Source organism: Cupriavidus sp. 01L46 (assembly GCF_056399905.1).
This window is the reverse complement of sequence record NZ_JBFTSF010000023.1, coordinates 1-41,436: the sequence shown is the minus strand read 5'-3', so window position 1 is coordinate 41,436 and position 41,436 is coordinate 1. Positions and strand designations below refer to the sequence as shown.

The following is a 41,436-nucleotide window of genomic DNA, read 5'->3' as shown; positions in this document are numbered from 1 at the left end:
TTGTTCGCTAACAGCATCCGTCCAGCGCGAACCCGCTTTCTGGTCGCTTCGTCCATCTTCCCTGCCATGCAATCGACTCCCGATCAACGCCTTGATCAGATAACGCGTCAGACTCGAATCGGTTGTCATGATTTATACAAGTCTCAATAGGGTCGCGAGTCGTACTTCCTCTTCAGCATGCTGATGCCCAGTATGATTTACGAGTCGTCGTCCGCAACGTCGCTCAATAGCTTTTTGCACGGCGTGTGGATAATTCGGCTTCGAGGGTGCGCCTTGTGAGTGTGCCGTTGCCGATCAGCATGACGGACAACGCGACTGCCAACGTCTTCATGTGCTCGCCCTTCTTCCTGTTTACGGTGACTCATCCACGGAGCGGATATCGTGGAGGCCCTTAGTGTTACCTTTCGAGTTTTCTTACTGGGATACCTGACTGGCGGTCTCGTCGCGATTTTCTGGGGTCAGCCTACCGATGGCACGCGAAGCCGCAACAACAATGCCACAGCCAATCAAGGCAATCCCCAGAATCAATTGCAGACCTGCAACGGGAATACTGGCACGCAGTTGGAACGCTGCGAAGAAGCAGACTACGGCGTTCACTCCATACAGAAGAGCAAGTAGGTTTTCGTGCTCCCGCGCTGCCAACGCTGGCGGGGAGCATTCACAGATTCAAGTCGACCAGATTGAAGCTCGCCCAAAGCAACCATGGAGCGCTGGTTGCCGGCCCATCCGGGGTGACAACTCGTTCGCTGTTCTGTTGAGCGGTATGTTTCATGCCTGTTCCTATGCTGACGTCAAGATGCCTATGGAGCGGGAAGCGGCGAGCTATCCGAGTGACCCGACATTTGGCCTGCCAAGCGGTGCGGCCCTGCGATATTGCAGGGTGAGCATGATTACCCCCAGCAGACCGGCGATGATGCCCGCCAGCATCCCCAGGTACCCAAGCCGGTCCAGGAGCACGCCCGCCAGTATGGGCATCACCATCCGCGTCAAGGCGAACAGGCTGGACTGAATGCCATAGTCAAGCGCGGTCAAGCCCGGGCGGGTGTGGTACATCATCAGGCCGAACAGCAAGCCGGCGGAGGCCCCCACTTGAGGATCGCCGGAATGCCGGCGCGCTGGAACAGCCCGATGGCTGTACCGGACCAACCATGCTGTCGCATCACCAGCGGCAGGCCCAGGTACAGGTAGATGACCGGCGCGGTCAGGACGAGATTCAGCCACAACAAAGCAGTGTTGATTGGTGATGCCGCGCACCCCATGGTGCCATTCCATGGCCAAGGCATGAATTGCGCGCTCGAAAATGCGGCTTCGCTTGTCGCAAATCTTCAGCAGCATTCCGCAAATTTCGGGGCGGCGCCGAGCGCCTATGCCATCCAGGCTATGGCGCTGGAGAACTACGTTGAAATGCGCCAGCGCGTCAGCACGGCCGACATCTGCTAGAGCGGGAACTGGCGGCATGGCACGCTATCCGACCCGGTTTGTGCCCCGTTACAGCATGGTGACCTTCAGTGGCTTGCCCTATGCGCTCACCTACGAGCGCGGCAAGATTCAAGCTGGGATACTTCGGCAGAGCATTGCGGGGTGCAACTCGTTCGACCAAGTCAACCTGGCCGCAGTGGAACACAATGTGCTGGAGTGCCTCGACGCACTGCCGGTTACAAGGAACGCTGCACATGAAAGGTGAGGCACTCTCCGCACTTCATCGACATGGTCATCCATAGGCGGGACTTTCACGACAGGAACTTGAGCGCGAATACTCCCTGAGCTCTGTCGCGCCCGAGTTCAAGACGGTACTAGAGGAGTACCGACGCCTGAGCTGGATACTGTCCATGCCCTCCCCACGCCAGCGATACTGCGCTCAAGCACTCGCCCACATAGATGGACAAGAAAATGCCGGCTGCTGCCGGATTCCAGTGGAGTGCACTGGAATGAAAAAAGGGGCCGAAGCCCCTTTTTTCAAAGACCCACGGACTTCGATGGAAGTCCGCGGGCATCATATCTGGAGCGGGAGACGAGGCTCGAACTCGCGACCTCAACCTTGGCAAGGTTGCGCTCTACCAACTGAGCTACTACCGCTTTTTGGCTCCCCGACCTGGGCTCGAACCAGGGACCTACGGATTAACAGTCCGGCGCTCTACCAACTGAGCTATCGGGGAACAAGTTCCGTCTCAATCGAAACGGAGGCCGGATTGTACAACAGCCTTTTGCGTTTTTGAATAGTTTTTTTCGCTCAGCGTGGATCGGCTGCGATTGGCTTGCTTCTCGCTCGCTTCTCGCGCCTCTCGCAGTTGCCGCCTCAAGCGCTGAGGTGCCGCAAGTCGAGCACGCGCTGCGCCTTGCCCGTGGCGGTGGTCTTGATCTCGCCGGCATTCAGGACGCGCACGGCCGTGGAAACGCCGATCATCGTCTTCACCCGGTGCTGCAGCTCACGTGCCAGCTGCGCGCGCTCGCTTTCGGCCAGCGAGGCGCAGATCTCCGCGCGCACCTCCACCGACACGGACAGCGAATCCATATGCCCGTCGCGCGTGATGCACAGCTGGTAGTTGCCGCTCAGCCGGGCAATGCCGAGAATCAGCTCCTCGACCTGGCTCGGAAACACGTTGACGCCGCGAATGATCAGCATGTCGTCGGAGCGGCCCGTGATCTTCGCCAGCCTGCGCATCGAGCGCGATGTCGGCGCCAACAGCGCGGTCAGGTCGCGCGTGCGGTAACGGATCATCGGCATGGCTTCCTTCGAGAGCGAGGTGAATACCAGTTCGCCGTGGCTGCCGTCGGGCAGCACTTCGCCGGTGACCGGATCGATGATCTCGGGATAGAAATGGTCCTCCCAGACCACCGGGCCGTCCTTGCTTTCAATGCACTCGGACGCCACGCCCGGGCCCATGATCTCCGAGAGGCCGTAGATGTCGACGGCCTGGATGCCCGCCCGGGTCTCGATCTCGCCGCGCATGCCCTGAGTCCACGGCTCCGCGCCGAAGATGCCGATCTTCAGCGACGACTCCGCCGGGCTCATGCCCTGGCGTGCCATCTCGTCGATCAGGTTGAGCATGTAGGACGGCGTGACGAGAATGATCGACGGCTCGAAATCGCGGATGAGCTGTACCTGTTTCTCGGTCTGCCCGCCGGACATGGGCACGACCATGCAGCCGAGCCGCTCGGCGCCGTAATGAATGCCGAGGCCGCCGGTGAACAGGCCATAGCCAAACGCGTTGTGCAGCGTGTCGCCACGCCGGCCGCCCGCCGCACGGATCGAGCGCGCCGTCACGTTGGCCCATGTGTCGATGTCCTTCGCGGTATAGCCCACCACGGTTGGCTTGCCGGTCGTGCCGCTCGATGCGTGCACGCGCACCACCTCGTCCTTTGGCACGGCAAACAACCCGAACGGATAGTTGTCGCGCAGGTCTTGCTTGGTCGTGGTTGGGAACTTCGCCAGGTCGGATAGCTGGCGCAGGTCGTCCGGATGCACCCCGGCAGCGTCGAAAGCGCGGCGGTAGTGCGCCACATTGTCATAGGCATGCCGCAGCGACCATTTGAGGCGCGCCAGTTGCAGCGCCTGGAGTTCGTCGCGGCTCGCTAGTTCGATGGCTTCGAGTTCACCCGGTTGAGGAATTGGCTGGACCACGGTTGTCTCCTGAGAATGACGCGGCAAAATAGGAATGAACGGTGGCGGGAATGGGGGCGCCACGCGGCAGCCTGCCAACCTGGTCATGCGCGTCAACGGTCTTCGCCGTCATGCCGCCCAGGTTGGCAACGTGCCTGCTTACTTATGGGTAGTGCTGGATACGCAGTCGTTCAGGTGCGCTGCGGCACATGCCGCCGGCTTTGCACGACGCGGAAACGGTTGGCAACAAAGGCCGTGTCGGCAAGGCTCGCGTTGGCCGCGGGATTGGCGCCGGTGGCGTGGAAGTCGGAGAACGCCGCCGACTGGTTCACGAAGACGCCGCCCGTGAGGTTGACCGACAGCGCAACGCCGCCGGACACCGCAGCCTCGTCGGCGGCATCGAGCACCTGTTCGTCCGTGCTGTAGACCGACAGCGTCAGGGCGCCGCGCGTGCGAGCGATGCGCGCGGCGAGTTCCAGCGAATGCCGGGTGGAATCGGTGGCAATCACAAACGCAATCGGGCCGAACCATTCCTGCGCAAACGTATCCTCGTCGCGCTGGGCATCGAGCTTCAGCAGGACCGGCGTGCTGACGCTGGCTTCCGGGTAGGCCGGATGCACCAGGCGCTGGCTGGCAAGGAGCGGCACGCCCAGCTTGGTCACCTGCTCGATCCGCTCAAGCACGCCCTTGTTCTGGATCGCACCGATCAGCTCCACGGCCTTGGCCGGATCGCTAGTCAGCTTTTGCACGGCATCGGCGATGGACTGCGCCACCACCTCGAACGGGACCGTGCCTTGCGCCGTCTTGATGCCATCGCACGACACGTAGATATTCTGCGGCGCGGTGCACATCTGGCCCGAGTACAGCGCGAGCGAGAACGCGATATTGCGCGACACCGCCTTCAGTTCGTCCGCCGAGTCGATCACGATCTGGTTGACGCCCGCCTTCTCGGTATATACCTGCGCCTGCAGCGCGTGTGCCTCCAGCCAGTCGCCGTTGGCGGTGCTGCCGGTGAAGTCGATCAGCCGGATTTCATCACGCGTGGCCAGCGACTGCACCAGCGCGCCGTCATTGGGTGCGGTGGCCAGGAGGGTCACGACGTTCGGATCGAAGCCGGCCTCCTCCAGCACCTGCCGCGCGATACGCACGGTGATGGCCAGCGGCAGGATCGCGGCGGGATGCGGCTTGACGATGACGGCATTGCCGGTGGCCAGGTCCGCGAACAGGCCGGGATAGCTGTTCCAGGTGGGAAACGTGCAGCAGCCGATCACCAGCCCGATCCCACGCGGCACGACGGTAAAGCGCTTTTCCATGGCGAGCGGCGGATTCTTGCCTTGCGGCTTTTCCCAGTACGCCGTCTCCGGAATGCCGCGCATGGCATCCCACGCGTAAGTGATTGCCTCCAGCGCGCGGTCCTGGGCATGCGGGCCGCCGGCCTGGAATGCCATCATGAACGCCTGCCCGGTGGTATGCATGACGCTGTGCGCAATCTCGAAGCTCGCCTGGTTCAACCGCGCCAGGATCTCCAGGCTCACGCCGACCCAGGCCTTCGGGCCGGCCTTGCGGTATTGCAGCTGTGCCGCTTGCGCCGCCGCGATCAGCGCGTCCGGCTCTGCGTTGGGATAGCCGATGTTCAGCGCGAAGCCGAATGGCGAATGTTCCGCGCCGACCGTGCCGCCGCTGCCGGCTTGCTCGAGCACGAAGGGCTGTCCGAGCTGCGCCTTGAATGCCGCCTCGCCGTCGGCGGCAGCGGTTTCGCCGTAGGTGCGCGGGCTGGGCATCTCATTGAAGGGGCTCCAGTAGCCTCGGGTCCGGATGGCGTCCAGGGCGTGGGCAAGTGTCTTCTCGTGTTTGTCAAACAGGGCGTGATTCATTGCGGGGGCCGTATTTCTTTAAAGGATTGCGGTACTGCACTTGCTGTGCGTCGATTTACCGTTCATTTACCGTTCGTCGTAGCTGACGACAACCCGGTCGGAGACCGGATGGCATTGGCAGGTCAGCACGAAGCCGTCGTCGATCTCGTGCTGCTCCAGTGTGTAGTTCTTTTCCATCTTGACTTCGCCTTCCAGGACCTTGGCCCGGCACGTGCAGCACACGCCGCCCTTGCAGGCATAGGGCAATGCAAGGCCAGCCTTCAGGCCAACGTCCAGCACGCTGACGCCCACGTACGGCAGCCGCAGCTTGCGCTTCTTGCCGTCGATGATCAGCTCCAGATCCGCGGCCGGCGTGTCGTCGGTGATCTCGATCGGTGGCACGCCCGCTTGCGGCAGCGGCGTGCCGAAGCGCTCCACGTGCACCTTCCCGGGCGCCACGCCGGCGGCCTTGAGCGCGGCCTCGGCGGCGTCCATCATCGGGCCGGGGCCACAGATGAAGGCTTCGTCGATCTCTGCGGCGGGCACGAGCGTGGCCAGGAAGGCCTCGCATTTCGCCTGATCCAGCACGCCGTTGAACAGCTCGACCTCTTGCAGATCATCGGACAACACGTGATACAGCGAGAACCGGCTCATGAAGCGATTCTTGAGGTCTTCGAGCTCCTCGGCAAACATGATCGCGTCGACGCTGCGGTTGCCATACACCAGTGTGAAACGGCTGGTCGGCTCCGTCTCCAGCGTGGTCTTGATGATCGCGAGCACTGGCGTGATGCCCGAGCCGCCCGCGAACGCCACGTAGGACCGCGACAGCTCGGCGTTCAGGTGGGTGAAGAAGCGGCCGTCGGGCGTCATCACCTCGATCTCGTGGCCGGGCTGCAGCGTGTCGAAGGCGAAATTGGAGAATCTGCCGCCGCGTACCCGCTTGATGCCGATGCGCAGCTCGCCATCGCGGTCATAGTCGGTGACGCCCACGCAGATCGAATATGAACGGCGGGTTTCCTCGCCATCGAGATGCGCCTTGAGCGTGACGAATTGCCCTTGCGTGAAACGATATGCGTCGCGCAGGGCCTCCGGCACCTCGAACGAGACGGTCACCGCATCGGCGGTCTCGGGCCGTACCTCGCGGATACGCAGCGGATGAAATTGCGGTGTCGCCATGTTGTCGGTCCAGGTCGGTACGGTTGTCGGTACGGTTGTCAGTACGGTTTGAAGTAATCGAACGGCTCGCGGCAATCGATGCAGCGGTACAGTGCCTTGCAGGCCGTCGAGCCGAACTGCGCCAGGCGTTCGGTGTGCACGGAGCCGCATTGCGGGCATGCTGGCCGGTCGTGCGTTGCCGTGCGCGGCACGAAGCGGATGGTCTTTTCTTGCGGCGCGTGGCCGCTGCCGCAGTTGCCCATCGGGGGCGCGATGCCGTATTGCCGCAGCTTGCCGCGCGCTTCGCTGGTCATCCAGTCGGTGGTCCAGGCCGGGGCGAGCACGGTGACAACGCGATGGGAAAGGATCCCCGCGGCGTTCAAGGCCTGCTCGATGTCCTCGGCAATCTGCGACATGGCAGGGCAGCCCGAATAGGTAGGCGTGATGACGGCTTCGAGCACGCCATCATCGCCGCGGCGCACGTCCCGCAGGATGCCCAGTTCGCGAATCGACACCACCGGGATTTCCGGGTCGGGTACGGCTTCGAGCACGGTCCAGGCGCGCTCCAGCGTGGCGTCGGACTCCATCAACGTGTCAGCAGCGTTCATCTTGATCTACCAGGTGGCGCCGGGATGCTGGCGCGCAAGGCTCTGCATTTCGGAAAGCAGGTAGCCCATGTGCTCCGAGTGCTCGCCGTGCTTGCCGGTGGTGACGTGCTTCGCCTCCGACGGCAACGTGAGCGTGGCCAGCGCCACTGTGGCGGCGACGTCTGCCTGCCAGGCGGGCTGAAGGTCCGCCATCAAGGGACCGATGCCGGCCGCTGCCACCGCGGTCTCCACCGCATCGGCCGCGAAGAACTCACGGGTGTACGGCATCAGGTAATCCAGTGCCGCCTGCGCGCGCCGGTGCGACTCCTCGGTGCCATCGCCAAAGCGGATCAGCCAGTCGGCGGCGTGGGTCAGGTGATAGCGGGTTTCCTTCAGCGACTTGGCAGCGATGGCCGCCAGATGCGTGTCGGTGGACGATTGCAATGCCGTCCACAGGTGGCCCATCAGCGCGGAATACAGGAAGTTGCGCGTGATCGTGACCGCATAGTCGCGCTCGGCGCGTGCCGTGCCGGCAAGCGGCCCGAAGTGGGGCAACTCCACCAAGGTGTAGTTGGCAAACTCGCGCTCGGCGCGGAAGTAAGCGTAGCTGTCTTCGGTTTTCCGTGTGCCGTTCAGCGCTTCGTCAAGGGTAGCTGCGTGCGAATACAGCAGGCGTGCCTGGCCGATCAGGTCCAGGCTGATGTTCGCCAGCGCGATGTCTTCCTCGAGCGCCGGGCCCTGGCTGCACCACTCGCTGTTGCGCTGGCCGAGGATAAGCGCGTTATCGGCCAGGCGCAGCACGTACGACAAATGTTGGGGCGTTGTCATGTTCTGGGTCCCGCCTTACATGTGGTCGACTTCGGGGGGGAGCACGAAGAACGTCGGGTGGCGATAGATCTTGTCGCCAGCCGGCTCGAAGAACGACTCCTTGTCCGCCGGGTCCGACGCCGTGATCATGGCCGACGGCACCACCCAGATGCTCACGCCTTCCTGGCGGCGCGTATAGACGTCGCGGGCCATGCGCAGTGCGCCGCTGGCGTCAGGCGCGTGCAGGCTGCCGCAATGCTTGTGGTCAAGGCCCTGCTTGCTACGCACGAACACTTCCCAGATTGGCCATTCCTTGTTCATCTTTGTCTCCTGTTCAAGCAGCTTGTTTGCGGGCGCGGGCGGTCTGTTTCTCGGCATGCGCCAGCGCGGCTTCGCGCACCCAGGCGCCATCGTCGTGCGCCTTCACCCGGGTGGCGAGGCGCTCCTTGTTGCAAGGCCCGTCGCCATTGACCACGCGCCAGAATTCTTCCCAGTCGATCGCGCCGTAGTCGTGCGCACCGCGCGCCTCGTTCCACTTCAGGTCCGGATCGGGCAGCGTCACGCCGAGGATCTTGGCTTGCTCGACCGTCGCGTCGACAAACTTCTGGCGCAGGTCGTCGTTGGAGATCCGCTTGATGCCCCACTTGAACGACTGGCCGCTATGGATGGAGTCCTTGTCGCTGGGACCGAACATCATCAGCACCGGCCACCACCAGCGGTTCACCGACTCTTGCACCATGTCCTTCTGGGCCTGCGTGCCCTTCATCATCGACAGCAGCGCATCGAAGCCCTGGCGCTGATGGAAGGACTCCTCCTTGCAGATGCGGATCATGGCGCGCGCGTACGGGCCGTAAGTGCAGCGGCACAGCGGGATCTGGTTCATGATCGCCGCGCCATCCACCAGCCAGCCGATCACGCCCACGTCCGCCCAGGTGGGCGTGGGGTAATTGAAGATGCTCGAATACTTGGCCTTGCCAGCGTGCAAGGCATCGACCAGCTGGTCGCGCGACACGCCCATCGTTTCGGCCGCGCTGTAGAGGTACAGGCCATGGCCGCCCTCGTCCTGCACCTTGGCGAGCAGGATGGCCTTGCGCTTGAGGCTCGGCGCCCGGCTGATCCAGTTGCCCTCGGGCTGCATGCCGATGATCTCGGAATGCGCGTGCTGCGAGATCTGCCGGATCAAGGTCTTGCGGTATGCGTCTGGCATCCAGTCCTGCGCCTCGATCTTGCCGTCGGCGTCCATGACCGCGTCGAAATGCGCCTGCTCCGGCGAGACGTCGGCTTGCACCGTTTCGAGCGGCTGGGCGTTGCCCGGGATATCCAGTGATTGGGTGTACATGGCGTTTTCCTGTGGACCGATGCCGCAGTATATTTATAAACCGACCGTCCGGTTGATTTATTATTTAGATCGACAAACAAAACTGATAGTTACATAGCCTGAGTTGTGAAGGACTGGCCGGCTGAGGAAAAAAGTTGTGACGAGCGAAGCATATTCACTCCGGCATGCAGCATCGGGCAGGCCAGCCTCCCTGCCGGGAATCCGGCGCACGGCCAGCGCCCCTTGATGGCGCACCCAGGCAGTAGAATGGAAATTTGCCCCCGGGGAAGAAAGTGTGCGTGAAGCGCGAGCTTGCTGCGATTGGCATCGCTGCTGTACTGACTGGCACCCAGGTGGTGTGGGCCGCGACTGACGCGTCAATTTCGTCCGAATCGTCCGAAAGGCCGCTGCCGGCCCAGGCGCCGCCATCGGCGGGCACGGCAAATTGCTGGGGAACGCTCTGGTCTCGCCCGAATGCGAAAGTGCAGATGGAGGCGGACGGCACCATGCCGATGTCCATGATGACGGTCCAGGAGCTGCTGGAAAATACGCCGGCGGGATGCCAGGCGATCATCAATATTCACTCGAAGAGCGCGCTGGCAGCGCTGATGGGGCCGCCGGTCATTGCGGACCAGCGCGACCTGGTCAGCATCTCGCCGCTCGCTGGGCCATCGGCGGTTCGCGTCGAAATCCATGCAGAGATCAATGCGAGAGCGCGCTATGCCCGGCTCTATGGCACATCGACAAGCGTGGGCGAAGGTGTGGTCAACTATGCCGGCGCAGATCTGCGCGAGGGCACGACACTTGGCGGCGTGACGGTCAACTCCAGCTTGACGCTCAAGATCTATGCGCGCGGAACGGATGAGGAGGTGGGCGAACTGCGCGCTCCGCACGCCACGATCACCATCAGCTCGCGCCACGTCGGACGGCGCCGCATGATCGAAACCGCGCTGGGCCGCAAGGATTGCATACCGATCACTTACGAAAAACATTCCTCGCTTGGGCCGGCGCAGCTAGTCGATACGCTGATCATGACGACGCCTTCGGTCATGCAGATCACGGATTGGTATTGCCCAAGCGAGCGCTTCGTGCTTCGTACGGAAGTACGGGAGCAGGGCAAGGTCCAACGCATCGATACGACAGCAATCATGCCGGCCGGAGAGGCACCCTGAATTCCGCTCGGGGATCAGGCAGCACAGGAAGGACTGCGGCGCTGCATTACCCTGGGCTGCGTCATGGCCCGCGGTGCCGGGGACAAGCCAACCCGGTTCGTCAAAGAAAAAACCCGCCGGTTTGGCGGGTTTTTCCAGGCGCACGGCATCAACCGCCGCGCGGCGAGACGGCTCAGGTCCCGGCGGCGGAGGCCGGCGCTGCCTTCTTGGTGTGCTTCTTATGCGACTTCTTCGCCTTCGAATCCGTCAGGTTGGCACGCGAACTCTTGTTTGCGCCCTGGGTATACGGGTCAAACTTGTCGCCAGCCTTGGCCCCGTCGGTATAAGGGTCGGCCTTGCCTGCCTTGGCGCCATCGGTGTACGGGTCTGCCTTGCCAGCCTTGGCGCCCTGGGTGTAGGGATCAACCTTGCCGGTGCCTTGCGCCTGAGCGGCGATGGATGCTGCGCCAAGGCACAGCGCGAAAGCGGTAGCGACAATCTTCTTCATGACATTTCCTTGGAAGGCCACCTCCCGGGCAGCCGTGGACACGCGAACATTGAGCTAGCCTGACCGACCAGCTCTCCACTAAACGCATCGTATTAAGCGTCCGTTGACTTGGCATTCAAACTTCTTTTCCCAAAATTGGAGCCATTTGAATGGAGCCAATGACGAGGTGAACGCGGAACCCCTTTTTGCGGCCTTGGCGGATCGGGCGTTCCGGCATCGATGCCCACATGCCGTCTAGCGGTGCCGGAACACCGCCGCCCTTCTCTCCAAAAACGCGTTCATCCCCTCCTTCAGATCCTCCGTGGCAAACAGCGCATGCAACTGCCGCCGCTCGAACAGGATTCCCTCGGACAGCGATGACTCGTAGGCGCGGTTGATCGCCTCCTTGACCGCCATCATCGACGGCAGCGAAAAACCGGCAATCGTCTGCGCCGCCGCCATCGCTTCATCCATCAACCGCCCGGCCGCCACCACCCGCGATACCAGCCCGCTGCGCTCCGCTTCATCCGCGCCCATGTTGCGCGCCGTCATGCACATGTCCATGGCTTTCGCCTTGGAGATGGCGCGCGGCAGGCGCTGCGTGCCGCCCGCGCCGGGGATGACCGCGAGCTTCAGTTCCGGCAGGCCGAACACCGCGTTGTCCGCCGCGATGACAATGTCGCAGGCCATGGCCAGCTCGCAGCCACCGCCAAGCGCGTAGCCAGCCACCGCGGCGATCACGGGCTTGCGCACATTGCGCAGCGTCTCCCAGTTGCGCGTGATGTAGTTGGACTTGAACACGTCCATATAGTCCCAGCCGCGCATGGCTGCGATGTCCGCGCCGGCGGCGAAGGCCTTGGCGTTGCCGGTGATCACGATGGCGCCAACGCCGTCGTCCTGGTCACACGCCAGCAGCGCCAGGCCGAGCGCATCCATCAGCGCATCGTTGAGCGCGTTCATCTGCCGGGGGCGATTGAGCCGGATCACGGCGACGCGGCCGGCCATCTCCAGCAGGACCAGGTTCTCGTCGATCGCAGGCGTGGCTTCATGCGCGGTCATTGGACGTTCCCTCCCCTTGCCCGCTCTCGCGAAGTTGCTCCCGCAGCCTGAATTTCTGGATCTTGCCCGCTGGCGTCGACGGCAGCGCGGCCTGCACGACCAGCCGCTCGGGGATGTATTGCGCGGCCATCTTCTGCGCCTTGAGAAAATCCACCATCGCGGCCATGTCGAATGCCTGGCCGTCGCGGGTCACGACGAAGGCGCAGGCGCGCTCGCCAAGGCGCTCGTCGGGATAGGCGACGATGGCCACCTGCGCGACGGCCGGATGCCGGTACAGCAGGGTTTCGATTTCAACCACGGGGATGTTCTCGCCGCCGCGGATGATGACGTCCTTGCTGCGGCCGTCGATGCGGATGTAGCCGCGCGCGTCGATGCGGGCCAGGTCGCCGGTGTCGAACCAGCCGTCGGCGTCGGTGTCGTTCAGGTGGGGACGGCGCAGGTAGCCGCCGAAATTGGAGCAGGAGCGCACCAGCAGGCGGCCGCTGGCGCCCACCGGCAACGCCGCGCCCGCTGCGTCGACCACGCGCACTTCCACGCCGGGCAACGGGCATCCGTCGGTGCTGGCGGCGCGCGCATCGTCATCCTCGAGCCGGGTGGTGGTCACAGCGCCCATTTCCGACATGCCCCAGGCGGAGATCACCTTGGCGCCCAGCGCGCCGCGCGCCAGCTCCACCAGTGCGCCGGGGATAGGTGCGCCGGCGCACAGGAAGGCGCGCAGCGTGGGCACGGCGCTGCCGGTCTCGGTGACCGTGCGGGCCAGGTCGGTGAGGAACGGCGTGGAGGCCATGGTGAAGGTAACGCCCTCCTGCCGGATCAACGCTACGGCCTTGCCCGGCTCCCAGATGTCTTGCAGCACCACGCTCGCGCCCAGCATGACCGGCATCATCAGGCCGTACATGAAGCCGGTCTGGTGCGCCATGGGCGAGGCCATCAGGATCACGTCGCCCGCACCCAGGCGCAGGCGTTCGGCGTACGTGACGATGTTGGCCATGAGCGTGTTGGACGAATGCAGCACGCCCTTCGGCTCGCCGGTGGTGCCGGAGGTGTAGATGAGCTGGGTGATGTCATCCGGGCCGGGGCGATGGCCAGCCGCCAGGTCCGGCGCGCCGGCACCGGCCAGCAAGGCCTCGAACGAATCGGGCCCGGCGCCGCCGATCACGGCCACATGCTGCAGGTCGGGCAGTGCCTGGCGCAGGCCATCGAACATGGCTTCGTAGTCAAACCCGCGAAAGCGCTTTGGAATCACCACGACCTTGCTGCATGCGTGCCGGAGCATGAACGACAACTCGCGCTCGCGCAGGATCGGCATCAGCGGATTGAGCACCGCGCCAAGGCGCGCGCAGGCGAGGTAGAGCGCGGTGAACTCCCACCAGTTGGGCAACTGGCAGGACACGACATCGTTGGCGCCAACACCCAGCCTGGCGAGGCCCGCGGCGATGCGCCCGGCCCGCCCGGCCAGCTCCCAGTACGTCAGGCGCGTGGTCGTGCCGCTCTCCACCTGCAATGCGCTCAACGCAACCTTGTCGGGGCAACGGGCCACGCAGTCGTCCAGCGCATCGTTGATGGTGCGCTCTGGCCACAGGCCTTGCGCAACGCTGGACGCGCGGCGCGGGGGCAGCAGGATGGCGTCGAATTCCATGGCGTGTCTCCTTGTTGTTGTCGGTTTGGCCTGGCTTGCCGGGCTTGTGGTTCGGGCTTGCTAGCTGGCGAGATCAGGCCGGCACCGCATCCCGGCCCGCGCGGGTGCGGGCGATGATGGTCTTCATGATCTGCGCGGTGCCGTCGCCGATCTGGAAGCCGAGCACATCGCGCAGGCGCTGCTCCATCGGGCCGCGGTCGTAGCCGCCGTGGCCAAACGACAGCAGGCACTGGTGCACCACGTCGTAGGCCAGCTTGGGCGCCCACCATTTGCACATCGCGGCTTCGGCCGTGTGCGGCAGGTTGCGGTCTTTCAGCCAGAGCGTCTGCAGGCACAGCAGGCGCGCGGCAGTGACCTGCGTCTCGAAATCCGCCAACGGATGGGACACGCCCTGGAAGGCGGCCAGCGGCTTGCCGAAGGCCTGGCGCTCGGCCACGTATTCCCAGGTTTCCTCCAGGCTCGCCCTGGCCACCGCCAGTACCTGCAGGCCGATCAGCGCGCGGGAGAAATCGAAGCCCTGCATCACCTGCACAAAGCCCTCGCCTTCCTTGCCGAGCAGATGGCTGACGGGCACGCGCACGTTCTCGAAGAAGATCGAGCCGCGCCCGATCGCGCGCTGGCCGTGGCAGTCGAAGCGATTGGTGGTGATGCCGGGCAGGTCCATCGGCACCAGCAGCGCCGAGACGCCGCGCGCGCCCGCCTCCACGGAGCCGCTGCGCGCGAACACCACGGCGGCGTCGGCCTGGTCGGCAGCGGAGATGGAGGTCTTCTCGCCATTGAGCACGTAGTGGCCGCCGTCGCGCTCCATGCGCAGGCGCAGGTTGGCCGCGTCCGAGCCGCCGCGCGGCTCGGTCAGCGCGATGGCAAGCAGGGCTTCGCCTTGCGTCAGGCGCTGCAGCCATGGCCGCGCAATCTCCGGGGCGGCATGATGCGCCAGGATCTGCCCGTTCAGCGAGGCCAGCAGGTTGATGTAGGAAAGGCTCAGGTCCGCGCGCGCCACTTCTTCGTGGATCACGCCGGCCGCCAGGCAGCCCAGGCCCTGGCCACCGTATTGCTCGGGCAGCTCGGGGGCGATAAAGCCCATCTGGCCCATTTCGCGCATCAGCGCGCGGTCAAGCTCGCGAGTGCGGTCGCGCGCCAGGAAGCCGGGTGCGATACGTTCGGTGGCGAAGCGGCGGGCATGGTCGCCGAGCGCGGCCAGGTCTTCGTCGAGATAGGGGTTCATGGCGTCTCCAGGATGTCTTGCCGCATGGCGCGCCGATGCGATGCACCGCGCGGCCGCGTTGCTTGTGACAGCAACGGCGGCTATGGCGGCTTACGGCGGCTACGGCGGCTACGGCGGCTACGGCGGTTTACTTGGCGTACTTGCGGAAATCGGGCTTGCGCTTTTCCTGGAAGGCGGTGACGCCCTCGCGCGATTCCTCGGTGTCGTAATAGAGCTTGAGCGCGTACATGCCCATGCCGGCGATGCCGCTCTGGTGGGCCGTGTCCATGTTGAACGAGCGCTTGGCGATGGCCAGCGCGGTGGGGCTCTTTTCCATGATCTCGTCGCACCACTTCTGCACTTCGGCGTCGAGCTGTTCATGCGGGACGACAGCGTTGACGAGGCCCATGGCGAGGGCTTCGGCCGCCGGATAGCGGCGGCACATATACCAGATCTCGCGCGCTTTTTTCTCGCCCACCACGCGGGCCAGGAAGGCCGTGCCGTAGCCAGGATCGACCGAGCCGACCTTGGGGCCCACCTGCCCGAACACGGCCTTCTCGGAGGCGATGGTGAAGTCGCAGATCGTGCAGATGACATTGCCACCGCCAATGGCATAGCCCTGCACGCGGGCGATGACGGGCTTGGGCACGTCGCGGATGGCGTTGTGCAGCTCCTCCATCGGCAGGCCGATGGTGCCGCGGCCGTCGTACTGGCCTTCATGGGCGGACTGGTCGCCGCCGGTGCAGAAGGCTTTCTCGCCGGCGCCGGCGAGCACGATGGCGCCGATCTCCCGGTCATAGCCGGCGCGGTTGATGGCGTGGATCAGTTCGTCGCAGGTGCGCCCGCGGAAGGCGTTCATCTTCTCCGGGCGGTTGATGGTGATCCAGGCCGCGCCGTTGCGCACGTCGTAGAGGATGTCTTCGTAGTTCATGGTCGTTGTCTCCGTTGTCTTCGATGTCTTCGATATCGCCGCGGCCGGGTTCAGCCGTTCATGGTCAGGCCACCCGACACGCTCAGCACCTGGCCGGTGACGAAGGCCGCGTCGTCGCTGGCAAAGAACACGATGGCGCCGGGCAGGTCCTCCGGCTGGCCGATGCGGCCCAGCGGGATCGAGCGGGTGAAGGCTTCGATCAGCTTTTCCGGATTGCCTGCGCCTTGCTTGTAGTCCTCGAACAGCGCGGTATCGGTCGGGCCGGGGCACACCACGTTGACTGTGATGCCGTGACGGGCGTGCTCGCGGGCGATGGTCTTGGAGAACGACACCAGGCCGCCCTTGCACGCGGCGTAGACCGCCTCGCCGGAGGAACCCACACGCGCGGCGTCGGAGGCGATGTTGACGATGCGCCCGCGCTTGCGCTCCACCATGCCGGGCAGCACCGCGTGGTGCATGTGCAGCGCGCCGGTGAGGTTGATGGCGATCAGGCGGTCCCATTGCGCCGGCTCGGTCTTGGCAAAGGGCTTGAACACGTCCCAGCCGGCGTTGTTGACCAGCACGTCGATGGGGCCAAGCTGGCCGATGGTGGCCGCCACGGCGGTGTCGACGCTGGCGCGGTCCGTGATGTCGCACTGGAATGCTTCGGCGCGGCCGCCGTCTTCGCGGATGCGGGCGGCGACCTGCTGCGCTGCCGCCAGGTTCAGGTCGAGCACGGCCACGGCGGCGCCCTCCCGCGCAAAGCGCCGGCAGGTTGCGCCGCCGATGCCACCACCACCACCAGTCACGATGACCGTCTTGCCTTCGAGTCTTTGCACAGTGTTCTCCTTCGTGGTCCAGGGTGCTATCGTGCGACTGATAGGTCGCGCGCCAGCGGTTAAATACGTAAATATATTGACGTATACTAGGCGGGCAACTGAACCAATGCAAGTACGGTTTCTCAGGAATTTATGATGGTTAACCCCGATTTTGATGATGATCTTGCCCCAGCAGCGCGCATGGAAATGGCAAACAGGTTGTTCTTTCGCCTGTACCAATGCGCAAATATGTTGCATAAAACAGGGTCAAGGGCGGTCGAGGCCGAAGGCCTGACGACGCAGCAGTGGGCCGTGCTGGGCGCGCTGTCGCGGCCACAGGCGGCCGATGGCATGAGCGTGGGCGACCTGGCGCGCTACCTGATGGTGAGCCGGCAGAACCTGTCGGGACTGATCAGCCGCATGGAGCGCGACGGCCACCTGAGCATGGCGCCCGACGGGCGCGACCGGCGCTCGCGGCTGGTCACCATGACGGAGACCGGGCGCCATGTATGGCTGCGCCTGGCGCAGCCCAAGATCCGGGACTACTACGAGCGGGCGCTGACCGATTTTTCAACCGGCGACATCACCCACACGCTGCACTACCTGCTCAAGCTGCTGGAAAACATGAAGGGGCTGGATGCCGAAGGCGCCGCGACGGAGGACGGGCGGGAGTGAGGCGTGATGCGTGGGGGGGGATGACGCAAACCGGCCGCCAGCACCGGCTTGCGTTGTTGCGCATCATTGCGTCATTACGCTGTTGCCTTATTCAGCCTTGATGCCGCGTGCGCGGATCAGCTCGGCCCAGCTCGCGCTTTCCTGGCGGATGCGCGTGGCGAGCGCATCGGGCGTGCTGGCAACCGGCTCCATGCCCTGGCGCGCCAGTTCCTCGCGCACCGCCTTGCCGGCGAAGACTTCGCGCACGTCGGCATTCAGCGCCTCCACCACCGGCGCCGGCGTGGCGTGCGGCACCAGCAGCGCGTACCAGGAGCTGACCTCGATGCCGTGCACGCCCTGCTCCGCCAGCGACGGAATCGCGGGCGCGGCGGGCGAGCGTTTGGCCTGGGTCACGGCCAGCGCACGCAACGCGCCGGAGCGGATGAAGGGCGCCAGCGTGGGCAGCGTGCCGAACAGGATCGGCACCTGCCCGCCCACCACGTCGTTGAGCGCCTGCGTGGTGCCCTTATAGGGCACATGCAGCAGCGCGATGCCGGTCTGCTGGCGGAACAACTCGCCGGCCAGGTGCAGGCCGCTGCCCACGCCGGGGCTGGCATAACCAAGCGGCGGATTGGCGTGCTGTGCCAGCGCCACCAGCGCCTGCACGGAATTTGCGCGTACGGAAGGGTGCACCGCCAGCACATTGGGCGAACTTGCCAATAGCGAAACGGGAAGGAAGTCGCGCTCGACCTGATAAGACAGCGCCGGGAACAGCGTGGGGTTGATGGTCAGGTTGCCGGCCGGCGCCACCAGCAAGGTGCAGCCATCGCCCGCCGCGCGGCGCACCGCATCGATGCCGATATTGCCGTTGGCCCCGGGCTTGTTGTCCACCACCGCGGTCACGCCGCGCCGCTGGTGCAAACCCTGCGCGAGCGTGCGCGCGAGCAGGTCGGCCGGGCCAGCCGCCGGGAACGGCACGACAATGCGCAGCGCACTGCAGGCTGAGGCGGGTTGCGCGGCGCATGCCGCTGGTGCCGCGCCAACCCACAGGCTGGCGAACGCGAGGCAGGCAGCGGCGGGCCAGCGCAGTGCACGCCTGAGGTTGGTGTTGGGCTTCGGATGTCGCACGGTAGGCCTGCTAATGGTTGGCGTGACGGGAGCGATCCCTTGGTTTTGTTTTATATATAAAACCACAGATTGCTATTGAGACGAATGAAAATATAGCCGGCCCTCTCCCCGAATGAGACTAGGGTGAACCCTTGGTTTTTGGGCAGCAGGTTTCGCGCCTAAACTAAAGACGGCACCCCGTCAGGCGCACACCGTCCATGCCACGTCCGCGGCACGCGAACACCGCCGCAAGGGGGCAAAAGGGGGCTGCCGTGCAAGGCTTCCAGCTCACGCTATTTACCATCGAAAACCGCCGCCACCACGGCAAGCAGTTATCCCACTGGCTGCTGCAGATCCTGCGCGAGCTGCAGATCCGCGGCGCCACGCATATGGTCGCGGCCGAAGGCATCGGCCATGACCGCCGCTTTCACACCTGGCATTTCGTGGAGCTGGCCGACCGGCCGGAGGAGATCACCGTGATTGCCACGGAGGAGGAAGTGCAGCGGCTGTTCGACCGCCTCGCCCTGGAAGACGTCCAGGTGTTCTACGCCAAGACGCCGGTGGAGTTCGGCTTCCTCGGAAAAAGCAGCACGCCAGAGGCGCGGAGCCCCTGACCTGGCCGGGCCACGCGGCCGCACTCGGCCAGCGTGCGCCAATCAATCCATGCTGGCCGCCACGCTGGCGCCAGTGCTGCCGCGCAAGGTGGCCTCCGGCAGACGCGCCACCAGGAAGGGCGCCACCAGCGACACAGCGGCGCTGAGCAGGAACAGCGTACGGAACGCCACCTCGGCCGCCGCCCGCACCGCGCCTGCATCGGCCGAGGCGCCCGCGTCGCCGCCCACCATGGCGCGGTGGAACATGCTCATCAGGACGTCCTCGCCACCGGCCAGGTCCGCTATTCCCATGTCGCCACGGCGCAGCAGCGCGATCAGCACGGTGGTCAGCACCGCCACGCCGACCGCGCCGCCGAGCATGCGCGAGAACGCGGTCAGCGCCGTGGCCACCCCTACCTGATGCGCTGGCACCGCGTTCTGGGTAGCGACCAAGCCACTCGGCAACTGCAGCCCGATGGCCAGGCCGAGGATCACCATCACCAGCGCGGTCAGCAGGACCGCATGCGGATCGACGAAGGCCAGCGCAACAATCGCCAGCGGGGCAACCAGCGAACCCACCAGCTGCAGCGGCTTGTAACGGCCGCTGCGCGTCATCAGCCGGCCCGAGACAAACGCGCCAAACGGGATGGACAGCGTCAGCGGCACCAGCCGCAGCGCGGCGCTATCGGCCTGCACGCCGCCCACCACCTGGAAACGCAGCGGCAGCAGCACGGACATGGCGATCAGCTGGAAGAAGCACAGGAACAGCGTGATGCAGCAGATCGCGACCGTCGGCACGCGCAGCATGTCCAGCGGGATCATCGGGTCCGCCACCCGGCGCTCTTGCCACACGAACAGCACCATGGCGGCCACCCCGGCCACCAGCAGGCCAAGCGTTTGCGGCGTCGCGGCCGACTGCCCCTGCCCGAGCCGGGTCAGGAACACCAGCACGCCGGTCAGGCCGCCACCGAACAGCAGCGCGCCGACGTAGTCGATGCGATGGCGGCGCCCGCCCGCTGGCAGGTGCTTGAGCGCACGGCGGACCACCAGCAGCGCGATCAGCGCCAGCGGCAGATTGATCCAGAAAATCCAGCGCCACGACAGGTAATGCGCCAGGTAGCCGCCGATCACCGGGCCGGCCATGCTGGCCACGGCCCATACGCCGCTCACATAGCCCTGGTAGCGGCCACGGTCGCGCAGCGGCACCACATCGGCAATGGTGGCCTGCGACACCGAGATCAGGCCACCGCCGCCCAGCCCTTGCAGGACGCGCGCGATGATCAGTTGCGGCATGGTCTGCGCCAGCGCGCACGCGATCGAAGCCAGGAAGAACAACACGATGGCGAACGACAGGACCGAGCGCCGCCCGAGCAGATCCGAGAGCTTGCCGTAGATCGGCGTCACCACCGTGGAGGCCACCAGGTAGGCCGAGACCACCCAGGCCATCTCCTCGAAGCCATTAAGCTGCAGCGCGATCTCCGGCAGCACCACGGCCACGATCGATTGCTCCAGCGCGCCCAGCAGGATGGCCAGCATCAGCCCGAAAATGACCTGCATCACCGGCACCGGCGGAACCGGCGAGGGGACGGATGCCGCGTTGCCAGGTTTGCCGCCATCGCCCGCGGTCTCGGGGGCGGCGGAAGTGGCCGAAGCGCTCGCGGGTGACTGGGCGGGTGAAGGCGGAGCTGAAGCCGCCAGGAAGGGCGGCATGGAGGCGGCGGTCATGGGCTGAGGCAGAGAGGACGCTTGCGGCGAGGGACATGGAGTGCGGCGCCACCGCGAACGGGCGGCATCGCTCCTGTCTGTTTTTGTATACAAGGGCGCTATTGTAGGCCTAAGCCTTGCGCCTTGCAGCCGCCCCGGCGCCTTGCCGGGCTCCTGACCTGAATGCCGCCTGATCGACATTCAGGCGATATTCAAGCGACATTCAAGGCGGCATTGCCGGACTCAGAACGACTCCCAGTCGCCCGCGGCCATGGCCGGGCTGCCGGCGGCCGGGGTGCGCACGGCGCGGCGCGGCGCCGGTGCTACGGCGGCAGGCTTGGCCTGGCGCGCGGCGGGCAGTGCCTTGGAAGACAGCACAGGCTCGCGGCCCTGGCGCACCACCGGCGCGCGGGCCTTGCTAGGCAACACAGGCTCGCGGGTGGTGCGGACCGCGCCGGCACGTGGCGCCACGGCGGCCGGCCGGGCCGCCGGCTTGGCAGCACTTGCAGGTGCCACGCGCGCTGCCGGTGCAGCAGGTGTTGCATGCACCACCTGCACCGCCTGGGCAGCACGAGCGGCCGGAGCCGCCGGTTTGGCGGGAGTCGGGCGAGCCGCCGCCTGGCGGACCGGCGGGTGGCTCTTGCCACCTGCGGCCGTATGCGCCGCAGGGCGCCGCCCGGCGGCTGCCGGCGCCGCGCGCGCGGCCGATACCACTCGCGCAGGCGCAGCCGGTGCGGGCGCCCGTGCAACATGCGTTTGCGCCGGTGTCACCTGGAACCTGGATACATCGTCGACCAGCCCGGCGGCCTGCTGCTGCAGGCTCTCGGCGGCGGCGGCGGCTTGCTCGACCAGCGCGGCGTTCTGCTGCGTCACGCTTTCCATCTGGCTGATGGCGCGGTTGACCTGCTCGATGCCGGAGGATTGCTCCTCGCTGGCCGCGGCGATCTCGCCCATGATGTCGGTCACGCGCTTCACCGCCCCGACGATGTCGTCCATGGTGCGGCCAGCGTCCTCGACCTGTTTGGCGCCATGGGCCACCTGCCCCACCGAGCCATTGATCAGTTGGCCGATCTCCTTGGCCGCCGACGAAGACCGCTGGGCCAGGCTGCGCACCTCTGCGGCCACCACGCCAAAGCCACGTCCTTGCTCACCGGCGCGGGCAGCTTCCACGGCCGCGTTGAGCGCCAGGATATTGGTCTGGAAGGCAATCCCTTCGATCACACCGACGATGTCGGCGACCTTGGCCGACGATTGCGAAATATGCTGCATGGTCTCAACCACGCCGCGCACGGCGTTCCCGCCCGCCGTTGCCACGCCGGAAGCGCTGAGCGCCAGTTCGTTGGCGTGGCGTGCGTTGGCCGCGTTCTGCTTGACCGTCGAGGTGAGCTGCTCCATGGATGCCGCGGTCTGCTCCAGGGATGCCGCCTGCTCTTCCGTGCGCTGGGACAGGTCGGTATTGCCCTTGGCGATTTCGCGGGTCGCGCCGTCGATCGAGCGCGTCGCGCCCTGGATACCGTGCACCAGCGTTGCCAGCTGCCCGAAAGCGCGCTCCAGCGCACCCAGCATGCGGCCCATCTCGTCATCGCTGCTGGCGTGGATGACATAGGTCAGGTTGCCATGTGCGAGCGCTTGTGCCGCGTCCAGCGCCTGCCGCGCCGGGCGCGTGATCGAGCGCGTGATGCTGATGCCGAGGACGGCGGCCAGCGCGAGCGCGGCGGCAGCCAGACCCAGCAGCAGGTTGCGCCCCATCTCATAGCTGGCATTGGCCTCCAGCACGGCGGCAGCGGCCACCTTGCGCCCGCCGTCGGACAATTCGCTCAGCTTGTCGAAGTAAGGTGCCTGGGCCGCCGGCAGGGTCGCCACCAGCGCGCTGCGCGCGCTGTCGAACTCGCCGCCCTGCAACTGGCGCAGCACCGTGTCGAGCTGGGTGTCGTAAGCGTTGCGTGCCTCGATCAGGGCACGATAGGTTTCCTGGATCTCAGGCCTGGCGGACCTGGACAACCACTTCCCCAGTTCATCCAGCGTGCCGCGCATGTCCTGGCGCAGCGCGCCGATGCGCTCGGCGTTGCGGCGCACGGCGACCGGATCCTCATTCAGGGTGGCATCGCGCACCAGGATGCCGGCGCGCAGCGCAACTTGCTTGACACGCTCGATCTCCAGCACCTTGAACAGGCGCCCTTCCACTGTCAGGCGCATCGATTCGTTCATGGTGCGCAGGGACATCATGCCCAGCACGGCCACGGCAACCAGCAGCAGCGCCACGAGCGAAAACGCTACCGTCAGGCGCACCCCAATGCCAAAGTTTCGCAACCAACGCATCTTCCCGGCTCCTTTAACTCTTATCGCGCGCGCTTCATCCTCGCCCCGGACAGATTTCCGGAGCGACGCCGCATCGCGGGCTTAACGGCAGGGACAGGAGCAAGCTTGAGGGCTAAACAGCGACTTCCACAAAGAAGCGGAAAAAAGCGGGATTGAAAGGGAATATAAGGGGGAAAAGCCCGGCAATTCGAACGATTGGCCGGCTGCAACCTGTCGTCTAATGTCACCCATGCACTTCGAAGTGCCGCCTCCGGCGCTTGTCGCCGAGGGCGCACAACAAACAAAGTGGGCACACAAAAAAAGAAGCCCACGCGCGGGGTGCTCGTAGGCTTTCCAGGACTGCTTTAGAGCCGAAAGGCCCTGAAGCGAATATAAACCTGCTTACATGAGGTGTAAATCCAATTTCTATCAGGGATAACTCTGATAGCAAAAGTGCCGAAAGTGCCACGCAAGTGGCGAATACGCGGCATGGAATACATCGCAGCAGCAGGCCAGGGCCACCTTGTTGCCCGCAAACCCATGCCAGACAGGGAATGCGGGCGCGGGTGGCGTTGGGACTTGCCACGCAAGCGCAAATCAACGCATAGATCTGCAGCGTGATGCAATAGTTTTATTAGAGGAAAACCTCTACGCGAGACGCGCCCCCCAACCGTCAAGATTTGTAAGAAATTTTGTTACCCTCGCCGCTGAAGTATTCCCCTTCTCTTCTGGCGGCGTCGCCCGCCACAGCTTGCGGGGCAGCATCGGATCCACCGCCTGGACACAAACCAGGGCCGGTCCCGGCCCATGCCGCCTCGCCGTCCCGCGCCAGCACCGAGAGCGGATGTTTCATCCCCCGCCCAGCCCAGGCCGTGCCACAGCCGGCACCCAGCCACGCTGTCACACCCCATTTGCCCAGGCCCAGTTATTGGACCGTTGCCAGCCGCCAGAACCCGAGCGGGCTCTTCCGGAGAAGTTGTGAACAAGAAGGTAACCAGGATCGATCGCCCGAGCCGGAAACTGCAGCACCTGCAGCTCTCCACCCACAGCGCAAGTCGCAATCCTGTCGTCGTGCACCTATCGAACGGCATTCGGCTGCACGGCGTGATCATGGCGGCGGACAACTATATGGTGCTGCTGGCGGAGTCGGCGCAGGACCCGCTTGCGCAGATCGTCTACAAGCACTCCATCGCCGTGATCACGCCGGCTCACGCCCCCGAGGCCATGGCCAGCGTGCCCGGGGCGGAGACCTCGCCGGAATTTGTCAGCTTATATACACCGCGTACCCGCAAGCGCCGCTAGGCGTTGCCGAGGTCACGCCGCAGGCCCGGCGGGGCTTGTTTCACACCAAATCCGCCATTCGTTTTCAAACCATCGCAAAGATCACTCTAAATCTTTTCCGGCCCCAACCGATAACCCAAACAACGGTGGCACTTCTCGCCCAGCATTGCCTGGCAGCCAACGTTGCGGCAACAGCCGGATTGCACAACTCACTTGTAAAAGAATAGGAGTCGTACCATGTCGATGGTCATCAATACCAACACGTTGTCCCTGATGACGCAGAACAACCTGAGCTCGTCGCAATCGTCGCTGAACAGCGCGATCCAGCGTCTGTCCTCGGGCCTGCGTATTAACAGCGCCAAGGATGACGCTGCTGGCCAGGCAATTGCCAACCGCTTCACCTCGAACATCAACGGCCTGACCCAAGCTCAACGTAACGCCAACGACGGTATCTCGCTGTCGCAAACGACTGAAGGCGCGCTGACCGAAGTCAACAACAACCTGCAAGCTATCCGTACCCTGGCCGTGCAAGCCGCAACGGGCAGCAACTCGGCAAGCGATCTGAAGTCGATCCAGGACGAAATCACCCAGCGTATGGCTGAAATCGACCGTACGTCGCAACAGACCGACTTCAACGGCGTGAAGGTCCTGTCGTCGACCGCATCGTCGCTGAAGGTGCAAGTTGGCGCGCAAGACGGCCAGACCATCTCGATCGACCTGAAGGAAATCAGCTCGAAGACCCTGGGCATGACCGGCTTCACGGTTGCCAAGAACGCACTGCCGACCAGCGCCGCCATCACCACGGTTGCCGCCGCTACCGGTACCACCCCGGTTGCAGTCGACCTGTCCGCCGCAGCAACCTCGCTGACCACCGCTACCGGCTCGACCGTCAAGGCCAGCGACCTGACGCTGAGCAACGTGCTGGACTCCGCAGGCAACTCCACCAACAGCTACGTGGTCAAGTTCGGCAGCGACTACTACGCTGCTTCGGTCGACAACAGCAATGGCAAAGTTACGCTGAACAAGGCCGACGTGAAGGTCGGCGATGCGGCCAACGGCAATACTGGCAATACCGTGGCTGGCCAGCTGGTCAAGGTCGGCGCGGATTCGAACGGTGCGGCAGTGGCGTACGTCAGCCAAGGTGGCAACAACTACGCTCTGGATACCACGGCAGGCCCGGCAGCCCTGGTCAACGGTGGCTCTACGACCACGGCCGTAACAAACGGCGCCCAGATCGAACTGAGCACCAGCGGCAGCACCACTGCTACCACCGCCTTCACCGGCGTGGGCAGCACCAACCCGCTGACCACGATCGACGCCGCACTGGCAACGGTCGACAAGCTGCGCAGCTCGCTGGGCGCAGTGCAGAACCGCTTCAACTCGGCAATTTCCAACCTGGGTTCGGCTGTCACGAACCTGTCGGCATCGCGCTCGCGCATTCAAGACGCCGACTACGCGACGGAAGTGTCGAACATGTCGCGCGCCCAGATCCTGCAACAAGCAGGTACGGCTGTGCTGGCCCAGGCCAACCAGTCGACCCAAGGCGTGCTGTCGCTGCTGCGTTAATCCCGCAACAGTCGTCACCCTCCTAGTAGTGCCGGGCCTGCGGGCCCGGTACTGCCGGGAATGCTTCCAGAGCGGTCTCCGCTCTGAAAGCGTTTCCACCGGGGCTTTTATGCTCCGACCCAACCGCCGCGAGACAGACCATGATCAGATCGCCCGAACTGCTATCGCCGATGACCGCCACGCCTGCCGCCACCCCGGCCTCGTCCGTGGATACGGCAGGCGAGCCGGCCGCCGGCCAGCAAGCGGGCTCAGCCTCGGCTGAGGGGGCCGCAGCCGCGAAAGCGGAAGCGGCCAGCTCCAGGGAGCTGGCCAGCGCGCTCGCCAGTCTGAACGAAGCCTTGCGGGCGACCCCGGTCGAGGTGCGGTTCAACATCGACCACGACACCCACCGCTTCGTGACGGTGGTGGTGGACAAGACTACAGGCGAAACCATCCGCCAGTTCCCCTCGAAAGAAGTCCTGCGCATCACCCGGGCCATTGACAAGCTGCAAGGCCTGCTGATTCACCAGACCGCTTGAGCGGCCAGCCCTCCCCCCCCCGAACAAAGTCATCACAGGTAGCAATCATGAGTTCATCGATTTCGTCGCTTGGCGTTGGTTCCGGACTGGATCTGAGTACCTTGTTGACCAATCTGCAGTCGGGGGAACAGGCAAAGCTCACGCCGATCACGGACCAGCAGACGGCGGCGACCTCCAAGCTGTCGGCCTATGGCGTGCTCCAGGGCGCCGTGGCCTCGTTCCAGACCACAGCCGCCGCGCTCGGCACGGCCAGCCTGTATAACAGCACGACCACTACGTCGAGCAACACCAGCGTGCTGACCACGGCCGCGGACAAGACCGCAGTAGCCGGTAGCTATGCCGTCAACGTGACGGCCCTGGCGCAGTCGCAGACGCTGGTGTCGAACGGCATCACCGACAGCACCGGCCAGCTGCTGGGCAGCGCCAGCATCAAGATCGAATTCGGCACCACCAGCGGCACGACGTTCACGCCGGGCAGCGGCACGCCCACCTCGATCAACATCAACGGCACCAACAACACGCTGACCGGCATCCGCGATGCCATCAACGCGGCCAATGCCGGCGTCACCGCCAGCATCGTCAATGACGGCAGCAGCGCGCCCTATCACCTGGTGATCACCTCCAACACGTCCGGCGCCGCCTCCAGCATGCGCGTGTCGGTGGCCAGCAATGGCGCGGGCGACCCCAGCACCATCAGCGGCCTGCTGTCGTATGATCCGGCGGGCACCAAGGCCATGACCGAGAACGTCAAGGCCGCGGACGCCAAGCTCACCGTCAATGGCCTGGCGATCACCAGCGCCACCAACACGGTCCAGGGCGCCGCGCAGGGCGTCACGATGAACCTGGCCACGCTCGGCTCCAGCACGATCAGCGTGTCCACCGACACCTCGACGATGGCCAGCGCGGTGCAGAGCTTTGTCACCGCCTACAACACGCTGCAGACCACGGCAGGCAATCTGTCCAGCTACGACGCGACCACCAAGACCGCGGGCGTACTGCTGGGCGACAGCACCCTGCGCACGATCGAGAACCAGCTGCGCTCCGTGATCAACACGCCGCAGACAGGCGCCAGCGGCAGCCTGAACAACCTGACGCAGATCGGCATCGGCTTCAACGCGAACGGCACCATGTCGCTGGACACCGCCAAGCTGAACAGCGTGCTAGCCAGCAACAAGGCCGGCGTGGCCCAGCTGTTCAGCGGCACCGACGGCAAGTCGGGCTATGGCAACCAGCTGGCGACCGTGGCAGCCGGCTTCTCCAGCGCCACCGGGGCACTGACCACCGCCACCAACGGCGTCAATGCGCAACTCAAGTCACTAGCTACGGACTACACCAACATGTCCGCCCAGATCGATGCCACCGTCGCGCAGTATCGTACCCAGTTCCAGCAACTGGACTCGATCATGTCGCAGATGACTGCCACCAAGAATTATCTGACGCAGCAGTTTTCTGCTGCAAGCGGCAAGACGGCCTGACCCACGTCACCCCGTTCGCAGCCGCCGCACCAAACCTAGGGATCGCCGCCATGTACGCACGCACTGCCGCCAACGCCTATGCCAATGTAGGCGTCCAGACCGGAGCCATGAGTGCTTCTCCGCACCGGCTCATCGTGATGCTGTTCGACGGCGCGCGGGCAGCCATCGCCCGCGCGCGCTTCCACATGGAGGCGGGCAAAATCGCCGACAAGGGCATGGCCATTTCGAAGGCGATCGAGATCATCGACAGCGGCCTGCGTGCCTCGCTGGACCACGGCGCCAGCGCCGAACTCGCGGGCAACCTCGATGCGCTCTACGAGTACATGACCCGCCAGCTCATGCTGGGCAACCTGCATAACGATGACGACCGGCTGTTCGAAGTGGACAAGCTGCTGGCCGACCTGGCCTCGGCGTGGAGCCAGATCGACCCCGCCGCGGAGCCGGAGCAACAGCCGCTGCGGCCCCCGGAAGCCGTCTCGGTAGGGGTATGACATGCTCAGACAAAAGAACCGACTCATCGCCTGCTATGAAGAACTGCTCGGCCTGTCCGGGCAGATGTGCGAAGCCGCACGCGCCAGCGACTGGGACAGCCTGAGCGCGTTGCAGACCCGTTACGTGGCCCAGGTCAACGTGCTGCGCAATAACGACGACGTAGCCTTGCTCTCGCCTCAGGAACGCCGCTACCGCTACCAGATGCTGGAGAGCATCCTGTCGCAGGATGCCGCCATCCGCAACCTGGTGATGCCCCAGCTCGAACGCCTCGGCAACCTGCTCAATCACTCGCGCCGCCGCCTGGAACTGCACCACACCTACGGCGCTGACGCAGCCCTCTGATACGCTGAATGGTCGGCATCAATCTTCCGCCGGACCCTTCGCTCGCGCTGCGTGCGGATACGCAAGGCCTCACATCCGCACTAAGCGTGGCCAAGCTGGCCGCGCTGTTGCCCACGGGCACCGTCACCGATACGGTGGGTCCCGCGACTGGCGGCCCCACGGTGCAGCAAGGCCGTCCCGGCCAGGTAACCGGCGGCGGGCTCAACCCCGCGGCCGGCACAGCGCCAGCCTCGGCACGTGAGACCTTGAGCTCGGCGGCGCGCGTCATCCTGGATATCCTGGAAGGCACCGAATCCACACCGCTGCGCGGCTCCGCCCCGCTCCTGCCCACACCGCCCGGCAGCGGCCAGGCTGCCGCGCTGGCCGGTGCGCTGGCGCGGCAGGTCGGGCAAAGCGGCTTGTTCTACGAATCCCATCTGGGACAGCTGCTCAACGGCACGCGCGGGCTGGACAGCCTGCTGCGCGAGCCGCAAGCCTTGCTGGGCCGCCCGCCGGGCACTCCTGGCAGCGGCAGCCCTGACGCGAGCGCCAACGCGGGCGGCGCGGCGCGGCCCGTGCTGGCGCTGACGTATGAACCCTCGGCAAGCCCCGCTGCGCCGCCAGCACCGGCGGCTCAGCCCCAGCCGCCGGCCGCCAGCGGTACGGCGATCAACCTTGCAGCCGCGGCCCTGGGGGCGCTCGTCGATGCCGAGGCGGGCCCCGCAGCCCCTGTGCCTGCGCCGCGGGGCTCAGGCAACAACAGCAGCAACACGGCGCAGCCCGCCGGTGCTGCCTCATCGCTGACAGTCCCGCAAGGCCCCTCGGCCCATCTTGCCCATCAGGCCACGCAGGCTTACCAGGCGGCGTCAGCGGCACAGGCAGACCCGCAGGCGCAAGCCAGGCACCTGCACATCGATAGCTCCTGGCGCGATGGCGGCACCGCGGCCGAGGCCCGGCAACTGGCGGCGCCGGTTGGCCCGCCGGTCCATCCCGACGCCGCCACGCTGGTGCGCCAGCAGCTCGACGCCCTCGCCACCCAGCAGTTCCGCTGGATGGGCGAAGCGTGGCCGGGCACGCCAATGGACTGGCAGATCCGGCGCGAGCCCGATGACAGCAAGGCACGCAGCCAGGGCGAAGGCCCCGACCCCGCCACCGGCGTGTGGTCGACGCGGCTGGTGCTGGAGTTCCCCAACCTCGGCACCGTGGAAGCACGCCTGAGCCTGGCTGGCAACGGCATCGAAGCTCGCCTGGCCGCGCCGGACTCGGTCAACCGCCTGAATGCGGCACGCGCGCAATTGCAGGATCGGCTGGCGGCCACCGGACTGAACCTCACCACGCTGGCGGTGGACGGCATCCTTTCGCCCGGCCGGAGCATCGGATCATGAGCTACCCGGACGATGTGCTCGACGGCAGCCCGCGCGGCAGCGCGGTCGCGCTGAGCTACGACGAAAGCCGCGACAGCGGCCCGCGCGTGGTCGCCAAGGGCTACGGCGAGGTCGCCGATGCCATCATCGCCCGCGCCCGCGAGAGCGGCGTCTACGTTCACAACTCGCCCGCGCTGGTAACCCTGCTGATGCAGGTCAACCTGGACTCGCACATCCCCCCGCAGCTCTACATGGCGGTGGCGGAACTGCTCGCGTGGCTGTATCAGCTCGAGCAGGACCAGGTTAGCGCCGGCCACCCATCCGGCACGCAGCACGGCAGCCAGGGCTGACGCCACCACCCGCCGCGCCAGGCTCCTGGCATCCACGCGGCGTATTCATCTCACGACTTCCAAGCCCCTCGAATTGGCCTTGTTTTTGGCCTGTATTCCCGCCTCCCCCTGCGTGACGCCCTGTTAAGTTTTAGGGGGCCGAAACAGCCTGGCAATTGCCCTTGCGAATACCGCCGTTCACGGCCCGCGGCGGCGCGCCAGCATCGCCATCAAGCGTACTACCTGTTCCAGCCCGCCAAGACGGGCTTAAACGATGAAACCACTCCAGACTGCTTCCAGGGCACCGCGTCAAATCGACAAGGCGCGCGAACTCTACAATGCCGGCCAATACCGCGCCGCGTTCAAGGAGGCCGAACGGGCGGAGCAAATCCATGGCAAGCGGGCCGACGCCAGCTATTGGCAAATGGCCGCGGCGCTGGGGATGCAGGATACGCAGCAAGCCGGCGAGATCCTGCGCGACGGTTTGCAGCGCTTCCCGGCGAACATCGACCTGATGTCGCTAGGCGGCTTCGTCCTGCTGCGCAATGGCAAGCACGAGGACGCCAGGCAGTTGCTGCAGCAATGCGTCGCCAACGCGCCGGGCTCCATCAGCGGATGGGTGCACTACGCCGCCCTGCTGCTGGAGCTGCGCGAGCCCGCGGCGGCGAAGGAAGCGGCGCTCAAGGCGCTGGCCATCGATCCGAACGAACCCATCGCCGCCTGCAACTACGCCCTCGCCCTGAAGGAAACCGGGGAGATGGGCGAGGCCATGGAGGCACTATGGAAAGCGGTAAGACTGGCCCCGAAGAATCTCGCCATCCGCGCCAACCTGCTGTTCGCCATGCTGTTCGCGCAGGAAACCACGGCGCCCGACCTGCTGCGCGAGGCCAGGGCCTACGAGCAGCTGCTGCTGGCCGGGCAGCGCTTCCCGCTGCGCAAGCACGCCCTGCGCCAGGACGGCGGCCCGATCCGCCTGGGCCTGCTATCCAATGACCTGCTGCGGCACGCCTGTGCCTACTTCATCCTGCCGCTGCTTGCCAACCTGGACCGCACCCGCGTAGAAGTGGTGGCGTTCTCGCTCAACCCGCAGAGCGACCACGTCACCGACAAGATCCGGCTGCACGCCAACCAGTTCATCGAGTTGGCCGGCAAGTCCACCGCCGACATCGTCGACATCGTGCGCGGTCAGCAGATCGACGTGCTGATCGACCTCGGCGGGCATACCGGAACTTCCCCGCTGCCCTATATGGTCCATGGCCTGGCGCCGGTACAGATGACATGGCTGGGCTACCCGGGCAGCACAGGGCTGAGCGCCATTGACTACCGCATCACCGACTGGACCTGCGATCCGGAAGGATTCGAGCCGCACTACAGCGAAGCCCTGCTCAGGGCGCCCGCCTTTTGCACCTATGCCCCGCTGATCCATAGCCCGCTCGAGACCTACGGCGCCAAGTACCGGGTCCAGGACACGCCCGCGTTGCGCAACGGGACTGGCGCGATCACCTTTGGCTCCTGCAACAACCTGGGCAAGGTGACCGACCAGACCCTTGCCCTGTGGGGCGCCGTGATGGCGCGCTGCCCCGGCAGCCGGCTGCTGATCGAAGCGCGCGACATCGACAACGACGCCGTGAGCGGACCGCTGCTGGCACGCCTGGCCCGGGTCGGCATCGACGCGGGCAGCGTCATCCGCGTTCCGCGGCTGGTGCAAAACCAGTACCTGACCTACAACAACATCGACATCGTCCTCGACACGTGGCCGCTGACCGGCGGCACCACCACGTGCGACGCCGTGTGGATGGGTGTGCCGGTGGTATCGCGGGCCGGCGCCGCCTACCATTCGCGGATCTCCGCGGGTGTCTTGCATGCCATCGGGCTCGATGGCCTGGTGTGCGCGGACGAACGCGAGTATGTCGAGGTCGCGGTGCACCTGGCGACCCACCTCGAAGAGCTCAATGCCTTGCGGCTATCGACCAGGCAGCGCTTCGAGCAGAGCCCCCTGGCCGACAGCGCAGGATTCGCGCGCTGGCTGGAAGATCAGTTGACCACCCTGGTCCAGCCCCACAGGCCGATCGATAGCCAGCCTGCCGGCTCGCTCGATGGCGTCTACTTCGCCGACGCCTGGCACACCATGGCGGAGATCGTGGTGGCGATCGCGGGCCTGCTGGATGCCCAGCGCTACGTGGAGCTGCGCAGCCTGATGGAGAACTTCTCCGCGAAATGGCCCAGGCACTGGATCACGGCCTATGTACTGGCCGAGATCGCGCATCACAGCGGGCAGCCCGAAGCCTGCGTCGAATACCTGATGGAGAGCATCGGCCTGCGTGCGTATCACCTGCCGCTCTATCGTGTGCTCAGCGCCCGCATGGATGCATACCAGTATGACAAGGGCATGCTGGCTGAATTCCTGCAACAGCAATTCGGCATGAGCCTGGCGTTCCTGGAGCAGCAAGGAACGCCCACGGTCCTCGAAGTGCTTGGCATCGACATCGCGCGAGCGCAAAACCTCGAACCAGCCCACGCCTGATGGCTGCCGCGCAAGCCCTGGCCGCGCGCCGCCTCGCCTGACAAACTAGCCCATCCACAATGAAGAACAACGCAGCCAGCTCCAAAGCGGATCGGTACCTCAAGAAGGCCGAGGCCAGCTACTTCGCCGGCCGGTACCATGAGGCCATCGAACATGCGGAGAAGGCCGGGAAGCTGGCCCCCGGCCTCTACCTGGCCTACTACTTGCGCGCCGTAGCCACGCTCGGCCTTCAGCAGATCGAGCAGGCTTACCGCATCGCGCAGGACGGGTTGAAGGCGCACCCGAACCAGCCTGACATGATCGCCACGGTCGCGCGCATCCTGTGCACGATGGGCAAGCTCGAGCCAGCTCGCATCATGCTGCGGGACTGCGTCGCCGCGCACCCGGGCAGCCTGGCGGCCTGGGCCAACTATGCCATCGTCCTGCAGAAGCTGGCCCTGCACGCGGACGCCAAGCACGCGTCTCTCAAAGCGCTCGAGATCGCCCCCAACAATCCCGCCATCCTGGCAAATTACGCCAACGACCTGAAAGACACGGGATTCGCGGAAGACGCGATCTCGGTACTCAGGAAGGCCGCGGCCCTTGACCCGGGCAACAAGAGCATCCGCTCCAATCTGCTGTTCCTCCTGCTGTTCGGCGAGAAGACGAGCGCCGGCGACCTGCTGAAGGAGGCCGGCAGCTTCGCGCAGTCGCTTGCTAGCAAGCGACTGCCTCTGCTGCCTGTGCAACAGAGGCCGGCGTCCGAGCGCATTCGCGTTGGTATTCTTTCGAATGACCTGTTCCGCCACGCGTGCGCCTACATCCTGGTTCCCTTCATCGCCAATCTGGACCGGGCGCGATTCGAAGTGGTAGCGCTCGGCCTGCACGCCTATCGGGACACCGTCACGCAGAAGATCGCCATGTATTGCGATCGCTTCGTCGACGTGGCCAACATGGCGGAGAACGAAGTCGTGCGGACAGTGCGCGAGGAAAACCTCGACCTGTTGATCGATCTCGGCGGCTACACGGGCACCTCGCCCTTGCACTACATGGTCTACGGCCTGGCCCCTGTCCAGCTCACCTGGCTGGGTTATCCCGGCAGCACCGGGATGCCAGCCATCCACCATCGCATCACGGACTGGATCGGCGACCCGGCGGGAGCCGAATCGCACTACACGGAGAACCTGTTGCGCGCGCCGGGCATCTTCGCGGTCTACTACCCGATGATCAATAGTCCGCTAAAGGCCTACCAGCCCGAATACCAGGTACGCGAAACGCCTGCTGCCCGCAACGGCTTCATCACCTTCGGCTCCTGCAACAACCTCGGCAAGATCACGGACCGCACGCTGCGGCTCTGGAGCACCACCCTGGCAAGCTGCGCGGATAGCCGGCTGCTGGTGGAAGCCGCGGAACTCGACCGGGACGAGGTAAGGATTCCGCTTCTGGAGCGCATGCAGCAGGCCGGAATCGATACGCAGCGGGTGACCTGCATCCCGAGGGAAGGCAAGAACCAATACCTGACCTACCACGATATCGACATCGTGCTCGATACCTCCCCCGTTACCGGCGGCAATACCACCTGCGACGCGCTCTGGATGGGCGTGCCCGTGGTCACGCTGGCCTGCGCCCCGTTCCACACCCGCGTTTCGGCGCCGTTCCTGCACGCCATGGGGCTGGACGAGCTGATCTGCGAAACCGAAGAAGCCTATGTCACGGTGGCGGCCAGCCTGGCCAGCAACCGCGAGCAGCTCAATGCCCTGCGCCTGAGCATGCGGCACCGCTTCGAGAAGAGCGCCATCTTCGACGCCGCCGGCTTCGCGCGCTGGTTCGAAAGCCAGGCGATAGCGCTGGTTGGCCAGCACCGCGACGTCAGCCATCTCGAGGCACGCACGCAGGATGGCGTGTTCTGCGCCGGCGCATGGCATTCCATGGAAGAACTCGTGCTGACCATCGGCCTGCTGCTGGAGGAAGGGCGGCATATCGAGCTGAGCAGCCTGCTGGAGAACATGTCGGCAAAGTGGAGCAAGCACTGGCTGGTCGCGTTCGCGCTGGGCGAGATGCAGCAGCACCTGGGCAACCACGACCGCGCCCTCGAACTGCTGATGGAGAGCATCAACCTGCGCCCGTACCACGTGCCGCTCTATCGGCTGCTGAGCGTACGCATGGACGAAGGCGGCCACGATAAAAGCCCCCTGGCTGACATCCTGCAGCAGCAGTTCGGCCTGGACCTCGCCTTGATCGAGCGCCAGGGCAAACCCACGACCCATGAAATCCTGGGCATCCAGGTATTGGAGGAAGCCGCATGAAAGCCGTCATCCTGGCGGGCGGGCTTGGTACCCGCATTTCCGAAGAATCGCACCTGCGCCCCAAGCCGATGATCGAGATCGGCGGCAAGCCGATCCTGTGGCACATCATGAAGATGTACGCGGCGCACGGCATCAATGATTTCATCATCTGCCTGGGCTACAAGGGCTACGTCATCAAGGAGTACTTCGCCAACTACTTCCTGCACATGTCGGATGTCACCTTCGATATGTCGGAGAACCGCATGGACGTGCATTGCCGCAAGGCAGAGCCGTGGCGGGTCACGCTGGTCGACACCGGCGAAGATGCGCAAACCGGCGGCCGGCTGCGCAGGGTGCGCGACTACCTCACGCCTGGCGAGTCGTTCTGCTTCACCTACGGCGACGGTGTCTCCAGCATCGACCTGAGCGCGGAGATCGCTTTCCACCGCAACCACGGACGCTGGGCAACCGTCGCCGCAGTGCAACCTCCCGGGCGCTATGGCGCACTCGAGCGGACCACTGAGGGCATGGTCACCGGTTTTTCCGAGAAGCCGCGCGGCGATGGCGGCTGGATCAACGGGGGCTTCTTCGTGCTCGAGCGCGAGGTGCTGGACCTGATCGCCGACGACCAGACCCCCTGGGAACAAGCGCCGATGAAGGAACTGGCGCGCCTGGGGCATCTCCTGGCCTACGAGCACGACGGATTCTGGCAGCCCATGGACACGCTGCGCGAGAAGACCCAGCTGGAAGAAATGTGGCAGTCCGGCTCCGCTCCCTGGAAATGCTGGTAATGCGTGCACTGTCCTGCTACGCCGGGCGCTCTGTCTTCCTGACGGGCCATACCGGCTTCAAAGGCGCCTGGATGGCGATGTGGCTGACCCGGCTGGGCGCGCGCGTGAGCGGCTATGCCCTGCCCTGCGCCACCAGCCCGGCGCTGTTCACCCTGGCCGATGTCGAGGCTGGCATGCACGCGCACCACCATGGCGACGTCCGCGACCAGGCTGCCTTGACCGCCGCGCTGCATGCGGCACAGCCCGAAATCGTCTTCCACCTCGCCGCGCAGCCGCTGGTACGCGCCAGCTACCATCAGCCGGTGCAAACGTGGTCGACCAATGTGATGGGCACCGTGCACCTGCTGGAGGCCGTGAGGGCCTGCCCATCGGTGCGCGCCGTGGTGGTGGTCACCACCGACAAGAGCTATGAGAACCGCGAATGGCTGTGGGGCTACCGCGAGACCGACCCGCTCGGCGGCCACGATCCCTACAGTGCCAGCAAGGCCGGCGCGGAGCTCGTGGCGGCGAGCTACCGGCAGGCCTTCCTGGCCGGGAGCGGCGTACTGGTGGCGACCGCGCGTGCCGGCAACGTGATCGGCGGCGGCGACTGGTCCATGGATCGCCTGATCGCGGATGCCGCCCGCGCCGCCGCGGCGGCGCAGCCACTGCGCATCCGCAGCCCGGAAGCCACCCGTCCCTGGCAGCACGTGCTGGAGTCGCTGCGTGGATACCTGCTGCTGGGCGAACGCCTGTGGGCAGGCGAACAGGCACTGGCCGGCGCCTTCAACTTTGGTCCCGCCGCTACCGATAACCTCCCTGTGGCCGAGGTCCTCACGCGTCTGCAGGCTCACTGGCCAGCCTTGCAATGGGAGGTCGACGAGGCCGCCCGGGAGCAAGCGCCGCATGAGGCCCGCTACCTGTATCTCGATTCGGCCAAGGCCCGGCAAGTGCTGTCGTGGCGTCCGCGCTGGACGCTTGACGAGGCACTGGCCGCTACCGCCGAGTGGTATGGCACGGTCCAGCGCGACCCACATCAGGCGCGCAGGCTCTCCGAACAACAACTGGATCGATTCTGCTCATGACAGACGCCGCACCCAACCACGGTAACTGCCGCGCCTGCGGCGCGCCGCTGGTGCACACCTTCGTCGATCTGGGACTGTCCCCGGTCTCCAACGCCTTCATCAAGCGCGAAGACGCTGGCAAGGGCGAGATGTTCTATCCCCTGCATGCGCTAGTCTGCGACCACTGCTGGCTGGTGCAGCTCAGCGACGTGACGGGGGCCCAGGCCCACTTTCACGACGACTACGCCTACTTCTCTTCGTTCTCCGCCTCCTGGCTGGAGCACGCCCGCCGCTACGTCGAGGACATGACGAAGCGCTTCGCGCTGGGAGGGGACAGCCGCGTGATGGAGATCGCCAGCAACGATGGCTACCTGCTGCAGTACTTTGTGCAGGCCGGCATCGATTGCCTGGGCATCGAGCCCACGGGCAATACCGCCGCGGCCGCGCGCGAACGCGGTGTCGCCAGCCGCGAAGTGTTCTTTGGCCGCGAAACCGCACAGTCGCTGCGCGACGAGGGCTGGCAGGTCGATCTCCTGCTTGGCAACAACGTGCTGGCGCATGTGCCTGACCTCAATGACTTTGTTGGCGGCATGCCTCGCGTCCTCAAGGCTGAAGGGGTGATCACCCTTGAGTTCCCGCACCTGTTGCGCCTGATGGCCGAAACGCAGTTCGATACGCTGTACCACGAGCATTTCTCCTACCTGTCGCTAAGCGCGCTGCTGCCGGTGTTTGCACGCGCGGGCTTGCGCGTGTTCGACGTGCAGACCCTGCCCACTCATGGCGGCAGCCTGCGCCTCTTTGTCTGTCACCAGGCTGCCGCGCACGCGGTCACAGCGCAGGTCGCGCAATGCCTGGCGGCGGAGCAAGCCGCCGGCCTGACCACGCTCGCGCCTTACACCGCCTTTGCGGAAGCGGTGCGCGCCACCAAGCGCAGCCTGCTTGACTTTCTCGTGACCGCGCGGCGCGCCGGCAAGCGCGTCGTTGGCTATGGCGCACCGGCCAAAGGCAACACCTTGCTCAACTATTGCGGCATCGGCACCGATTTCATCGACTACACCGTGGACCGGAATCCCCACAAGCAAGGCACGCTGTTGCCAGGCTCGCGCATTCCGGTGCTGGCGCCCGAAGCCATCGACGCGGATCGTCCTGACTACGTGCTGATCCTGCCCTGGAACCTGCGCGAGGAGATCATGGGCCAGATGGCGCATATCCGCGAATGGGGCGGCAAGTTCCTGGTGCCGATCCCGGAGGTGCGTAGTCTATGAAGTTCGTTGCCGCCCGCATGCCTGGCGTGCTCCTGGTCGAGCCCGAGCAGCTCCGCGATGACCGCGGCCATTTTGCTCGCACCTGGTGCGAGCAGGCGTTTCACGAGCAGGGCCTGGATGCGCGCCTGGTTCAGTGCAACGTGTCCTATAGCCGCCAGCGCGGGACGCTGCGTGGCATGCACTACCAGACGGCACCGTACGCGGAAGCCAAGCTGATCCGGGTGACCCGGGGCAAGGTGCATGACGTGCTGCTGGACCTTCGCGAAGGCACGCCGGGCTTCGGCCAGTGGCAGGCGTTTGAGCTCAGCAGCGACAACGCCGCCATGCTGTACGTGCCGCAAGGCGTGGCGCACGGCTTCCAGACCCTTTGCGACGACACCGAGATGTTCTACCAGATGTCCGCGCCCTACTCTGCCGCCCACGCGGCGGGCGTGCGGTGGAACGATCCCGCTTTCGATATTCCCTGGCCGCTGGAGAACCCCATCCTCTCTCCACGCGACCAACAACATCCACTGTGGCAACACCAACCCAACGCAGGAGACCCGACATGATTCCGATGTTCAAACCGCTGATCGAAGAAGAAGAAATCCAGGCGAGCCGCGAAGCCCTTGAGCTCGGCTGGCTCGGCATGGGCAGCTACGTGTCCGCGTTCGAGGAAGAAGTCAAGAAGCTGATCGGCGCCGAAGACAAATACGTAGCCGCCGTCAGCACCGGCACGGCCGGCCTGCACGTGGCACTGCTCGTGGCCGGCGTGGGCCCGGGCGACGAGGTCATCGTTTCGTCGTTCAACTGTTCGGCGGACTTCCAGGTCATTACGCAGGTGGGCGCCGAGATCGTGTTCTGCGACTGCGAAGACGACACGCTGTGCATCGACCTCAAGCGCGCCGAAGAGCTGGTCACCGAGCGCACCAAGGCCATCATCGTGATGGACTACGACTGCCTGCTGTGCGACCACGACGAAGTGGCCGCGTTCGCCCAGCGCCACAAGCTGCGCGTCATTCACGATGCGGCGCACTCCTTTGGCTCCAAGTACAAGGGCAAGCCGGTCGGCAGCTTCTCCGATATCTGCGTGTTCAGCCATGATCCGGTGAAGACCGTGACCTGCCTGGACGGCGGCACCATCGTGGTCAGCACGCCCGAGGACCTGAAACTGGTGCATGAGCTGCGTCTGCTTGGCATGCAACAGCCGGCAGCCGTGATGTACAAGAACCAGCGTGCATGGACCTTCGACGTGGAACGCGTTGGCTATCGCTATCACATGATCAATATGCATGCTGCCGTCGGCCTGGCGCAGTTGCGCAAGATCGGCACCATCGCGAAGACGCGCCGCGATGCCTGCGTGGAGTACAGCCGCTTGCTGGCCGATGTGCCCATGGTGCGCACGCCGAAGTCGAAGTTCGAAGATGTGAACCCGTTCTTGTACTACATCCGCGTGCCCGAAGGCCATCGCGACGATCTGCGCGCGTACCTCAAGGAGAACGGCGTTGACACCGGCATCCACTGGCAGCCGGGCCACTGGTTCACGCTGTGGAAGGACTGCAAGGCGGGCGACCTGTCGGTCACCAACAGTGTTGGCAAGGAAATCCTGTCGCTGCCGCTGTACTCCAAGATGGATCTGGCGATCGTGCGCGAAGTGGCCGCCAAGGTGCGTAGCTATTTTGACAAAGTGGTGGGCTGATATGGACACGCGCATCTCCGGCAAAGAGCTGATCGCCAGCATCAAGGCCAGCGCCGCGACGAGCCAGGTGGGCGTGGTCATCCCGGTCGGCCGGCCGGTCGTGGCCGTATTGCGGCCCATTCCGACCCGGCCCGGCTGCATCGCGCAGACCGACCTGGAATTGCTCAGCGAATGGCGCAATCGCCATGTGAAGTCCTTCCTGACCGAGTTCGCCGCGCATGCCAAACGCACCGAGCAGTGGCTGGTGGACTACGTGCACGCCAACCCCTCGAAGCTGCTGTTCATGGTGGAAAGCCTTGACGGGACGCCGCTTGGCCATGTCGGCATCGATTTCATCGACTGGGATACCAGCTACGGTGAAGCGGATGCCATCGTCAGCGGTGGCGCCTCCCCGCGCGGGCTGATGAAGGAAGCCCTGCGCACGATGCTGGACTGGGCCGAGCACCAGCTCGGCCTGCGCCACCTCGCGGTCAGGGTGCGATCCGACAATAGCGCGCTGGAGTTCTATCGCAAGGTCGGCTTCGTCGAGGAAAAGCGAGTCCCCCTGAATGTGGAGAGATCGCAAGACATGGTGCGCTGGTACGAGGACCCTGCCGTGCAGGATCCGCAAGCCGCCTTGGTCTACATGAACTACCGCAAGCAGGCATGAAGCTCATCGGCACCGACCGGGCCGGACTGGCCAGCTATGTGCAAGCACAGCTGGCCAGCTTTTTTCCGGATGGCGCGGATCACCGGACCGCGCTCGAACGCTATCTGGACGAGGCACTCGCCAGGACCGGCCGTTGCGTCGACGCGGTCCGGATGTGGCGGCCAGGTGAATTCGACTACCTGCACTCCAGCCAGTACGCCACCTTTCTCTACTACCTGTCCAACTCGATCTGGCGCGATGGCGGCGACCCGCGCGCCTGCACCAAGCTGTTCTGCCTGAACAAGGCGCTCAACGCGATGGACCTCTTCTACGAGGTGATCATGCCCGAAGTCTTCCTGATCGGGCACTCGGTCGGCATCGTGCTGGCAAAAGCCACCTACGGCAATTACCTGGTGCTGTACCAGAACTCCACGGTCGGCAAGAACCACGGCGCAGCCCCGGTGATCGGAGACGGCGTGGTGATGTATCCCAATACCGCCATCATTGGCCGCAGCCATGTGGGCAATGGGTCGGTGATTGCGCAGGGGGTCAGCGTGATCAATCGCGATACGCCAGGGGATTGCCTGGTGTATGCGGGACATGCCGGCGACCTGGTCTGCAAGCCAGCGCGCGAACCGGCGGCGGAAGAGTACTTCCGGCTGTAAGTTTCCGGGGCCTGCCGGCCCGTGCCGCAAGGAGCGCAAGCGGTAACGAAGGCATAGCGGCATGGCAAGCGCCCGCCCTTCTGTTCCTCCCCTCTCCCGCAAGCGGGAGAGGGGAGCCAACCAGCGGCAAGATCAACCAACTGTGGTAGCCGTGTAAAGCGCCCGAAGGGCGGGAAACACCCCAACGCGATGCGAAGCGAGCCGTCAAGGTTTACCTAGGCCGTATGGGGCGCCTCGGGATTCGGCGAGAAGAGCGGAAAAGAGGGACCCATGTCTGAGTATCGCCT

Annotated in this window: 40 protein-coding genes and 2 tRNA genes; 23 read left to right on the top strand and 19 right to left on the bottom strand. The window is 65.2% G+C overall.

Annotated elements, in window-relative coordinates; all coding sequences use genetic code 11:
• Positions 1-822: 822 nt before the first annotated feature.
• Positions 823-1,071: a hypothetical protein gene (locus AC1DS3_RS06680; RefSeq protein ID WP_441636860.1), complete on the bottom strand. Its 249-nt coding sequence runs from the start codon at positions 1,069-1,071 to the stop codon at positions 823-825.
• A 186-nt stretch (positions 1,072-1,257) separates the two neighbouring features.
• Here AC1DS3_RS06680 and AC1DS3_RS06675 point away from each other — a divergent pair, with 186 nt between their 5' ends.
• The gene (locus tag AC1DS3_RS06675) at positions 1,258-1,440 is read left to right on the top strand and encodes a hypothetical protein (protein WP_477126872.1); all 183 of its coding nucleotides are present in this window, start codon (positions 1,258-1,260) and stop codon (positions 1,438-1,440) included.
• Between the two features lie 16 nt (positions 1,441-1,456).
• A complete protein-coding gene (locus tag AC1DS3_RS06670; protein WP_441636857.1) occupies positions 1,457-1,684 on the top strand; it encodes a hypothetical protein in 228 nt (75 codons plus the stop codon).
• Positions 1,685-2,000: 316 nt separating this feature from the next.
• Here AC1DS3_RS06670 and AC1DS3_RS06665 read toward each other — a convergent pair.
• The 9 genes from AC1DS3_RS06665 to paaA all read right to left on the bottom strand — a co-directional run bounded on the left by AC1DS3_RS06665 (position 2,001) and on the right by paaA (position 9,342).
• Positions 2,001-2,076 (bottom strand) — tRNA-Gly (locus tag AC1DS3_RS06665).
• A 4-nt stretch (positions 2,077-2,080) separates the two neighbouring features.
• Positions 2,081-2,156: transfer RNA gene (locus AC1DS3_RS06660), tRNA-Asn, on the bottom strand.
• Positions 2,157-2,296: 140 nt separating this feature from the next.
• On the bottom strand, positions 2,297-3,622 hold the full coding sequence (gene paaK / locus AC1DS3_RS06655) for a phenylacetate--CoA ligase PaaK (RefSeq protein ID WP_441640285.1): 1,326 nt from the start codon (positions 3,620-3,622) through the stop codon (positions 2,297-2,299).
• Between the two features lie 170 nt (positions 3,623-3,792).
• Positions 3,793-5,475, bottom strand: a complete 1,683-nt coding sequence (gene paaN, locus AC1DS3_RS06650) for a phenylacetic acid degradation protein PaaN (RefSeq protein WP_441640286.1) — start codon at positions 5,473-5,475, stop codon at positions 3,793-3,795.
• Positions 5,476-5,541: 66 nt separating this feature from the next.
• On the bottom strand, positions 5,542-6,630 hold the full coding sequence (paaE, locus tag AC1DS3_RS06645) for a 1,2-phenylacetyl-CoA epoxidase subunit PaaE (protein WP_441640287.1): 1,089 nt from the start codon (positions 6,628-6,630) through the stop codon (positions 5,542-5,544).
• Positions 6,631-6,668: 38 nt separating this feature from the next.
• Entirely contained in the window at positions 6,669-7,217 is a 549-nt protein-coding gene (paaD, locus tag AC1DS3_RS06640) for a 1,2-phenylacetyl-CoA epoxidase subunit PaaD (protein ID WP_441640288.1), read from the bottom strand.
• A gap of 6 nt (positions 7,218-7,223) precedes the next feature.
• A complete protein-coding gene (gene paaC, locus AC1DS3_RS06635) occupies positions 7,224-8,024 on the bottom strand; it encodes a 1,2-phenylacetyl-CoA epoxidase subunit PaaC (protein WP_441640289.1) in 801 nt (266 codons plus the stop codon).
• 15 nt (positions 8,025-8,039) lie between these two features.
• Positions 8,040-8,324 carry a 1,2-phenylacetyl-CoA epoxidase subunit PaaB gene (gene paaB, locus AC1DS3_RS06630; protein WP_006156041.1) on the bottom strand — a complete coding sequence of 95 codons (285 nt, stop codon included), beginning with the start codon at positions 8,322-8,324 and terminating at the stop codon, positions 8,040-8,042.
• A gap of 13 nt (positions 8,325-8,337) precedes the next feature.
• On the bottom strand, positions 8,338-9,342 hold the full coding sequence (paaA, locus tag AC1DS3_RS06625) for a 1,2-phenylacetyl-CoA epoxidase subunit PaaA (RefSeq protein WP_441640290.1): 1,005 nt from the start codon (positions 9,340-9,342) through the stop codon (positions 8,338-8,340).
• 278 nt (positions 9,343-9,620) lie between these two features.
• On the opposite strand from paaA, the gene AC1DS3_RS06620 reads away from it, so the two are divergent.
• Positions 9,621-10,493, top strand: coding sequence for a hypothetical protein (locus AC1DS3_RS06620; RefSeq protein WP_441640291.1), 873 nt, complete (start codon positions 9,621-9,623; stop codon positions 10,491-10,493).
• Positions 10,494-10,665: 172 nt separating this feature from the next.
• Here the strand turns inward: AC1DS3_RS06620 and AC1DS3_RS06615 are convergent, their stop codons facing one another.
• The 6 genes from AC1DS3_RS06615 to badH all read right to left on the bottom strand — a co-directional run bounded on the left by AC1DS3_RS06615 (position 10,666) and on the right by badH (position 16,610).
• Positions 10,666-10,980: an amino acid ABC transporter permease gene (locus tag AC1DS3_RS06615; RefSeq protein WP_441640292.1), complete on the bottom strand. Its 315-nt coding sequence runs from the start codon at positions 10,978-10,980 to the stop codon at positions 10,666-10,668.
• 234 nt (positions 10,981-11,214) lie between these two features.
• A complete protein-coding gene (locus tag AC1DS3_RS06610) occupies positions 11,215-12,018 on the bottom strand; it encodes an enoyl-CoA hydratase (protein ID WP_441640293.1) in 804 nt (267 codons plus the stop codon).
• Complete coding sequence (gene aliA, locus AC1DS3_RS06605) at positions 12,005-13,657, bottom strand: cyclohexanecarboxylate-CoA ligase (protein ID WP_477109624.1); 1,653 nt, start codon at positions 13,655-13,657, stop codon at positions 12,005-12,007. Before aliA ends, AC1DS3_RS06610 begins: the two co-directional genes overlap by 14 nt.
• A gap of 73 nt (positions 13,658-13,730) precedes the next feature.
• Positions 13,731-14,882, bottom strand: coding sequence for a cyclohexanecarboxyl-CoA dehydrogenase (aliB, locus tag AC1DS3_RS06600; protein ID WP_441640295.1), 1,152 nt, complete (start codon positions 14,880-14,882; stop codon positions 13,731-13,733).
• A 127-nt stretch (positions 14,883-15,009) separates the two neighbouring features.
• Positions 15,010-15,792, bottom strand: coding sequence for a 2-ketocyclohexanecarboxyl-CoA hydrolase (badI, locus tag AC1DS3_RS06595; RefSeq protein ID WP_043353513.1), 783 nt, complete (start codon positions 15,790-15,792; stop codon positions 15,010-15,012).
• 50 nt (positions 15,793-15,842) lie between these two features.
• Entirely contained in the window at positions 15,843-16,610 is a 768-nt protein-coding gene (gene badH / locus AC1DS3_RS06590) for a 2-hydroxycyclohexanecarboxyl-CoA dehydrogenase (RefSeq protein WP_441640296.1), read from the bottom strand.
• A 135-nt stretch (positions 16,611-16,745) separates the two neighbouring features.
• Between badH and AC1DS3_RS06585 the strand changes: the two genes are divergently transcribed.
• Positions 16,746-17,264: a MarR family winged helix-turn-helix transcriptional regulator gene (locus tag AC1DS3_RS06585; protein ID WP_441640327.1), complete on the top strand. Its 519-nt coding sequence runs from the start codon at positions 16,746-16,748 to the stop codon at positions 17,262-17,264.
• A gap of 87 nt (positions 17,265-17,351) precedes the next feature.
• On the opposite strand, the gene AC1DS3_RS06580 is transcribed toward AC1DS3_RS06585, so the two are convergent.
• Complete coding sequence (locus AC1DS3_RS06580; RefSeq protein ID WP_441640328.1) at positions 17,352-18,332, bottom strand: tripartite tricarboxylate transporter substrate binding protein; 981 nt, start codon at positions 18,330-18,332, stop codon at positions 17,352-17,354.
• Positions 18,333-18,568: 236 nt separating this feature from the next.
• On the opposite strand from AC1DS3_RS06580, the gene AC1DS3_RS06575 reads away from it, so the two are divergent.
• Entirely contained in the window at positions 18,569-18,964 is a 396-nt protein-coding gene (locus tag AC1DS3_RS06575) for a DUF190 domain-containing protein (RefSeq protein ID WP_441640297.1), read from the top strand.
• Between the two features lie 42 nt (positions 18,965-19,006).
• On the opposite strand, the gene AC1DS3_RS06570 is transcribed toward AC1DS3_RS06575, so the two are convergent.
• Positions 19,007-20,500, bottom strand: coding sequence for an MDR family MFS transporter (locus AC1DS3_RS06570; protein WP_441640298.1), 1,494 nt, complete (start codon positions 20,498-20,500; stop codon positions 19,007-19,009).
• Between AC1DS3_RS06570 and AC1DS3_RS06565 the strand changes: the two genes are divergently transcribed.
• Positions 20,490-20,675: a hypothetical protein gene (locus tag AC1DS3_RS06565; protein WP_441640299.1), complete on the top strand. Its 186-nt coding sequence runs from the start codon at positions 20,490-20,492 to the stop codon at positions 20,673-20,675. The two genes, AC1DS3_RS06570 and AC1DS3_RS06565, sit on opposite strands and share 11 nt — an antisense overlap.
• 215 nt (positions 20,676-20,890) lie before the next feature.
• Here AC1DS3_RS06565 and AC1DS3_RS06560 read toward each other — a convergent pair whose 3' ends face one another.
• Positions 20,891-22,966, bottom strand: coding sequence for a methyl-accepting chemotaxis protein (locus AC1DS3_RS06560; RefSeq protein WP_441640300.1), 2,076 nt, complete (start codon positions 22,964-22,966; stop codon positions 20,891-20,893).
• A gap of 957 nt (positions 22,967-23,923) precedes the next feature.
• Between AC1DS3_RS06560 and AC1DS3_RS06555 the strand changes: the two genes are divergently transcribed.
• From AC1DS3_RS06555 to AC1DS3_RS06475, 17 genes are all read left to right on the top strand, one after another.
• Positions 23,924-24,247 (top strand): RNA chaperone Hfq, encoded by a 324-nt coding sequence (locus AC1DS3_RS06555; protein ID WP_441640301.1) that lies wholly within the window; start codon positions 23,924-23,926, stop codon positions 24,245-24,247.
• 216 nt (positions 24,248-24,463) lie between these two features.
• Entirely contained in the window at positions 24,464-25,792 is a 1,329-nt protein-coding gene (locus AC1DS3_RS06550; protein ID WP_477109625.1) for a FliC/FljB family flagellin, read from the top strand.
• A gap of 140 nt (positions 25,793-25,932) precedes the next feature.
• Entirely contained in the window at positions 25,933-26,310 is a 378-nt protein-coding gene (locus AC1DS3_RS06545; protein ID WP_441640303.1) for a flagellar protein FlaG, read from the top strand.
• Positions 26,311-26,357: 47 nt separating this feature from the next.
• Entirely contained in the window at positions 26,358-27,785 is a 1,428-nt protein-coding gene (gene fliD / locus AC1DS3_RS06540; RefSeq protein ID WP_441640304.1) for a flagellar filament capping protein FliD, read from the top strand.
• A 50-nt stretch (positions 27,786-27,835) separates the two neighbouring features.
• A complete protein-coding gene (fliS, locus tag AC1DS3_RS06535; RefSeq protein ID WP_441640305.1) occupies positions 27,836-28,276 on the top strand; it encodes a flagellar export chaperone FliS in 441 nt (146 codons plus the stop codon).
• Position 28,277: 1 nt separating this feature from the next.
• Complete coding sequence (locus AC1DS3_RS06530) at positions 28,278-28,619, top strand: flagellar protein FliT (protein ID WP_416051757.1); 342 nt, start codon at positions 28,278-28,280, stop codon at positions 28,617-28,619.
• A gap of 8 nt (positions 28,620-28,627) precedes the next feature.
• Positions 28,628-29,983 (top strand): flagellar hook-length control protein FliK, encoded by a 1,356-nt coding sequence (fliK, locus tag AC1DS3_RS06525; protein ID WP_441640306.1) that lies wholly within the window; start codon positions 28,628-28,630, stop codon positions 29,981-29,983.
• Entirely contained in the window at positions 29,980-30,312 is a 333-nt protein-coding gene (locus tag AC1DS3_RS06520) for an EscU/YscU/HrcU family type III secretion system export apparatus switch protein (protein WP_441640307.1), read from the top strand. The genes fliK and AC1DS3_RS06520 overlap by 4 nt, the downstream gene beginning before the upstream one ends.
• 253 nt (positions 30,313-30,565) lie before the next feature.
• Positions 30,566-32,815: an O-linked N-acetylglucosamine transferase, SPINDLY family protein gene (locus AC1DS3_RS06515; RefSeq protein WP_441640308.1), complete on the top strand. Its 2,250-nt coding sequence runs from the start codon at positions 30,566-30,568 to the stop codon at positions 32,813-32,815.
• Positions 32,816-32,874: 59 nt separating this feature from the next.
• Positions 32,875-35,100, top strand: a complete 2,226-nt coding sequence (locus tag AC1DS3_RS06510; protein ID WP_441640309.1) for an O-linked N-acetylglucosamine transferase, SPINDLY family protein — start codon at positions 32,875-32,877, stop codon at positions 35,098-35,100.
• Complete coding sequence (gene rfbF, locus AC1DS3_RS06505; RefSeq protein ID WP_441640310.1) at positions 35,097-35,870, top strand: glucose-1-phosphate cytidylyltransferase; 774 nt, start codon at positions 35,097-35,099, stop codon at positions 35,868-35,870. Before AC1DS3_RS06510 ends, rfbF begins: the two co-directional genes overlap by 4 nt.
• Positions 35,870-36,934 (top strand): CDP-glucose 4,6-dehydratase, encoded by a 1,065-nt coding sequence (gene rfbG, locus AC1DS3_RS06500; protein WP_441640311.1) that lies wholly within the window; start codon positions 35,870-35,872, stop codon positions 36,932-36,934. The genes rfbF and rfbG overlap by 1 nt, the downstream gene beginning before the upstream one ends.
• A complete protein-coding gene (locus AC1DS3_RS06495) occupies positions 36,931-38,178 on the top strand; it encodes a methyltransferase domain-containing protein (RefSeq protein WP_441640312.1) in 1,248 nt (415 codons plus the stop codon). Before rfbG ends, AC1DS3_RS06495 begins: the two co-directional genes overlap by 4 nt.
• Positions 38,175-38,729 (top strand): dTDP-4-dehydrorhamnose 3,5-epimerase, encoded by a 555-nt coding sequence (rfbC, locus tag AC1DS3_RS06490; protein ID WP_441640313.1) that lies wholly within the window; start codon positions 38,175-38,177, stop codon positions 38,727-38,729. The genes AC1DS3_RS06495 and rfbC overlap by 4 nt, the downstream gene beginning before the upstream one ends.
• Positions 38,726-39,856, top strand: a complete 1,131-nt coding sequence (locus AC1DS3_RS06485) for a DegT/DnrJ/EryC1/StrS family aminotransferase (protein ID WP_441640314.1) — start codon at positions 38,726-38,728, stop codon at positions 39,854-39,856. Before rfbC ends, AC1DS3_RS06485 begins: the two co-directional genes overlap by 4 nt.
• A 1-nt stretch (position 39,857) precedes the next feature.
• Positions 39,858-40,505, top strand: a complete 648-nt coding sequence (locus AC1DS3_RS06480; protein ID WP_441640315.1) for a GNAT family N-acetyltransferase — start codon at positions 39,858-39,860, stop codon at positions 40,503-40,505.
• Positions 40,502-41,149, top strand: a complete 648-nt coding sequence (locus AC1DS3_RS06475; RefSeq protein WP_441640316.1) for an LbetaH domain-containing protein — start codon at positions 40,502-40,504, stop codon at positions 41,147-41,149. Before AC1DS3_RS06480 ends, AC1DS3_RS06475 begins: the two co-directional genes overlap by 4 nt.
• The last annotated feature ends 287 nt before the right edge of the window (positions 41,150-41,436 follow it).

What these genes read in the sequence shown, in the direction of transcription:
- AC1DS3_RS06675 (WP_477126872.1), top strand. Translation starts at nt 1,258, where the DNA reads ATGGTGCCATTCCATGGCCAAGGCATGAATTGCGCGCTCGAAAATGCG.
- AC1DS3_RS06670 (WP_441636857.1), top strand. Translation starts at nt 1,457, where the DNA reads ATGGCACGCTATCCGACCCGGTTTGTGCCCCGTTACAGCATGGTGACC.
- paaN (WP_441640286.1), bottom strand. Translation starts at nt 5,475, where the DNA reads ATGAATCACGCCCTGTTTGACAAACACGAGAAGACACTTGCCCACGCC.
- paaE (WP_441640287.1), bottom strand. Translation starts at nt 6,630, where the DNA reads ATGGCGACACCGCAATTTCATCCGCTGCGTATCCGCGAGGTACGGCCC.
- paaD (WP_441640288.1), bottom strand. Translation starts at nt 7,217, where the DNA reads ATGAACGCTGCTGACACGTTGATGGAGTCCGACGCCACGCTGGAGCGC.
- paaC (WP_441640289.1), bottom strand. Translation starts at nt 8,024, where the DNA reads ATGACAACGCCCCAACATTTGTCGTACGTGCTGCGCCTGGCCGATAAC.
- paaB (WP_006156041.1), bottom strand. Translation starts at nt 8,324, where the DNA reads ATGAACAAGGAATGGCCAATCTGGGAAGTGTTCGTGCGTAGCAAGCAG.
- paaA (WP_441640290.1), bottom strand. Translation starts at nt 9,342, where the DNA reads ATGTACACCCAATCACTGGATATCCCGGGCAACGCCCAGCCGCTCGAA.
- AC1DS3_RS06615 (WP_441640292.1), bottom strand. Translation starts at nt 10,980, where the DNA reads ATGAAGAAGATTGTCGCTACCGCTTTCGCGCTGTGCCTTGGCGCAGCA.
- AC1DS3_RS06610 (WP_441640293.1), bottom strand. Translation starts at nt 12,018, where the DNA reads ATGACCGCGCATGAAGCCACGCCTGCGATCGACGAGAACCTGGTCCTG.
- aliA (WP_477109624.1), bottom strand. Translation starts at nt 13,657, where the DNA reads ATGGAATTCGACGCCATCCTGCTGCCCCCGCGCCGCGCGTCCAGCGTT.
- aliB (WP_441640295.1), bottom strand. Translation starts at nt 14,882, where the DNA reads ATGAACCCCTATCTCGACGAAGACCTGGCCGCGCTCGGCGACCATGCC.
- badI (WP_043353513.1), bottom strand. Translation starts at nt 15,792, where the DNA reads ATGAACTACGAAGACATCCTCTACGACGTGCGCAACGGCGCGGCCTGG.
- AC1DS3_RS06585 (WP_441640327.1), top strand. Translation starts at nt 16,746, where the DNA reads ATGGTTAACCCCGATTTTGATGATGATCTTGCCCCAGCAGCGCGCATG.
- AC1DS3_RS06575 (WP_441640297.1), top strand. Translation starts at nt 18,569, where the DNA reads ATGCCACGTCCGCGGCACGCGAACACCGCCGCAAGGGGGCAAAAGGGG.
- AC1DS3_RS06565 (WP_441640299.1), top strand. Translation starts at nt 20,490, where the DNA reads ATGACCTGCATCACCGGCACCGGCGGAACCGGCGAGGGGACGGATGCC.
- AC1DS3_RS06570 (WP_441640298.1), bottom strand. Translation starts at nt 20,500, where the DNA reads ATGCAGGTCATTTTCGGGCTGATGCTGGCCATCCTGCTGGGCGCGCTG.
- AC1DS3_RS06560 (WP_441640300.1), bottom strand. Translation starts at nt 22,966, where the DNA reads ATGCGTTGGTTGCGAAACTTTGGCATTGGGGTGCGCCTGACGGTAGCG.
- AC1DS3_RS06550 (WP_477109625.1), top strand. Translation starts at nt 24,464, where the DNA reads ATGTCGATGGTCATCAATACCAACACGTTGTCCCTGATGACGCAGAAC.
- AC1DS3_RS06545 (WP_441640303.1), top strand. Translation starts at nt 25,933, where the DNA reads ATGATCAGATCGCCCGAACTGCTATCGCCGATGACCGCCACGCCTGCC.
- fliD (WP_441640304.1), top strand. Translation starts at nt 26,358, where the DNA reads ATGAGTTCATCGATTTCGTCGCTTGGCGTTGGTTCCGGACTGGATCTG.
- fliS (WP_441640305.1), top strand. Translation starts at nt 27,836, where the DNA reads ATGTACGCACGCACTGCCGCCAACGCCTATGCCAATGTAGGCGTCCAG.
- AC1DS3_RS06530 (WP_416051757.1), top strand. Translation starts at nt 28,278, where the DNA reads ATGCTCAGACAAAAGAACCGACTCATCGCCTGCTATGAAGAACTGCTC.
- fliK (WP_441640306.1), top strand. Translation starts at nt 28,628, where the DNA reads ATGGTCGGCATCAATCTTCCGCCGGACCCTTCGCTCGCGCTGCGTGCG.
- AC1DS3_RS06520 (WP_441640307.1), top strand. Translation starts at nt 29,980, where the DNA reads ATGAGCTACCCGGACGATGTGCTCGACGGCAGCCCGCGCGGCAGCGCG.
- AC1DS3_RS06515 (WP_441640308.1), top strand. Translation starts at nt 30,566, where the DNA reads ATGAAACCACTCCAGACTGCTTCCAGGGCACCGCGTCAAATCGACAAG.
- AC1DS3_RS06510 (WP_441640309.1), top strand. Translation starts at nt 32,875, where the DNA reads ATGAAGAACAACGCAGCCAGCTCCAAAGCGGATCGGTACCTCAAGAAG.
- rfbF (WP_441640310.1), top strand. Translation starts at nt 35,097, where the DNA reads ATGAAAGCCGTCATCCTGGCGGGCGGGCTTGGTACCCGCATTTCCGAA.
- rfbG (WP_441640311.1), top strand. Translation starts at nt 35,870, where the DNA reads ATGCGTGCACTGTCCTGCTACGCCGGGCGCTCTGTCTTCCTGACGGGC.
- AC1DS3_RS06495 (WP_441640312.1), top strand. Translation starts at nt 36,931, where the DNA reads ATGACAGACGCCGCACCCAACCACGGTAACTGCCGCGCCTGCGGCGCG.
- rfbC (WP_441640313.1), top strand. Translation starts at nt 38,175, where the DNA reads ATGAAGTTCGTTGCCGCCCGCATGCCTGGCGTGCTCCTGGTCGAGCCC.
- AC1DS3_RS06485 (WP_441640314.1), top strand. Translation starts at nt 38,726, where the DNA reads ATGATTCCGATGTTCAAACCGCTGATCGAAGAAGAAGAAATCCAGGCG.
- AC1DS3_RS06480 (WP_441640315.1), top strand. Translation starts at nt 39,858, where the DNA reads ATGGACACGCGCATCTCCGGCAAAGAGCTGATCGCCAGCATCAAGGCC.
- AC1DS3_RS06475 (WP_441640316.1), top strand. Translation starts at nt 40,502, where the DNA reads ATGAAGCTCATCGGCACCGACCGGGCCGGACTGGCCAGCTATGTGCAA.